Origin of the sequence: Shewanella polaris, assembly GCF_006385555.1 — a bacterium.
Taxonomy (GTDB): domain Bacteria; phylum Pseudomonadota; class Gammaproteobacteria; order Enterobacterales; family Shewanellaceae; genus Shewanella; species Shewanella polaris.
This window is the reverse complement of record NZ_CP041036.1, coordinates 2,941,242-2,998,912: the sequence shown is the minus strand read 5'-3', so window position 1 is coordinate 2,998,912 and position 57,671 is coordinate 2,941,242. Positions and strand designations below refer to the sequence as shown.

The 57,671-nt window shown below is 41.4% G+C and carries 52 protein-coding genes and 1 pseudogene (2 of these 53 cut by a window edge); 42 read left to right on the top strand and 11 right to left on the bottom strand.

The genetic code is table 11. From position 1 onward, the window contains the following. The 6 genes and pseudogenes from FH971_RS13075 to FH971_RS13050 form a co-directional block, all read left to right on the top strand. Positions 1-2,480, top strand: the 3' portion of a protein-coding gene (locus tag FH971_RS13075) for a glycoside hydrolase family 3 protein (protein WP_140234588.1). 160 nt of this gene lie to the left of the window's left edge; only the last 2,480 of its 2,640 coding nucleotides appear in the window; the start codon falls outside the window, past its left edge; the stop codon is at positions 2,478-2,480. Between the two features lie 364 nt (positions 2,481-2,844). Then, positions 2,845-3,645 carry a 3'(2'),5'-bisphosphate nucleotidase CysQ gene (gene cysQ / locus FH971_RS13070; protein WP_140234587.1) on the top strand — a complete coding sequence of 267 codons (801 nt, stop codon included), beginning with the start codon at positions 2,845-2,847 and terminating at the stop codon, positions 3,643-3,645. A 73-nt stretch (positions 3,646-3,718) separates the two neighbouring features. Then, complete coding sequence (gene mak, locus FH971_RS13065) at positions 3,719-4,624, top strand: fructokinase (RefSeq protein WP_137226598.1); 906 nt, start codon at positions 3,719-3,721, stop codon at positions 4,622-4,624. 173 nt (positions 4,625-4,797) lie between these two features. Then, the gene (locus tag FH971_RS13060; protein WP_140234586.1) at positions 4,798-5,586 is read left to right on the top strand and encodes a YdcF family protein; all 789 of its coding nucleotides are present in this window, start codon (positions 4,798-4,800) and stop codon (positions 5,584-5,586) included. A 33-nt stretch (positions 5,587-5,619) separates the two neighbouring features. After that, positions 5,620-6,303, top strand: coding sequence for a DUF2982 domain-containing protein (locus tag FH971_RS13055; RefSeq protein WP_167496099.1), 684 nt, complete (start codon positions 5,620-5,622; stop codon positions 6,301-6,303). Between the two features lie 38 nt (positions 6,304-6,341). After that, positions 6,342-6,677 (top strand): annotated as a pseudogene (locus FH971_RS13050) (GFA family protein); the annotation flags it as partial. A 275-nt stretch (positions 6,678-6,952) separates the two neighbouring features. Here the strand turns inward: FH971_RS13050 and FH971_RS13045 are convergent. The 3 genes from FH971_RS13045 to galE form a co-directional block, all read right to left on the bottom strand. After that, positions 6,953-7,300: a bactofilin family protein gene (locus FH971_RS13045; RefSeq protein ID WP_140234584.1), complete on the bottom strand. Its 348-nt coding sequence runs from the start codon at positions 7,298-7,300 to the stop codon at positions 6,953-6,955. 111 nt (positions 7,301-7,411) lie between these two features. Further along, a complete protein-coding gene (gene napF, locus FH971_RS13040; protein WP_140234583.1) occupies positions 7,412-7,897 on the bottom strand; it encodes a ferredoxin-type protein NapF in 486 nt (161 codons plus the stop codon). A gap of 367 nt (positions 7,898-8,264) precedes the next feature. After that, complete coding sequence (gene galE / locus FH971_RS13035) at positions 8,265-9,290, bottom strand: UDP-glucose 4-epimerase GalE (protein ID WP_140234582.1); 1,026 nt, start codon at positions 9,288-9,290, stop codon at positions 8,265-8,267. A gap of 293 nt (positions 9,291-9,583) precedes the next feature. Here galE and phhA point away from each other — a divergent pair, with 293 nt between their 5' ends. The 7 genes from phhA to ompW all read left to right on the top strand — a co-directional run bounded on the left by phhA (position 9,584) and on the right by ompW (position 15,990). Then, entirely contained in the window at positions 9,584-10,381 is a 798-nt protein-coding gene (phhA, locus tag FH971_RS13030) for a phenylalanine 4-monooxygenase (protein ID WP_140234581.1), read from the top strand. 74 nt (positions 10,382-10,455) lie between these two features. Continuing rightward, a complete protein-coding gene (locus tag FH971_RS13025; RefSeq protein WP_137226605.1) occupies positions 10,456-10,794 on the top strand; it encodes a 4a-hydroxytetrahydrobiopterin dehydratase in 339 nt (112 codons plus the stop codon). Between the two features lie 163 nt (positions 10,795-10,957). Continuing rightward, positions 10,958-12,496 (top strand): transcriptional regulator TyrR, encoded by a 1,539-nt coding sequence (gene tyrR, locus FH971_RS13020; protein WP_140234580.1) that lies wholly within the window; start codon positions 10,958-10,960, stop codon positions 12,494-12,496. A gap of 236 nt (positions 12,497-12,732) precedes the next feature. Further along, positions 12,733-13,719: a fumarylacetoacetate hydrolase family protein gene (locus tag FH971_RS13015; RefSeq protein WP_140234579.1), complete on the top strand. Its 987-nt coding sequence runs from the start codon at positions 12,733-12,735 to the stop codon at positions 13,717-13,719. A gap of 91 nt (positions 13,720-13,810) precedes the next feature. Continuing rightward, entirely contained in the window at positions 13,811-14,461 is a 651-nt protein-coding gene (gene maiA, locus FH971_RS13010; protein ID WP_140234578.1) for a maleylacetoacetate isomerase, read from the top strand. Further along, entirely contained in the window at positions 14,448-15,098 is a 651-nt protein-coding gene (locus FH971_RS13005; protein WP_167496020.1) for a nucleotidyltransferase family protein, read from the top strand. Before maiA ends, FH971_RS13005 begins: the two co-directional genes overlap by 14 nt. Positions 15,099-15,342: 244 nt before the next feature. Beyond that, positions 15,343-15,990, top strand: a complete 648-nt coding sequence (ompW, locus tag FH971_RS13000) for an outer membrane protein OmpW (RefSeq protein ID WP_140234576.1) — start codon at positions 15,343-15,345, stop codon at positions 15,988-15,990. Positions 15,991-16,060: 70 nt separating this feature from the next. On the opposite strand, the gene FH971_RS12995 is transcribed toward ompW, so the two are convergent. Then, the gene (locus FH971_RS12995) at positions 16,061-16,798 is read right to left on the bottom strand and encodes an SDR family NAD(P)-dependent oxidoreductase (RefSeq protein WP_137226612.1); all 738 of its coding nucleotides are present in this window, start codon (positions 16,796-16,798) and stop codon (positions 16,061-16,063) included. A gap of 344 nt (positions 16,799-17,142) precedes the next feature. Between FH971_RS12995 and metA the strand changes: the two genes are divergently transcribed. From metA to FH971_RS12920, 15 genes are all read left to right on the top strand, one after another. Next, entirely contained in the window at positions 17,143-18,087 is a 945-nt protein-coding gene (metA, locus tag FH971_RS12990; protein ID WP_137226613.1) for a homoserine O-acetyltransferase MetA, read from the top strand. Positions 18,088-18,182: 95 nt separating this feature from the next. Next, positions 18,183-20,120 (top strand): tetratricopeptide repeat-containing diguanylate cyclase, encoded by a 1,938-nt coding sequence (locus FH971_RS12985; protein ID WP_140234575.1) that lies wholly within the window; start codon positions 18,183-18,185, stop codon positions 20,118-20,120. 311 nt (positions 20,121-20,431) lie between these two features. After that, on the top strand, positions 20,432-21,622 hold the full coding sequence (locus FH971_RS12980; protein ID WP_140234574.1) for a thiolase family protein: 1,191 nt from the start codon (positions 20,432-20,434) through the stop codon (positions 21,620-21,622). Positions 21,623-21,786: 164 nt separating this feature from the next. Continuing rightward, entirely contained in the window at positions 21,787-23,280 is a 1,494-nt protein-coding gene (locus tag FH971_RS12975) for a CoA-acylating methylmalonate-semialdehyde dehydrogenase (protein WP_137226616.1), read from the top strand. Positions 23,281-23,491: 211 nt separating this feature from the next. Beyond that, the gene (locus FH971_RS12970; protein WP_140234573.1) at positions 23,492-24,649 is read left to right on the top strand and encodes an acyl-CoA dehydrogenase family protein; all 1,158 of its coding nucleotides are present in this window, start codon (positions 23,492-23,494) and stop codon (positions 24,647-24,649) included. 59 nt (positions 24,650-24,708) lie between these two features. Beyond that, entirely contained in the window at positions 24,709-25,491 is a 783-nt protein-coding gene (locus FH971_RS12965) for an enoyl-CoA hydratase (protein ID WP_140234572.1), read from the top strand. Next, positions 25,491-26,609, top strand: a complete 1,119-nt coding sequence (locus tag FH971_RS12960) for an enoyl-CoA hydratase/isomerase family protein (protein WP_140234571.1) — start codon at positions 25,491-25,493, stop codon at positions 26,607-26,609. The genes FH971_RS12965 and FH971_RS12960 overlap by 1 nt, the downstream gene beginning before the upstream one ends. A gap of 15 nt (positions 26,610-26,624) precedes the next feature. Beyond that, on the top strand, positions 26,625-27,524 hold the full coding sequence (mmsB, locus tag FH971_RS12955; protein WP_140234570.1) for a 3-hydroxyisobutyrate dehydrogenase: 900 nt from the start codon (positions 26,625-26,627) through the stop codon (positions 27,522-27,524). 12 nt (positions 27,525-27,536) lie between these two features. Further along, positions 27,537-28,295 (top strand): SDR family oxidoreductase, encoded by a 759-nt coding sequence (locus FH971_RS12950; RefSeq protein ID WP_140234569.1) that lies wholly within the window; start codon positions 27,537-27,539, stop codon positions 28,293-28,295. A gap of 125 nt (positions 28,296-28,420) precedes the next feature. Continuing rightward, positions 28,421-28,627 (top strand): hypothetical protein, encoded by a 207-nt coding sequence (locus tag FH971_RS12945; protein WP_137227455.1) that lies wholly within the window; start codon positions 28,421-28,423, stop codon positions 28,625-28,627. A gap of 8 nt (positions 28,628-28,635) precedes the next feature. After that, positions 28,636-29,571, top strand: coding sequence for a DMT family transporter (locus FH971_RS12940; protein ID WP_137226622.1), 936 nt, complete (start codon positions 28,636-28,638; stop codon positions 29,569-29,571). A gap of 88 nt (positions 29,572-29,659) precedes the next feature. Next, positions 29,660-30,580 (top strand): M14 family metallopeptidase, encoded by a 921-nt coding sequence (locus FH971_RS12935; protein WP_137226623.1) that lies wholly within the window; start codon positions 29,660-29,662, stop codon positions 30,578-30,580. Positions 30,581-30,906: 326 nt separating this feature from the next. Beyond that, positions 30,907-32,499, top strand: a complete 1,593-nt coding sequence (locus FH971_RS12930) for an ABC-F family ATPase (RefSeq protein ID WP_137226624.1) — start codon at positions 30,907-30,909, stop codon at positions 32,497-32,499. Positions 32,500-32,658: 159 nt separating this feature from the next. Then, positions 32,659-33,030, top strand: coding sequence for a hypothetical protein (locus FH971_RS12925; protein ID WP_137226625.1), 372 nt, complete (start codon positions 32,659-32,661; stop codon positions 33,028-33,030). Positions 33,031-33,054: 24 nt separating this feature from the next. Next, the gene (locus FH971_RS12920; protein WP_140234568.1) at positions 33,055-33,870 is read left to right on the top strand and encodes an alpha/beta fold hydrolase; all 816 of its coding nucleotides are present in this window, start codon (positions 33,055-33,057) and stop codon (positions 33,868-33,870) included. Positions 33,871-33,876: 6 nt separating this feature from the next. On the opposite strand, the gene FH971_RS12915 is transcribed toward FH971_RS12920, so the two are convergent. Then, the gene (locus FH971_RS12915; RefSeq protein WP_140234567.1) at positions 33,877-34,446 is read right to left on the bottom strand and encodes a DUF1415 domain-containing protein; all 570 of its coding nucleotides are present in this window, start codon (positions 34,444-34,446) and stop codon (positions 33,877-33,879) included. 28 nt (positions 34,447-34,474) lie between these two features. After that, a complete protein-coding gene (locus FH971_RS12910) occupies positions 34,475-35,080 on the bottom strand; it encodes a LysE family translocator (RefSeq protein ID WP_137226628.1) in 606 nt (201 codons plus the stop codon). 184 nt (positions 35,081-35,264) lie between these two features. Between FH971_RS12910 and FH971_RS12905 the strand changes: the two genes are divergently transcribed. Then, complete coding sequence (locus FH971_RS12905) at positions 35,265-35,825, top strand: DUF4136 domain-containing protein (protein WP_140234566.1); 561 nt, start codon at positions 35,265-35,267, stop codon at positions 35,823-35,825. A gap of 62 nt (positions 35,826-35,887) precedes the next feature. Here FH971_RS12905 and FH971_RS12900 read toward each other — a convergent pair whose 3' ends face one another. Together FH971_RS12900 and FH971_RS12895 are read right to left on the bottom strand one after the other, a co-directional pair. Then, complete coding sequence (locus tag FH971_RS12900) at positions 35,888-36,709, bottom strand: DUF2797 domain-containing protein (RefSeq protein WP_140234565.1); 822 nt, start codon at positions 36,707-36,709, stop codon at positions 35,888-35,890. Between the two features lie 142 nt (positions 36,710-36,851). Then, complete coding sequence (locus FH971_RS12895) at positions 36,852-37,358, bottom strand: glycine cleavage system transcriptional repressor (protein ID WP_137226631.1); 507 nt, start codon at positions 37,356-37,358, stop codon at positions 36,852-36,854. 259 nt (positions 37,359-37,617) lie between these two features. Here FH971_RS12895 and FH971_RS12890 point away from each other — a divergent pair, with 259 nt between their 5' ends. From FH971_RS12890 to FH971_RS12860, 7 genes are all read left to right on the top strand, one after another. Further along, on the top strand, positions 37,618-39,873 hold the full coding sequence (locus FH971_RS12890; RefSeq protein ID WP_140234564.1) for an ABC transporter permease subunit: 2,256 nt from the start codon (positions 37,618-37,620) through the stop codon (positions 39,871-39,873). A 58-nt stretch (positions 39,874-39,931) separates the two neighbouring features. Next, a complete protein-coding gene (gene pstA, locus FH971_RS12885) occupies positions 39,932-41,593 on the top strand; it encodes a phosphate ABC transporter permease PstA (RefSeq protein WP_137226633.1) in 1,662 nt (553 codons plus the stop codon). A gap of 28 nt (positions 41,594-41,621) precedes the next feature. Then, on the top strand, positions 41,622-42,440 hold the full coding sequence (gene pstB / locus FH971_RS12880) for a phosphate ABC transporter ATP-binding protein PstB (RefSeq protein ID WP_137226634.1): 819 nt from the start codon (positions 41,622-41,624) through the stop codon (positions 42,438-42,440). Positions 42,441-42,489: 49 nt separating this feature from the next. Next, positions 42,490-43,194: a phosphate signaling complex protein PhoU gene (gene phoU / locus FH971_RS12875; protein ID WP_137226635.1), complete on the top strand. Its 705-nt coding sequence runs from the start codon at positions 42,490-42,492 to the stop codon at positions 43,192-43,194. A 575-nt stretch (positions 43,195-43,769) separates the two neighbouring features. Beyond that, entirely contained in the window at positions 43,770-44,915 is a 1,146-nt protein-coding gene (locus tag FH971_RS12870) for a putative sulfate/molybdate transporter (protein WP_140234563.1), read from the top strand. Positions 44,916-45,077: 162 nt separating this feature from the next. After that, positions 45,078-45,659 (top strand): DUF502 domain-containing protein, encoded by a 582-nt coding sequence (locus tag FH971_RS12865; RefSeq protein ID WP_140234562.1) that lies wholly within the window; start codon positions 45,078-45,080, stop codon positions 45,657-45,659. A gap of 588 nt (positions 45,660-46,247) precedes the next feature. Continuing rightward, the gene (locus FH971_RS12860; protein WP_140235598.1) at positions 46,248-46,604 is read left to right on the top strand and encodes a YajD family HNH nuclease; all 357 of its coding nucleotides are present in this window, start codon (positions 46,248-46,250) and stop codon (positions 46,602-46,604) included. A gap of 212 nt (positions 46,605-46,816) precedes the next feature. On the opposite strand, the gene FH971_RS12855 is transcribed toward FH971_RS12860, so the two are convergent. After that, entirely contained in the window at positions 46,817-47,077 is a 261-nt protein-coding gene (locus FH971_RS12855) for a DUF1289 domain-containing protein (protein ID WP_140234561.1), read from the bottom strand. 78 nt (positions 47,078-47,155) lie between these two features. Between FH971_RS12855 and FH971_RS12850 the strand changes: the two genes are divergently transcribed. The 6 genes from FH971_RS12850 (at position 47,156) to megL (ending at position 54,987) form a co-directional block, all read left to right on the top strand. Beyond that, complete coding sequence (locus FH971_RS12850; protein WP_140234560.1) at positions 47,156-48,472, top strand: methyltransferase; 1,317 nt, start codon at positions 47,156-47,158, stop codon at positions 48,470-48,472. 254 nt (positions 48,473-48,726) lie between these two features. After that, positions 48,727-49,776 (top strand): 3-oxoacyl-ACP synthase III, encoded by a 1,050-nt coding sequence (locus FH971_RS12845; RefSeq protein WP_140235597.1) that lies wholly within the window; start codon positions 48,727-48,729, stop codon positions 49,774-49,776. Positions 49,777-49,822: 46 nt separating this feature from the next. Beyond that, the gene (locus FH971_RS12840; protein ID WP_140234559.1) at positions 49,823-50,698 is read left to right on the top strand and encodes an alpha/beta fold hydrolase; all 876 of its coding nucleotides are present in this window, start codon (positions 49,823-49,825) and stop codon (positions 50,696-50,698) included. A 127-nt stretch (positions 50,699-50,825) separates the two neighbouring features. After that, positions 50,826-52,520 (top strand): olefin beta-lactone synthetase, encoded by a 1,695-nt coding sequence (oleC, locus tag FH971_RS12835; RefSeq protein WP_140234558.1) that lies wholly within the window; start codon positions 50,826-50,828, stop codon positions 52,518-52,520. 10 nt (positions 52,521-52,530) lie between these two features. Further along, positions 52,531-53,580, top strand: a complete 1,050-nt coding sequence (gene oleD / locus FH971_RS12830; RefSeq protein ID WP_140234557.1) for a 2-alkyl-3-oxoalkanoate reductase — start codon at positions 52,531-52,533, stop codon at positions 53,578-53,580. Positions 53,581-53,802: 222 nt separating this feature from the next. Beyond that, positions 53,803-54,987, top strand: a complete 1,185-nt coding sequence (gene megL / locus FH971_RS12825; protein ID WP_140234556.1) for a methionine gamma-lyase — start codon at positions 53,803-53,805, stop codon at positions 54,985-54,987. A gap of 229 nt (positions 54,988-55,216) precedes the next feature. Here megL and FH971_RS12820 read toward each other — a convergent pair whose 3' ends face one another. Both FH971_RS12820 and FH971_RS12815 read right to left on the bottom strand, forming a co-directional pair. Further along, entirely contained in the window at positions 55,217-55,609 is a 393-nt protein-coding gene (locus tag FH971_RS12820) for a hypothetical protein (RefSeq protein WP_140234555.1), read from the bottom strand. Further along, positions 55,609-57,671, bottom strand: partial view of a bifunctional diguanylate cyclase/phosphodiesterase gene (locus FH971_RS12815; protein WP_140234554.1) — the 3' portion only. Its footprint extends 28 nt past the window's final position; only the last 2,063 of its 2,091 coding nucleotides appear in the window; its start codon lies beyond the right edge, outside the window — the gene reads right to left on this strand; its stop codon occupies positions 55,609-55,611. Before FH971_RS12815 ends, FH971_RS12820 begins: the two co-directional genes overlap by 1 nt.

The following is a 57,671-nucleotide window of genomic DNA, read 5'->3' as shown; positions in this document are numbered from 1 at the left end:
AAACGGCATCAAACACATTAACCATTTGGCCTGAATTAACGCCAGCAATAGCAAAGGATCCTGTATTAGAAGCTAAAATTGCTGGATTAGTTTCCAAAATGACACTTGAGCAAAAAGTCGCGCAGATGATCCAGCCTGAAATTCGCGATATCACTGTTGAAGATATGCGTCAATATGGCTTTGGATCTTATCTTAACGGTGGTGGTGCTTACCCTAATAATGACAAACACGCTACGCCGGCAGATTGGATTGCGTTAGCAGAATCATTTTATCAAGCATCGATAGATGACAGTGTCGATGGCATTAATATTCCGACTATGTGGGGTACTGACGCCGTACATGGGCATAACAATGTGATTGGTGCGACCTTATTTCCACATAATATTGGTTTAGGTGCTGCGAATAATCCAAAATTGATTGAGCAAATAGCGGCTATTACAGCCCAAGAAGTAATGGTTACGGGGATTGATTGGGTGTTTGCTCCTACTGTTGCCGTGGTGCGCGATGATCGTTGGGGCCGAACTTATGAAGGTTACTCTGAAGATCCACAGATTGTAAAAGCATACGCGTATGCCATTGTCGAAGGTTTGCAAGGTTCTGTTAAAGCCGATTTTTTATCTGACCAACATGTTATATCAACGGTAAAACACTTTATCGGTGATGGCGGGACTGAAAACGGCATAGATCAAGGCGATAATATTGCCAGCGAACAAGACTTATATGACATACATGCCCAAGGTTATGTGGGTGGCTTAAATGCTGGGGCGCAAAGTGTTATGGCCTCATTTAACAGCTGGCACGGGGTTAAAAACCATGGTAACAAATACCTGTTAACAGATGTGCTTAAAGATAAATTAAATTTCGATGGTTTCGTCGTGGGTGATTGGAATGGTCACGGACAAGTTGCTGGTTGTAGCAATGAGTCTTGTGCTCAATCTGTCAATGCCGGATTAGATATCTTTATGGTGCCTACAGCTGCATGGAAACCATTATATGAAAATACCATTGCTCAAGTTAATAGCGGTGAAATTAGCCAAGCGCGGATAGATGATGCGGTAAGCCGTATTTTACGAGTAAAGTTTCGTGCGGGTTTGTTTGATAAACCTAGCCCTGCAAATCGTCCATTATCGGGTAAAACTGAATTAATAGGTCAAGCGAGTCATCGCGATGTTGCCCGTCAAGCGGTGCGCGAGTCGTTGGTGCTGCTTAAGAATAATCAATCGTTATTGCCGCTCAAGCCAAATGCAAAAGTACTTGTTGCTGGCGACGCTGCTGACAATATAGGTAAACAATCAGGGGGTTGGACGATTACTTGGCAGGGTACCGATAATAAAAACTCCGATTTTCCTGGTGCAACTTCAATTTATTCAGGTATCAAGCAGGTGGTCACCCAAGGCGGTGGAGAAGCAATGTTAAGTGTGACGGGTGAATTTAGCCCAGAACAGAAGCCTGATGTTGCCATTGTAGTGTTTGGCGAAGAACCTTATGCCGAGGGCAATGGTGATATTGATAACCTAGAATATCAACGTGGTGATAAGCGAGATTTGGCGTTATTGAAAAAGCTGAAGGCGCAAGGTATCCCTGTTGTGTCAGTATTTATCAGCGGTCGCCCAATGTGGGTTAATTCTGAGTTTAATCAGTCAGATGCTTTTGTTGCTGCTTGGCTTCCTGGGTCTGAAGGTCAAGGTATTGCAGATGTGTTGTTCACAAAGCCAGACGGGAGTGTTGGTTATGATTTTGTCGGTAAATTGTCATTCTCGTGGCCATCTACACCACAACAAACTCAAGTGAATGTGCCATTAGTACAAGATAAAAGTGCGCAAGCACAAGCTGACTATCAACCGCTTATTCCTTACGGATATGGGTTAAGCTATCAGTCAGCATCAACCGATGCGATAGCCTTAGATAAGTTATCAGAAGATAATTTTTCAGCAACTCAAACACTTGAAGACTTAGCTTTATTTGAACGAGCAGTGAAATCTCCTTGGTCAATGTACATAGCGACCAATAATGAGCGACAGGGCTTATCAAGCAGCGTGGCAAACAATAATGCACTGAATATCCGTACTATGGATCGCGTAGTGCAAGAAGATGCTCGCTTAGTCTCTTTTAATGGTAGTGAGCTAGGGACTGTTGGTTTAATCAGTAATTTTCCGCGCGATCTTAGAGCCTATAGCAATCGTGATTCAGTGTTATCTGTAAGTATTAAAGCGCTACAGTTAGTGCAAAAACCGCTGTGGCTAGGCTTGGCGTGCGAAGGAGACTGTCGTCAACAAGTGGATATTACCAAATTGGTTAATGCTAAATTAGGTGACTGGCAAAATATCAATATTTCATTGGCCTGTTTTGCAGGAGAACCAATGGACTTTGGTAAAATTACGATACCATTTTATCTTACGACTGACGCTAAAGTAGACATCAGTTTTAGTGATGTTGTGATTAAAACAACTTCAACTGAAAATACGATTCGATGTAATTAATCAATGAGACGTTAACGCTCTGGTTAGACTTACCTAGATAGGTATGTCTAGCCAAGGGTCACTGAAATATAAGTCGTTAAATGATGATGCTACATTTTATTAACGGGTTCGCTCCATAATTGAATACGAATGCATAAACACACTGTTTGTTTTGAGCCGGGCGACGTTTAGCTTAGTATAGAACTGGTTTTATTTTGTTGCGGGTATGTTGTATCAATGTGGTGGTTTTGTCTGCTGTTTTTTTCGAGTCCTTTTGGATTAAGTACAATCAAAAAGTTATCAATCTATGATGTTAACAATGGCATAATGTCGTATCAATAGTGTGTTGATCGCTAGCGCGATATGAATTTTATAAGGAATTGATTTGTCTAACATTGTATTTTCTAAAACAGATTTGCAGCTGATAGTGACACTCGCCAAGCAAGCTGGTGAAGCCATTATGCAGGTTTATGCTCAAACTGATCTGCAGATTGAAGTTAAACAAGACGATAGCCCGGTTACTGCTGCTGATATCGCTAGTCACAATGTAATTGTCGCTGGTCTTAAACAGCATTTTGCAGATATTCCAGTTATGAGTGAAGAAGCGGCTGATATTAGCTGGGCTGAACGACAATCATGGCAAACCTATTGGTTGATCGATCCTCTGGATGGCACCAAAGAATTTATTAAACGCAATGGTGAATTTACCGTCAATATTGCGCTGATCCACCAAGGACAAGCTATTGCTGGCGTAGTGTATGCGCCAGTGTTAGATAAATGCTATAGCGGCATAGTCGGCCAAGGTGCTTGGCTTGAGCATAACGGCTTGATAGCAACATTAGATATTCGTAACCGGGAATTGCAATCGCCACCTATTGTGGTGGGGAGTCGTTCCCATATTAGCCCTGATGTTGCCGCCTATTTACAGACTATTGGTGAGCACAAGATGCTCAGTGTCGGTAGCTCGTTAAAGTTTTGCATGATTGCAGAAGGTCAAGCGGATGTTTATCCAAGGTTAGGCCTTACCAGTGAATGGGATACTGCAGCCGCGCAAGCGGTATTAGAAAGTGCGGGTGGACAGGTAGTTGAATATCCTGGGCTAACACCGCTTCAATATAACCAGAAAGAAAATATTTTAAATCCGTATTTTATTGCCGCTTCATCGGCATGGTTTGCACGTAAATAGCTCGAGTGTCAATCGACCTTTGTAAGCTAAATATGGAACCCCAATTAATAATAAACAAGTGGAGTGACAAGTTATGATGCGCATGGGCGTCGATCTCGGTGGTACTAAAATTGAAATAGTGGCGTTAGCCGAAGACGGTACTGAAATATTCAGAAAGCGCATTCCAACGCCAAAAAACTATCCAGGTACCATAGAAGCCATTGTCAGTTTAGTTGCTGATGCGGAATCGGCAACGAAGCAAACCGGTTCTGTTGGTGTGGGCATTCCTGGTGTGGTATCTCCGTTTACTGGATTAGTCAAAAACTCTAATTCCACTTGGATTAACGGCCATCCTTTAGACAAAGATTTAAGCGAAGTATTACACCGAGAAGTACGTGTTGCCAACGATGCCAACTGTTTTGCTGTTTCAGAAGCAGTAGACGGTGCAGCAGCGGGTAAGCGTTTAGTATTTGGCGGTATTATTGGTACAGGTTGTGGTGCGGGCATATCTATAAATGGCACTGTTCATGCTGGTGGTAACGGTATTGCTGGCGAATGGGGCCACAACCCGTTACCTTGGATGACCCCCGATGAGTTTAATAGCACAACGTGTTTTTGTGGGAATCGCGATTGTATCGAAACCTTTATTTCGGGCACAGGCTTTATCCGAGACTTTCGCGCCGCAGGCGGTGACGCTACCAGTGGTATTCAAATTTCTGAGATGATGCAGCAAGGTGATCCGCTGGCAACCGCGGCATTTAAGCGTTTTATCGACCGTTTAGCTCGTTCACTCGCACATGTGATTAATATGATGGACCCAGACATCATTGTATTGGGTGGTGGCGTATCTAATATTGACGCCATTTACACTGAGTTACCGTCATTATTACCGAAATACGTTGTCGGCCGTGAGTGCGAAACTCAAGTCGTGAAGAATCAATTTGGCGCATCTTCGGGCGTTCGTGGGGCTGCATGGTTGTGGGGCAAAGACGAAAAATAGTCTCAATATTATATCGATGATAGTCAATCCCAATTCAAATCGTTAAGGGATAACTCACCAAACGGCACTTAAACAGTGCCGTTTTTGTTATAGGAATAACTGTCGCTAGGGTTTGTATTCGGAGCTGATAACGATAAACTAGCGACAGTTTTTATTGATTAAGTGATATACGGATGTTTTGGCTTAAGAAAGTGTTATCCCAATTAGTGATGCCCATTCCCTTTAGCATATTGTTATTAATTATTGCAGCCATTTTATGGCGAACCCAGCGGGCCACTTTGCTGCGATTAGGCCGAGTTGCATTGGTTATCGCTATATTGGTGCTAGTACTAACCAGCCAATCCCAAGTGAGTTATTTTTTAGCCGATTCGTTAGAGTCGCAGTATCAAGTTAACCATCAACCTATAACGGGCAGTTGTGTTGTGATGGTATTGGGGTCGGGTAATCTTGAGCAATCTGGCCATACAGCAGTACAGCAATTATCATCCACGGCACTGGCTCGTTTAAGTGAGGGAATACGGCAGTATGGTCTTGGTCAGCACTGTACCTTAGTTGTCAGTGGCTGGAGCGGTGGCAACCGACCTACAGCCCATGCGACTATGATGGCCCAAGCCGCACAAGAATTAGGGATCCCGAAAACCAGTATATTGGTCTTTAATCAACCTAAAGACACCATTGAAGAAGCTTATGCACTTAAAAGCATGATTGGCTATAAACCGTTTAGGTTAGTCACTTCGGCGACTCATATGCCACGTTCAATGCGAATTTTTACCTCATTGGGAATGCAACCTCAAGCAGCGCCAAGCGATTTTATTGCTAGCCGTGGTTATTGGTGGCGTTTAAATGCGGATCAGTTACTTACGTCGCAACGAGCTATCCATGAATATGTGGGGATATTATGGCTACAAATAAAAGGTCTACCAACAGGTAACACTGTCGGCCTAATGAATAATCTTGAGTAATCGTATGTGGAATAAATTATCAATGAGAAGGATATTTTCGTGAGTGATGAGCAAATGCTAATCAGCCCTTATTCTAAGCGCAATGGCATAACACTCTCCATTGTTGGTGCAGTCAGTTTAATCGCTAGCTTGATTATTTTTATCGGGTTTAAAGGTTTTTTTGTACTTGGTATGTTGTGCTTTGCCCTTGGATCGGTAGGACTTATTTTAGGGTTTGCTAAACTGTATCAGCCAGCCGTGAGCTTTAAGTTAACCACAGAAGGTGTAGAATTTTTTCATCGTCGCGGACAAGTTTTTATTGAATGGCATAATATTCAGCGCGTTGATAGCGTACGGGTAAATCAAAATATGGAGCTGATTGAACTGCCCTATATTGGTGTCAAACTTAAACAGATTAATCCTATTTTAGATTGTATTTCGCCACGTCTGGCCACCGGATTATTAACCGAACAACGTCCATTATTAATGACGGCCGCCACCCAAGATGAAGATTTACAAAGTTTAGAAGGTTATTTAGGCGTGGAATACACGCCGCTGCTGGTAAATGGCGATCGCTATCGTGGCGTATTGGCCATGTTTGGTCATCGTTGCCAAACGTTACATGAGCAGTTGGGGTATCATTTATATTTATCCATCGACAGCTTAGACAGAGAACCAAAAGAGTTTGTGGTGTTGTTGCGTCAATGGCAGCAGAAACTTCAAGGAATTGATAAGTAATATATTTATAAATAAAAGTAGATCATCTAGGAGCTTAAATGTCACAAGTTGAGTTATTACAAGGTGGTTGTTTATGTGGTGCAATCCGTTATCAAGTTAGTGGTACACCATTTGATGCCGATCATTGCCATTGCAGTCAATGCCGTAAAAGTTCTGGTGCGGTGTTGGTGAGCTGGATGGATTTTCATCGTGAACAAGTGCAGTGGTTACAAGGACAAGTGACTGAGTTTGCTTCTTCAAACGATATACGTCGTGGCTTTTGTCAACAATGCGGCTGCTCATTGACTTTCCGACATCTGAGTTACCCGCAATACACTACATTATCGATCGCATCTTTAGATCAACCAGACCGAGTGCAACCGACTTATCATATTTAACCTGAACTCGGGATAAGAGATGATAATCTGATGATAAAGATCATGAACTTAAAAATTAACCACTATCAAACTTGCCATTTGTTTTACTAACAAGGCGAATTGACGCGTCAATAGCGGGTCTATTGCAAGTTAATTCAACGCAGCTAGCAAAGCAAAGGGCTGTTTGAAAGGCGTTTGTTATCCCGAGTTCAGGTTATCTACACTGATGAACAAGTGAGTTGGTTAAAAATTGACGATAGTTGTCGACGTTATAAGGCCGCGAGAACGGTGGATTAAGCGCTGGTAGGTGTATCTCGGTGACGGTAACCTAAAAATTGACCTCCGTCTAAAATCTCAATATTTTCACAATATGCATCACCTTCAAAAACGCCTTGATCATGCAGGGTGACTTTTTTACAACGAGCTTCTCCCGTCAATTGTCCTGAAATCATCAACTCGCGACATAAAATATCACCATCAACGGTTCCGTTAGGCTCAATCGTTACATTGCCTTGGGCTTTTATATCACCGTTGATATAGCCAGCAATGAGCACGTCACCGCTAAAAATAAGTTTGCCGGTTAAATGACATTCTTGAGCGATGAAACTGAGTGAATTAGCAGGTTTTTTTTGACCAAACATCTTAGTGCTCTTATGGTTATATTGTGTGGGTAATATAGCGTTATCAATTGAGAAACAACATCAAAACAGCTAACAGTATTTGTGACAACCTTGACTTTTTTGTCGATAAACTTAGCTTGGATGACCGATAAGTATTGCATCAGTAGGGCAAGGTGACACACATGCACCACAGCCAGTACAGGCATCAATATCTATCACGGGTTTGGGAACTTGGCCTACCGCCATGATAAAGCTAATTGCGCGGGGATCGCAGGCGTCTTTACAGCTTTGACACCAGACTCCTTTAGCGGTTAAACAGCTATCTTTAATACTGGCGACAATTGTCCACGGCAATACCGCCGTGTCATCAAATACAGGTTCAGGACACACCTCAACGCATTGCTTACAAAAGGTGCATTCATTTTTAGTAAAATCAATTTCAGGAAAGCCACCTTCACCACGTTTAATGATTTGGGTTTCACAGACGCTTATGCACTTATCACAGCGGGTGCAGTTGTCCGTAAATTCTTGGTCTGTTTTGCTCCAAGGCGGGCGAGTCACATTGGACTTTCTGCGACTAAAAAGATTACGACGACTTTGATTAATACCTTGGGTCATTTGGGTTCCAATTGGACTTAAACACATTTGCTGCAGTCAATATTAGCATTAACTGCAGCACCAAATTGTTAAGCGCTTGGCAATTCATACCAATTCCAATAATTATCTGGTCATTCAGCGAGAGTTCTGCACTTTCTAGGCAAGTAATAGGATAGTGCTCTCGGCAACTGCTCCTGCGTTGCTCTACCTCCAGCATCCATGCCATCGTACGTCAAAATTCTATTAAGTAGCATAGTAGGTGCATAAACTCGCCCTGCGGGAGCCACTCAGGCTTTCCATTATTTTGTTGCATTGCTTCATAAGGGAATAACCATTCTTTTAACAATGCGCCTCAAACTGAAAAACCTGAGTGACTCTGATTGCTCACCTAATTAACGGAGTTGGTATTGTAACCATCAGGATTATTTGATTGCCATTTCCAACTACTGTTGGCCATGTCTTCAACTGTATGAGTTGCACGCCAATCCAATTCTGTAGCGGCAAAGCTTGGGTCGGCATAACAGGCAGCAATATCGCCAGGACGACGAGGACTAATTTGATAAGCAATGGTTTTTCCGCAAGCTTTCTCAAATGCCTTGACCATGTCTAACACGCTGTAGCCTATGCCGGTGCCGAGATTATAAGTCACCAAACCTGGTTTGGTTTGCAACTTTTTAAGCGCTTGTAAGTGGCCGACAGCTAAATCAACAACGTGGATATAATCACGCACGCCAGTACCATCAGGGGTATTGTAGTCATTACCAAAGACACTTAACTTTTCACGCTTACCAACGGCAACTTGAGCAATAAACGGCATTAAGTTATTTGGAATATCGTTAGGGTCTTCGCCAATTAAGCCACTTTCGTGGGCGCCAACAGGGTTGAAATAACGTAAGCGGGCAATGTTCCAGCTGTTATCTGAGTTATGTAGGTCAGCTAAAATATACTCCACCATTAATTTTGACTGACCATATGGGTTGGTGGCACCCGTTGGAAAGTCTTCTTTAATCGGTAAGCTGGCTGGGTCGCCATATACGGTTGCCGATGAGCTGAACACTAAGTTTTTAACATTATTTTCGGCCATTACTTGGCATAAAATAATGGTGCCTGTGACGTTATTTTCGTAATATTTTAAAGGCTTAGCGACTGATTCTCCTACCGCTTTTAATCCTGCAAAATGAATCACTGATTCGATGCGATGGTCAGTAAAGACTTTTTGTAATAATGATTTATTTAAAATGTCGCCTTGATAAAAAGTGACATCTTTTCCTGTAATAGTTCGCACTCGCGCCAATGCTTCGACACTTGAGTTTGATAGATTGTCTACGATGACGACTTCCTGTCCGGCCTTTAATAGCTCTACTACGGTATGTGTACCAATATAGCCAGCGCCACCGGTTACCAAAATTGTCATAGTTTAATCGTCCTGTGAATTAATGAACCAAGTTTTGTTTATATTGTAAATTATCACTGGCCAATCGTCAGTTAAATTATTGATGCAGCATCCAAATAAACGCTCAACGTTTTTCGGGAATGGGATAATAAGGTGAGTAAACGTGTCGATATTATCGCCATTAATGTGTTAGTTGTATTTATTTGTTTACGTTTTGAGCTAGATAACAGTTAGACAAAAAACTGTGAAACAGTTAACAAAACGTCAACCTTAGCACACTATGTAGGGAGTCAAGTTGACGTAAAGTGGAACCTATGAGTGCAACAACAAAATATATAGCACATCAACCTGATGCCCAAGGTTACATTGATTACTCAGAGCATGAGAATCAATTATGGCAACAATTGTATCAACGCCAAGTAACCAATATGCCTGGTCGTGCATGTCAAGCATATCTAAAAGGGCTAGATGCATTAGGTATGTCGATTGATCGCATTCCGCAATTGCCTGAAATCGATAAAGTGTTGCTTGATGCAACGGGTTGGAAAACCGCAGCAGTGCCTGCATTGATTTCATTTGGACGTTTCTTTGAGTTACTGGCCAATAAAGAGTTTCCTGTGGCAACGTTTATTCGTGGCAAAGAAGAGTTTGATTACCTGCAAGAACCTGATATTTTTCATGAAATATTTGGCCATTGTCCATTGTTAACCAATCCTTCTTTCGCGCATTTTTCGCATATGTATGGTCAGTTAGGGCTAGCCGCAACGAAAGAAGAGCGAGTGTTTTTGGCGCGATTATATTGGTTCACTATTGAGTTCGGCCTAGTCCAAGCAAAAAATGAATCACTGCAAATCTACGGCGGCGGCATTTTAAGTTCACCGGGTGAAACCATGTATGCATTAAGTAATAGCCCTGAACGCAAACCGTTTGATTTACTTGATGTACTGCGTACGCCATATCGAATTGATATTATGCAGCCTATTTATTATGTGATTGATAATATTGATTATCTGGATGAGATTGCTCGTATGGACATTATGAGTATGGTGACAGAAGCACGCCAATTAGGCATGTTTGAGCCTAAATTCGCTCCAAAAGTTAAAGCCAGTTAACGATTTGTTGTAGTAGAGCTTGTGGCTCAATAACCTGCAAGTTAGACACTATTTAATTAAGCCAAGGAGTACAAATGAATGCATTAACCGAGATGAAGTGTGAAGCATGCCAAGCAGATGCACCAAAAGTAACCGATGCAGAGTTGGCAGAACTTATCGGTATGATCCCAGATTGGGGCGTTGAAGTTCGTGACGGCATTATGCAGTTAGAGCGGGTATATAAATTTAAAAATTTTAAGTTAGCGATGGCCTTTACTAATAAGTTGGCCGATTTAGCTGAAGCCGAGTTTCATCACCCTGGTATCTTAACTGAGTGGGGCAAAGTTACCGTGACTTGGTGGTCACACTCGATTAAGGGGTTACACAAGAACGATTTCATCATGGCAGCCAAGACCGACCAGTTGCTTGATTAGTCGTTATCACCATCTATTTCAGTACATTACGTAAACGTAATGTACTGAAATAATTGCTCTGTTACAACTCTGCTGTAAACTTCACTTGCCACCGAGGCAATATCCCTCTAACGTTGTGCCAAATTTCCAAAACAAACTTTAATATATAGGGAATCGTTGCATTATGCGTTTGGAAGTCAGTTGTATCGATCGTGTTGGTTTAGCGAAAGACATCCTAGTCGTGCTTGAGAATTATGGCATTAACTTAATTGCTATTGATGCCAGTAATAAAGGTTTCCTATTTTTGCAATTTGCAGAAATCAGTTTCGAAACCTTGCGTGAACTTATGCCACAAATTCGTAAAGTCGAAAGTGTGCATGATGTTCGTACGGTCTCTTTTATGCCTTCAGAGCAAGAGCACTACGCGTTAAAGACATTGCTTAAAACCTTACCAGATTCAGTTTTTTCAATCGATGTGAAAGGACGGGTTCGTATTGCGAATGAGTCTGCATTATTGACGCTCGGCATGGGCGAGCATGAAGTAGTAGGGGAGTCACTGAATCATTGGGTGCAAGCATTTAATTTTGCCCGTTGGATGAGTGAAACGCCTGTATTACCTCAAGCAACTCGTGTGCAAATTAACTCGAACGAGTATTTAGCCGAAATGTTGCCTATTTACTTACCTGATGATAATGATAAGACAATATTAGGTGGGGCTGTTATCTCGCTAAAGTCACCTGCCAGAGTGGGTAAGCAGTTTAATGCGTTGCAAAATCAGACTACTGGTTTTGACAATGTATTAGCCGTTAGCGATAAAATGAAAGATATACTCAAGCAAGCCAAGCGTATGGCGCAACTTGATGCCCCGTTATTGATTACAGGTGAAACCGGTACGGGTAAAGAGTTAATGGCCCGAGCAAGCCATGATGCCAGTATGCGCCGCGAACATCCGTTTATTGCTATTAACTGTGCAGCACTGCCAGATAGCGTCGCCGAAGAAGAATTATTTGGTTTTGTCAGTAATGGCACTGTTGTTAAACGAGGTTTCTTTGAAGAAGCTAAAGGCGGTACGGTGTTTCTTGATGAAATCGCCGAGATGTCTAAAGCCGCGCAAGTTAAATTACTGCGTTTATTACAAGATGGCACCTTTAGGCGCATAGGTGGTGATGAAGAAATTCGCGCCGATGTACGGATTATTTGTTCAACCCAAAAGCATTTAGCAGAACTTTGCCAAACAGGTGAGTTTAGAGAAGATTTATATTATCGTATTCACGTATTGAGTTATCACATACCCTCATTGCGTGAACGACGTGTTGATGTGCTACCGTTAACTGAGATGTTTTTAGAACATTACAGTCAGCAGTTATCGAGCCCTTTAAGACGTATTTCGGCAAGCTGTCGTGATTACCTGTTTACTTATGCGTGGCCGGGTAATGTGCGTCAGTTGAAAAATGCTATTTTTAGAGCGGTATCAATGTGGGATGGTTCAACAGAATTGACCGTTGAACAACTTAAATTACCGTCATATGCCGAAGGCTTTGGTTATTTCGATGAAGAATTCGAAGGTACCCTCGATGAAGCGATGAAAGAATACGAAGCGAGTTTATTACGCCGGTTATACCCTGCATACCCAAGTACGCGACAATTAGCCAAAAAACTTGGGGTATCGCATACCGCTATTGCCAATAAGTTGCGTGACTACAGTATTAGTAAGAAAAAGTAATGTAACGATTTAATGCCAGCTTATTGCTGGCATTTTAGTCACTTAAGCGCTGTAGCTCAGTATTTTAATAACTGTTAAATGAATGTAACGAATATTTTACGAACTATGGTTTATTCCGATAACATGTGATTTGTGCATGCTATAGGTTTTTCAGCCATTATCAGTTATTTGTATGGTCAAAATGAGTCTGCAGTGTGGTTTATCCACTACAACTCACCTCGTATTTAGGAGCAATAATGAAACTTGCAAGTTATCACAACGGACGTCGCGACGGCCAATTAATGTTAGTCAGTAAAGATTTGACCAAGACAGTCGCGGTGCCTGCTATTGCCCATACAATGCAGCAACTATTAGATGCTTGGGATTTGTTATACCCACAACTTAATGAGTTGTATGAAGCATTAAACGACGGACAAATGGACAATGCAGTCGATTTTGATGAAGCACGTTGTTTATCACCTTTACCACGAGCTTACCAATGGGCCGATGGCAGTGCGTATGTCAATCACGTAGAACTCGTTCGTAAGGCCCGTGGTGCTGAAATGCCAGCATCATTTTGGACTGATCCACTCGTGTATCAAGGTGGTTCTGACTGTTTTATCGCCCCTAAAGCGGATATTCAAATGGCCAGTGAAGAATACGGTATCGATTTCGAATCAGAAATCGCTATTGTTACTGATGATGTTGCCATGGGTGTTAACAGCGAGGATGCGACTAAGCACATTAAATTATTGATGCTAGTTAACGACGTATCACTGCGTAACTTAATTCCAGGTGAATTAGGTAAAGGCTTTGGCTTTTTCCAATCCAAGCCATCGAGTGCATTTTCGCCAATTGCGATTACCCCTGATGAGTTAGGTGACAAATGGCAAGACAGCAAAGTACATTTGCCGTTAGTGACTCATTTAAACAGTGAACTATTTGGTCGCCCGAATGCTGGCGTCGACATGACGTTTAACTTTAGCCAGTTAGTAGAGCACGTGGCTAAAACACGTCCATTAGGCGCAGGTGCAATCATTGGTTCAGGTACTATTTCTAACTACGATCGCAGTGCAGGTTCAAGCTGTTTAGCGGAAAAGCGGATGCTTGAGATTATTGCCGACGGCAAAGCATCAACACCTTTTATGCACTTTGGCGACACTGTTCGCATTGAAATGTTTGATGATAATGGCGTGAGCATCTTTGGTTCTATCGATCAAAAAGTGGTTGAATACAAAGCTTAAGATGATGAAGGCGATGTAAATCGAAATAAAAAGGCAATAGCGATAAAGCGTTATTGCCTTTTTTAATGAAAAAAACAACAGGGATATAGACATGAAACTCTATGGCTATTGGCGTTCAAGTGCGGCATATCGCGTGCGTATTGCATTAAATTTAAAGCAGTTAACGGCAGAACATATTTCAGTTCACTTAGTTAATAATGGTGGTGAGCAACACTCTGAAGTTTATCATCAACTCAATCCCTCGGATCTTGTACCGACATTTATCGACAATAACGGGTCTGGTGAGATTAACTTATCGCAATCGTTAGCGATTATGGAATACCTCGACGAAAAACACCCTCAACAACCGTTACTTCCCAGAAATATTGAGCAGCGTGCTATTGTGCGTAGCATGGCTCAAGCCATCGCATGTGAAATTCATCCATTAGATAATCTTCGAGTATTACAATATTTAGTTAACGAAATGGGCGTATCAGAAGCAGATAAAATGCGTTGGTATCATCATTGGATACACCTTGGCTTTGCCGCTTTAGAACAGCAGTTAAGTCAATATTCTGGACGTTTTTGTTTTGGTGATACTCCGTCGCTGGCCGATATTTGTTTAATCCCGCAAGTGTATAATGCCAAACGCTTTAATTTAGAGCTTGCTGCGTATCCTAATATTGTCCGAATTTGGGATGAGTGCAATAAGTTAACAGCATTTGCTGATGCTGCGCCAGAACAACAGTATGACGCGACTTAATCAAACCCTATTAAATCAGCCCCTGTTAAATCAAGTGGCTATTGATCAGTTGCAACAGGGGCAAGCAAAGCTATTGTCCTTGTTGGCGCAGTGGTTGCAACAGGATGAATCTAGATTGACAGCGTTAATGGCGTGTCAGAAAGTAATGCAACAACAGGGGATCTCTGACTGGTTAATTAGCGCAGGTTTTATACGTAATATGATTTGGGATAATTTACACTGCATGGCTTCACAACCCTTAAATGACATTGATGTAATTTACTGGTGCGATAACAATCCATCTTCCGAAAAAGACCAAGCGATACAAGCAATGTTGGTTAAACAGATAGATCTGCCTTGGTCGGTGAAAAATCAAGCTAGAATGCATGTTAGAAATGGTGATAAACCTTATCAATCTTGCGCTCATGCCATGTCATATTGGCCAGAAAAACAAACCGCTATTGGAGTTCAATTAGTCTCAACTGATAAGCTAACATCCTCTGAATTTCAATTACAGGTAATCAGTGTGTTTGGTTTAAACTGTATGTTTGATTTATCGTTAAGCCAAAATCCAAAGCGTGACAAGGCGATTTTTAATCATCGCGTGTATCAAAAGGCGTGGTTAACTCATTACCCCAAACTATCCGTAACAGAATAGTCATCAGCAATTATTCACTTGATCAACCTCACAAAACCCAACTATTAAATACCTCTTTTGTCTCTTTATGCCCTCGTTTTGTGATCTAAATCAAGTGTCTGCAACCTCTTTTGTACCTCTAAAGAGGTATTTGGTTTTCATTGATCTATGTCAATGTTATTAACAGATTACTTCGGTAGGTTGGCGGAAAATGTTGAGGATGCACAGAGTTGCATCTAGTTGTCATTACCATGGAGTGTTAAAAATGAATAATAAAATTAGCCTAAGTTTAGCCGCTGCTACGTTATTAACTGCTGGATTATCTTTTGGTGCTGCGGCACATCAAGCGGGTGATATTATCGTTCGAGCAGGTGTTGCTATGGTGGCACCTAATGAGTCAAGTCCTGTAGTAGCAAACATTGCAGAATTTGGGGTAGATAATGATGTGCAACTAGGGCTAAATTTTGCTTATATGTTAACTGATAATTTTGGGGTTGAATTATTAGCAGCATCGCCTTTTAGCCATGATGTGTCACTAGGTGAATTAGGTAAAATTGCAGACACTAAACAATTACCCCCAACATTGGTGGCACAGTATTACTTTGGCAATTCACAATCTGCTTTCCGTCCTTATATTGGTTTAGGGGTTAACTTTACTAATTTCTATGATAGTGAGTTTACCCAAGATGCTAAAGACCTTGGTTTAGACAATTTAAGTTTGTCGAACTCTTGGGGGATTGCTGCTCAATTAGGTCTTGATTACCAAATTGATAAAAAATGGTTGGTTAATGCTTCTGTATGGTATGCACAAATTTCAACTGATGTGAGCTTTGATATGGGTGGAGATCATGTTGTCGTTGATACCGATATTGACCCTTGGGTGTATATGGTGAGTGTAGGTTATTCTTTCTAGTATTTATTAGCATGTGCAGATTCAAAAGCAGGAACCCTTGGGTTCCTGCTTTTATTGATACGCTAATTCACTATTTTTTACGTGGATTCCAATGACGGGTATTATAAATATATTCAGGTAATAAACGATTAATCCACGCTACAATACGCCAGCGCTTGGTGACATACACTCGGCGTTTACCTTTTTTAAGTGCCGTTAAAATTTGTTCTGCCACTTTATCAATGGGCGATAAAAGCATTTGAGTGTTTAAGTGGACCGCCTTATCAAATAAGCCTAATTGAATATCACTAATGGTTATAGGTAATTTTAAGCGTTGTGCATGCATGCTAAGGCCTTGCAAATAATTTGCAGCAAAAGCTTTAGAGGCATGGTAAGCCACGTTTGGACCACCACGTTGGCCGGCGATAGAATTAATCGCTGCTAATTGGCCGTAACCCTGTTCGCACATCAATTTAAAAATACACTGGCTGGCAGCGGCAAATCCCATGACATTTACATCAATAGTATGTTGGTCAATGGCCCAGGGGAGAGTTGAATCATATTCATTAACGCCGGTGTTGACTATCACTAAATGGGCTCCATCATGCTTGGTCCAAGCCGCATTAAGTTGTGCTATTAGTGTATCGGGTTGGGTAATAGCTAATGGATACACGCTGACTTCACCGGGCAAGCTTTGACTAAACTCGCTAAACGAGTCAGGATCGTTAACAAATAGCACTAGTGAAACCTGCTGTGCAGATAATTGTTTAGCAAGGGTTTGGCTTAGTTGGGAACTTGCACCAATTATCATTGCAGTCGCGATTGACATAGTTAACCTCATCTTAAGTAATGACTCATGATAGAAATATCGCTTGTTGATAACAAGCGAGAAAAAAATTCAACTCAAGACGTGTAGACTTCTAGACATCCTTGTGTATGATGAATTATACAAATGATTGTTGTACTACTACTCGCTGATATAGCGTGCTGACAGTGTTTTGTTTAAATAACCTTAGTAAATATAAGTTAATACTGGTGATCAAGTTGACTGTTTAGCGAATTTAACAGAATGTTGAAACTGTGATGTGGTAAGCATAATGGTTGAGGTTATTAGCCCATTTGGCACGTACTCAATCAAGACGCTGTGTTTAATTAATCTATAAGGTGAGACGTATGCCGGTTCGTATTCCTGATAATCTGCCCGCTGCAGGTATTTTAGAGTCTGAAAATATCTTTGTGATGTCTGAAACCCGTGCGGCTAATCAGGACATTCGTCCAATGCGGGTACTCATCTTGAATTTGATGCCCAACAAAATCGAAACTGAAACCCAATTATTACGTTTATTGGGGAATACGCCATTGCAAGTTGGGGTCGATTTATTACGTATTCATGATAAAGAATCTAAGCATACGTCAGTTGATCACATGAACACTTTTTATCGTGATTTTGAAGACATCAGACATAACAATTACGATGGTTTGATTATTACAGGGGCACCATTAGGGCAAATTGATTTTAAAGATGTGGTTTATTGGGACCATATTCGCGAGATCATTGACTGGTCGCAACAACATGTGACATCGGTTTTATTTCTCTGCTGGGCAGCTCATGCTGGGTTTTATCACCTTTATGATTTAGAACGTAAGTTGTTAGCCAACAAACGGTCTGGCGTATTTAATCATCGCCGAACAAGCGACCCGCATCCTTTATTACGTGGTTTTGATGATGAGTTTTTTGCGCCACATTCTCGTTTTGCGGAAATGGACGTCGAACAAATCCGCCAACATCCTGATTTAGAAGTGTTAGCTGAATCTGACGAGGCTGGCGCCTATATTGTACTTAGCCGTGATAGCCATAATGTGTTTGTGATGGGCCATCCTGAGTACCAAAAAGAAACCTTGAACGAAGAATACGTGCGCGATAAAGGACAAGGACTTAACCCTGACATTCCACAAAATTATTATCGTCAAGATGATCCCAACCAAGACCCTATTGTTCGTTGGCATAGTCATGGCAGTTTATTAGTCAGTAATTGGCTTAATTATTATGTTTACCAGTTAACACCATATGACTTGTCTGACATGAATGCGAAAACGCCATGGGAAAGTAAAAAGTAAATCTGAGTATAGTTTCACCAGCGCTTTAACGTTGACATCGTTTCGATAAAAGCTATTGTTAAATTTAATGGTTTTTATTGTAAGGTCGAGGTTAAATGGTTAAAACGCGGTTGATGTTATTATTGGTGTGTGCAGTGAGTGGGCCTGTAACCTCATTGGGGGCCAGTGACCTCTTTAGTGACGCTGATGCAAATGACACCAATGTTAATGGCACCAATGTAAGTGGTATTACTGGTAGCGCAACATTAACGGATATCAAACGGCAGTTATCCACATTAAGCTCACCACAGCAACGTATTGACTTTTTACAACAACAGCGACCGCAAAGCGCTCAATGGCCAATTGAACAGCAAGGCCAGTTATTGCATTTGTTGGCAATAGAGCAAGAAGTTAACAGTGATCTTGTTGCTGCAGTTGACAGTTATACTCAGGCCATTAAATTACTTACGCCACATCCTCTTAGTGAAGAACTGGTCAAAAGCTATATCGAACGCTCATTCATACTTTACCTTCAAACTAACGACACCCAAGTTTATTGCCCAGATCGTGAAGTGGCGATTACATTAGCCCGTCAGCTTGGAAACGTTGATATCTTGGCCGAAGTGTTAGCGCAAAGCGCGTATTGTTATAATAAACCAAGTGATTTTGGCGAAGGTCTGAAAAGGTTAAATGAAGCATTAGCGTTAGCACAACAACATCAATTAGGACTGAGCCGGCAAGCGATGATATTCAATGCCACCGCGGCTATTTATCGTGACAATGGTTTAAACCGTAAAGCTTATCAATACTTTAAGAAAGCCTATGGTTTTTGGGAGCAAGCCCAAGATAAACAAGACATGTTTAATATGTTGCATAACATGATTGGTGAATCAATTAAATTAGGCTTGTGGGTGGAGAATAAAGACCATTTATTGCAAATGCAGCAACTGGTTGAGCAATCGCCAGAGTTTGCTGATTTTGAGTTTTTTTATCAATTTAATACTGGTATTAGCTGCTGGGCTCAAGGTTTATTCCAAGAAGGTATTGAGCATTTTTTACGAGCACTTGAAGTGCAAGATACAACTCAAGAAAAATACTTTGTCGACGCCACTCATGCATGGTTGGCATTAAGTTATTTTCGTCAACAAGAGCCAGATAAAGCCTTTAAATATGCGGAAAAGTTTTCTCATTCGGCGACTTATCACGGTCATTCAAGTGAATTGAAATTGATGATTGCAGCCATCATTGATTACGCCAATGGTTCCAGTAATCTTGGCATGAATAAGCTGTTAGATACCATCGATTTACAAAAAAAGAACTTTGCCAATATTATCAATAATGATGTGGTTAATTCATCATTAGACCATAACCTTACCGTTGCTGAATTTAATAATCGCCTGCTCGAAAATCAATTGGCAATTAATAAGCTTAATTTGGAGGCCGAAATTGATACTCAAAAAATCACTAACTTATCAATGGTAATCGCAGTGCTCATTGCATTGGTGTTATTGGTTGTGGTGATTTTCTTGTGGCAATCTCGCCGACAATTTAAACGTCGCTCTCAAACTGATTATCTGACGGGTATTGCTAATAGACGTCATACTTTTGAACAGGGTAAAAAGATTTTTAATCAGGCTCAAAAAAATAATCGACCACTCGCCGTGATTATGTTCGACATCGATAATTTTAAAGCTATTAATGACCATTATGGCCATGATATTGGCGATTTAGCCATAAAAGCATGTGGAAGACGTGCACGGAATTGGCTCAAGAAAAACGATATATTAGGTCGCATAGGTGGTGAAGAATTTCTAATTATTTTACCCGATACAGGACAGTTACAAGCCGTTGAAATAGCAGAGCGATTACGAACCAGTATTGAGTCAAACCAGTTTGTTTTTCACAATGTTAAAATTAATTTTACCATCAGTGTGGCTGTTGCTATGTTAACCCCGCAAACTCATGAGCTTGCCGACATTATTAAGCAAGCCGACTTAGGCTTATATCAAGCAAAAGATAAAGGCCGCAATCAAGTAGTGATTATGGACCATTAATCCTCCCCAAATGGCTATTTGGTTTATTGGGCCACTATGGCTACATTCTGCTTAGACTAAAGTTTTATGCTGATTAAATCGCTCAACAGTAATAACGTTACTGATGTGCGGTTGTTTATATATGTCATAAAAACAATGTCTTACATCAAATTTAAAGCTAATATTCTTAAGCTGTAAATCTTCACTGACAATTCCAATTGATTAACATCAGTATTTAGACCATTTTTTACTTGCTTTACGTTCGCGTCAACGTCAGAGTGATATCAATATTGAAAAAGTTAATTTCTAAGTGTATTTAAATTGGAGTAGTTATGAGTACAGAGCAAACAGGTCAAGATATCGTTATTGTTGCCGCGAAGCGTACACCAATGGGTGGGTTTCAAGGTGCATTGTCTGAGGTAGCATCTCCAGTATTAGCGGCTACTGCGATTAAAGGCCTATTAGCCCAAACTGGTGTGAGTGAAAACAGCATTGACGAAGTGTTGATGGGTTGCGTTTTACCCGCAGGTCTTGGTCAAGCCCCAGCTCGTCAAGCATCACTGGGTGCCAATTTACCTTATAGTGTTGGCGCCACTACTATCAATAAAGTCTGTGGCTCTGGCATGAAAACCGTAATGCTAGCTCATGATTTGATTAAAGCGGGTAGTAGTCAAGTTGTGGTTGCGGGTGGTATGGAAAGTATGAGCCAAGCACCATATTTGCTCGACAAAGCGCGCAGTGGAATGCGTATGGGCCATGGTAAAGTGATGGACCACATGTTTTTAGATGGCCTTGAAGATGCTTACACTGGTGGTGCAATGGGTACATTTGCACAAAAAACGGCAGATGACTTTGGCCTAACCCGCGAGCAAATGGATGCTTTTGCATTAAGTTCGCTCGAAAAAGCCAATGCAGCGATTAGCTCTGGCGCATTTAAAGATGAAGTGGTGCCTGTCACCATGAGCACGCGTCGCGGTGACGTGACTGTTGATACCGATGAGCAGCCAGGTAACGCCCGCCCAGAAAAAATCCCGACATTACGCCCAGCATTTACCAAAGACGGCACGATTACAGCAGCCAACTCTAGTTCAATTTCAGACGGCGCTGCAGCGTTAATGTTAATGACACGCGAAAAAGCACAGCAATTGGGCTTAAGCGTATTAGCGACCATTAAAGGTCACACTACTCATTCACAAGAACCGTCAATGTTTACTACCGCACCGGTTGGCGCGATGCAAAAACTGTTCGATAAAGTGCAGTGGAGTAAAGATGATGTCGATTTATATGAAATTAATGAAGCGTTTGCCATGGTCACCATGTTGGCGATTTCTGAACTGAAATTAGATGCCAGTAAAGTCAACGTTAACGGCGGTGCATGTGCAATGGGACACCCAATAGGTTGTTCTGGTGCGCGTTTGTTAGTCACATTGATTTACGCCTTAAAAGCACGTGGCCTTAAGCGTGGCGTAGCATCGTTATGTATTGGTGGTGGCGAAGCTACAGCAATGGCGATAGAAGTGTAAATAGACAATACAAGTTAAGTTCGACAAGACCACCGCACAGGTAGATGTACACGCAGCCACTTTAGTGAGACTGACAAACACAACAAATCGCGTCACCTGTGCAGTAACTCAATACGAGTGGGCTTATTTCACTCATAAGATGTTCAAGGATCGAGGAAAGCAACATGATCACACAAGTTAAGCATTACATTGACGGCGAATTCACACATGGTAATGGTGACCGCAATATTGATGTCACTAACCCTGCTAATAATTCAGTTATCGCCAACATTAACTGTGCTACCACTACCGAAGTCGAATTGGCTATTCACAGTGCTAAGGAAGCGTTTAAGACATGGAAAGAAGTTCCCGTATCTGAACGTGCGCGCGTCATGTTACGTTACCAACATTTGCTAAAAGAACATCACGATGAACTGGCGACCATTTTGGCCCAAGAAACCGGTAAAACCTTTGAAGATGCTAAAGGTGATGTATGGCGCGGTATTGAAGTAGCCGAACATGCCTGTAACGTAGCGTCATTGATGATGGGCGAAACGGTAGAAAACGTTGCCCGTAACATCGACACCTACAGTTACACGCAACCATTAGGTGTGTGTGCGGGTATTACGCCATTCAATTTCCCTGCAATGATCCCGTTATGGATGTTCCCATTATCAATTGCTTGCGGTAATACCTTTATTTTAAAGCCTTCTGAACAAGATCCGATGACGCCGCAACGTTTAGTGGAGTTGTTTGTTGAAGCGGGTGCGCCAAAAGGTGTATTACAACTTATTCATGGCGACAAAACCGCAGTTGATATTTTGCTTAGGGATCCTGCTATTAAAGCGATTTCGTTTGTTGGTTCTGTGGGGGTGGGTCAATACATTTACAAAACGGGCACCGACAACCTAAAACGCGTGCAAGCGTTTGCGGGGGCTAAAAACCATTGCGTGATCATGCCTGATGCGAATAAGCAGCAAGTGATCAATAACATGGTCGGCGCCTCAGTGGGTGCGGCAGGTCAACGTTGTATGGCTATTTCGGTCGCAGTGTTTGTGGGTAAAGCCAAAGAGTGGATCCCTGAGTTAAAAGAGGCGTTAGCTAAAGTGCGCCCAGGTTTGTGGGATGACAAAAACGCTGCTTACGGCCCAGTGATTAGTCCTGCAGCAAAAGAACGGGTACTCAAACTCATTGCCCAAGGTAAAGCTGAAGGTGCTGAGTGTTTATTAGATGGCAGCGATTTTACCTTAGAAGGTTACGAATCGGGTAACTGGGTTGGTCCAACCATGTTTACCAATGTCTCCACCGACATGAGCATATACAAAGAAGAGATCTTTGGCCCTGTATTGTGTTGCATGGAAGCGGACAATTTAGATGATGCTATTGAGCTGGTTAATAACAGTCCTTACGGTAATGGCACCTCTATCTTTACTGCATCTGGCGGTGCCGCTCGTAAATATCAACACGAAATAGAAGTTGGCCAAGTAGGGATTAACGTACCGATCCCTGTGCCATTACCTTTCTTCTCATTCACTGGTTGGAAAGGCAGTTTCTATGGTGATCAGCACGCCTATGGTAAACAAGCGGTGCGTTTTTGTACTGAAACTAAAACCATCACTTCACGCTGGTTTGACACAGAAGCCGTTAGTGGTCCTAACATGAGCATTGACCTCAAATAATCCCTGCTCGGGTTAGTCTCCATTCGCCGTGATAGTTAGTTTATTGATTTATTGCGGCAATATTTATTAGCTAATTCAACAAGACAATTTTGACCCGCGCCATTGGATGATGTTGTAACACAGACAATCTAATGGATAAGCAGCTTAAGCCGCAGGCGGGCAAAACTTCAAATGACCCAAGAGTCATCCAAGACAATATTAGGAGTCCAGCATGGATTTTAATTTAAACGAAGATCAGCGTCAGTTTGCTGATTTAGCTCGTCAATTCTCTGCCGAAGAGCTCGCTCCATTCGCCGCTAAGTGGGATGAAGAACATCATTTTCCTAAAGAGGTTATCCAAAAAGCCGGTGAACTGGGCTTTTGTTCTTTGTATTCGCCAGAATCAGAAGGCGGTATGGGCTTATCCCGGTTAGATTCTTCGATTATTTTTGAAGAATTAGCCCATGGTTGTACAGCTACCACAGCAATGTTAACGATTCATAATATGGCTACTTGGATGGTTACCACATGGGGCACAGAAACGTTGCGTAAACAATGGTCAGAAGGCTTAACCACTGGGCAATTATTAGCATCTTACTGTTTAACTGAACCTGGTGCTGGTAGTGATGCGGCTTCATTGCAAACCAAAGCCGTGCGTGATGGTGATGATTACCTGATCACAGGTTCAAAAATGTTTATCTCTGGTGCCGGTGAAACCGAGTTATTAGTGGTAATGTGCCGTACTGGTGAAGCAGGCCCTAAAGGCATTTCTGCCATTGCTGTACCTGCTGATGCGGCCGGTGTTACATACGGAAAAGCTGAAGATAAAATGGGTTGGAACGCACAGCCAACAAGATTAATCAGTTTTGAAAATGTGCGCGTGCCTGCCGCCAACTTACTAGGCGAAGAAGGCCAAGGTTTTACCTTTGCCATGAAAGGCCTAGACGGCGGACGTATTAACATTGCTACCTGTTCAATTGGTACGGCCCAAGCTGCACTGACTCGTGCAACTGAATACATGAATGAACGTAAGCAATTTGGTAAACCGCTAGCGGCATTCCAAGCATTACAGTTCAAACTGGCTGACATGGCAACAGAATTAGTGGCTGCCCGCCAAATGGTACGTTTAGCGGCCTTTAAATTAGATACTCAAGACCCAGAGGCCAGTGCGTATTGTGCCATGGCGAAGCGTTTTGCTACTGATGTGGGTTTCCAAGTGTGTGACGGTGCGCTGCAAATTCATGGCGGTTATGGTTATATCCGTGAATATCCATTAGAACGTCATTTTCGTGATGTACGAGTGCACCAAATTTTAGAGGGCACTAACGAGATCATGCGTTTAATCATTGCCCGTCGTTTGTTAGCTAGCGACGCCCATCCAATCTTGTAATAAACAGATCCACTAGTGACTGAACCACAATATATTCCCTAGCATAAGGACATAAGGTTATGACAAAACCACCTGCGATTCTTGAACATATTATCGGCCACACGGCAATATTGACCTTGAACAATCCGCCTGCAAATACTTGGACGGCTGACAGTTTACAAGCACTTAAAAACATCATCCTTAAGCTGGATCAGGACAAGGATATTTATTCCCTAGTGATTACAGGCGAAGGTGATAAGTTTTTCTCAGCTGGTGCAGATTTAAATTTATTCGCCGATGGCAATAAAGACAATGCAGCCATCATGGCGCAAAACTTTGGTGAAGCCTTTGAAACCTTAAGCGCGTTTCGTGGGGTATCTATTGCTGCCATTAATGGTTACGCCATGGGTGGAGGTTTAGAGATCGCACTCGCTTGTGATTTACGTATTGCTGAAGCTCAGGCAAAAATGGCGTTGCCTGAAGCTTCTGTCGGTTTATTACCTTGTGCGGGCGGCACCCAAAACTTAACGGCATTAGTGGGTGAGGGTTGGGCAAAACGGATGATTTTATGTGGTGAACTGATTGATGCCGCCAAAGCAGTGAACATAGGTTTAATTGAAGAGGTGGTCGAAAAAAGTCAATCACTAGATGCTGCGGTAGCATTGGCCGCTAAAGTGGCTAAACAGTCTCCTAGTAGTGTTAGTGCGTGTAAAACACTTATTCAAGCTGGGCGGAATATGCCTCGCACTCAAGCATTACCGCTTGAACGAGAACTGTTTGTGGGCTTATTCGATACCGAAGATCAGACTGAAGGTGTGAACGCCTTTTTACAAAAACGCGCCGCAAACTGGAAGAACTGCTAATGACTCAAGATGTAATTTTTCAAACATTGGGCACGCTATCCGGTCAATCTATCGGTGTGGTCACTCTGAATATTGAAAAAGCGCTTAATGCGTTAACACTTGATATGGTTGATGCCATGCAAGTCCAACTAACCCGTTGGAAAAGTGATGACAGTATTGCTTGCGTGGTGCTAAATGGCGCCGGCGAGAAAGCCTTTTGTGCCGGAGGTGATGTACGGGCTATTTATCATGCATCAATAGCAAACCCCAATAATATCACCGAAGAAGCTTGTGAATTTTTCACCAAAGAGTATCAACTTGATTATTTATTGCATCAGTTTGGTAAACCCGTGATGGTATGGGGTGACGGCATTGTAATGGGTGGTGGTTTAGGGTTAATGGCTGGCGGTAGCCATCGTATTGTTACCGATCGTAGCCGTATTGCAATGCCAGAAGTGACCATAGGTTTATACCCAGACGTTGGTGGTAGTTACTTTTTAAACCGTATGCCGGGTAAGACAGGGCTATTTTTAGGGTTAACCGCTTACAACATGAATGCCGCAGATGCCTTGTATGTTGAACTTGGTAACTATTATTTAAATAGCGATGAAAAAGAGCCATTGTTTGATGCCATGGCTGAAGTCATGTGGAGTCAAGATAACGCGGAAAATCATCAACGATTAAGTGACTTGCTCACTGATTTGTCCAAGCAGCACATCGCTACGTTGCCAACCAGCCATTTGCAGCAATTCCAACAACAAATCGATTTGTTAATGGCGGGTGATATTCTTGATGTTCACTATCAATTATCTACCTTAAATACTGAACTTGATTGGTTGAAACGGGCGCAAAAAACGGCGTTAGCGGGTAGCCCAATTAGTTGGCATCTTATTTTTGAACAAGCCGCTTTAGGAACTGAGCTTAGCTTAGCAGACTGTTTTAAATGGGAGCTTGGCGTTAGTGTTAACTGTTGTTCTATGGGCGACTTTTGCGAAGGTGTGCGTGCCTTACTGATTGATAAAGATCGCCAACCTAAATGGCTATTTGCAGATGTCGACGCAGTGGATGCGAATAAAGTGACTCAACTGGTTACTTCTCCTTGGGCTGAAGATAAACACCCATTAGCTGACTTTACTTAAAAAAGGATTAATGAGATGGCAACAGTAGCATTTATTGGTTTAGGTAACATGGGTGGCCCAATGGCTGCCAATTTAGTAAAAGCGGGTATGACAGTTACCGTATTTGACTTAAACCCAGTTGCGGTAGAAGCGTTAACAGCACAAGGTGCACTCAGTGCTAAAACGGCCTGTGGTGCAGCAGCTTCTGCAGATTTTGTGATTACCATGCTACCAGCAGGCAAGCATGTTCGTAGCTTATACCTAGGCGATGACAACAATAAAGGTTTGTTGGATGTGGTATCTAAACAGGCATTACTGATAGATTGCTCGACCATTGATGCCGACAGCGCTCGCTTAGTGGGTGCAAAAGCGGCCGAAAAAGGCATTGAGTTTATGGACGCGCCAGTGTCTGGTGGCACAGCAGGGGCTGCAGCGGGTACCTTAACCTTTATTTGTGGTGGTAGTGAAGCCGCCTATCAACAAGCCCAAACGGTATTAACGGTTATGGGCGGCAATATTTTTCACGCCGGTGCTGTAGGAGCAGGTCAAATCGCTAAGATTTGTAATAACATGCTGTTGTCTGTATTGATGGTGGGTACTAGCGAATCGTTACAACTTGGTTTGGATAATGGTTTAGATCCTAAAGTGTTGTCTGATATCATGAAAGTCAGTAGCGGCGGTAACTGGACGTTAGAGAAATACAATCCATGCCCAGGCGTGATGGAAAATGTGCCGTCGTCAAAAGACTACCAAGGTGGCTTTATGGTTGACTTGATGGTTAAAGATTTAGGGTTGTCGCAAGAAGCGGCAGTCGCCTCTAATTCAAGCACACCAATGGGATCTTTGGCTCGCAGCTTATATGTTAATCATGCTCGCCAAGGCCATGGTCGCCGCGATTTTTCGAGTGTTTTTGAACAATTTTCAAAGAAAAAATAAAGGATTCAGTTGATGGAATTAAAAGATAAGGTTGTCGTCATTACTGGCGGAGCGGGTGGATTAGGTCTAGCGATGGCGCATGATTTAGCCACCCAAGGTGCTAAATTGGCGCTTATCGATGTTGATCAAACTAAACTTGAACAAGCTTGTGCTGATTTAGGTTCAATAACTGAAGTACAAGGCTATGCCTTAGACATTACTGACGAAGAAGATGTGGTCGCGGGCTTTAAATTTATTGCTGAAGACTTTGGCCAAGTGAATGTGTTGATCAACAATGCCGGTATTTTACGAGATGGCTTAATGATTAAAGCCAAAGACGGCGTGGTCACTGACCGCATGTCGTATCAGCAGTTTCAGTCTGTTATTAACGTTAACTTAACAGGTACTTTTTTATGTGGTCGTGAAGCCGCTGCAGCTATGATTGAAACCAAGCAAGCTGGGGTGATTATCAATATCTCTAGCATTGCTAAAGTTGGTAACATGGGACAATCTAACTACTCAGCGTCTAAAGCCGGCGTTGCAGCTATGGCGGTTGGTTGGGCAAAAGAGTTAGCTCGTCATAATATTCGTAGTGCTGCAGTTGCTCCAGGGGTTATGGCTACTGAAATGACAGCGGCCATGAAGCCTGAAGCCTTAGAACGTTTAGAAAAAATGGTGCCAGTAGGACGTTTAGGTCAACCTGAAGAAGTAGCTGCTACTGTGCGCTTTATTATCGAAAATGATTACGTTAACGGCCGAGTATTTGAAATTGACGGTGGTTTGCGTTTATAAGCGGGTAGTAATTTACATAATCAGTTTGTTATGATGTTGTCACGCCGAGCCTATGCTCGGCGTAACTTTTTATTCTCTAGGAATGCTATCTCGTGGAAAAATTAGAATACCTGCTTAAAAAAATGATGCTGTTTGTAGGGCTCCTTGGCGTCATTGTTATCTATGGCGGTTTTTTATATCTATTCTTTTCAGGTCGTTCGACGGCTGCTTTACCGTGGTTTTTACTGATTTCGCCTTGGATTTGTGTATTTTTTGGCTTGAGCCATGTACAGCAAGTCAGAGTGTTGCATTGGTTTTCAAGTAAATTCACCTTTAAAAAAAACGCTAAGTAGTCCCGTTTATGTCTGATCTATCAGCCTTTTTATCTCGATTTTCTATCGCTCTGTATACCTTGATAGCCTTGGTCGCATTTGCGGCCAACTCGGTGTTGTGCCGTATGGCATTATCAACCCAACAAATCACACCATTAATAGACCCGAGTAGTTTCACTGCCATCCGTTTAATAGCCGGTGCTTTAGTGTTGTGGTTGTTGATGTTATTGCGCACGACTAAAACTAACACCACAAATTTAACTAGCCGTGGCAGCCTATTTGCGGCGGGATTATTATTTACCTATGCTGTGACGTTTTCATACGCTTACGTGCTACTTGATACCGCCACTGGTGCGTTGATTTTGTTTGCAGCGGTACAAATTAGCATGATGTTAATCAGCTATTTTCAAGGTCATCGCTTAACGTTACTTGAATGGATTGGGGCATTATTGGCTTTTAGCGGATTTGCGTATTTGGTGTTGCCCGGTGTGAGCGCGCCTTCGATAACCGGATTAGTGTTAATGTCCATTAGCGGTTGTGCTTGGGGCGGATATACTTTGTTAGGCAAAAAGTCTGTTAATCCACTATTCGATACGGGTTATAATTTTATTCGCAGTATACCCTTGGTTGCGTTGATGATATTGGTTGTGTGGATACTGCCTCAATTAACCTCAACACCACAAACAACGGTATTGTCTGTCAAAGGTGTATGGTTAGCGGTTTTATCTGGTGCAATCGCCTCGGGTATTGGTTATGCGCTGTGGTATCAAGCCTTACGCGGGCTCACATCAACCCATGCGGCGGTTTTACAATTAACGGTCCCAGTGATTGCAGCTGTGGGCGGTATACTCTTTTTAGATGAAGTGATTAGCTTTCATCTTAGTGTATCGGCTGGGATTATTTTTGTTGGGATTGCATTGGTTATTTTTGCCAAAGCCCATCCAGTTAGTAAGCCGACCCAGTAACTAAACAGATAGTTGAGCAATAAACATCATTTACAAGCAAATGACTGACAGATACATAACTCAATAAAATAAATGATTAAGAGGTTACATGAGCAATTCCACACCTTATCCAATTGGTACACCAGGTCAAAAATGGACCGATGCAGACAAAGCACAATGGTTAGCACAAGTTACCATCAAGCGCTCTTATCAAAATGAAGTTGTCAGTAAGTTAATCCCGCTTACCAGCCAATTTGACCAAGTTCAATATGGCGCGTTATCCCTTAATGCTGACAAGTACCCATTATTTGGCTTTACATCAAAACATTGGGACAACAATAAAAAAACGATTTTGATTACCGGTGGTGTACATGGCTATGAAACCAGTGGTGTTCATGGTGCTATTCAGTTTTTAGCCACTAAAGCACAGGATTATACTCAGTATTTTAATGTGGCCGTTGCACCTTGTGTTAGCCCTTGGGGTTACGAAACCATTAATCGATGGAATCCTAAAGCCATCGATCCTAATCGCTCTTTTTATGCCAATAGCCCCGCCGAAGAATCTGCCGCGCTGATGGCATTTGTCGCAAGTTTGGGGACGGTATATGCCCACATTGATTTACATGAAACGACTGATACTGACGAATTAGAGTTTAGGCCTCTGCTATCTGCGCGTGATGGCGTTGAATACGATAAAGGCATCATTCCTGATGGTTTCTACTTAGTTGGCGACAGTGACAACCCAACCCCTGATTTTCAAAAAGCGGTGATTGATTCAGTGGCTAAAGTGACTCATATCGCGCCTGACGATAACGGACAATTAATTGAAGTACCGATAGAGCAATTTGGGGTAATTAACTATCCGGTTAAAAAACTCAGTTTATGTGCCGGTATTACTGTCAATCACTTTAACACCACTACTGAGGTCTATCCTGATAGCCCATTGGTGACAGCGCAACAATGTAATGATGCACAAGTGGCTGCCGTTACTGGTGGATTGGATTACATTGTTGATTATTTGAAGCTTTAACAAAGCTCAAATATGATAAAAAGTGATAAAGTCTAGAGGCTAGGGCGGACTTCGTCTTAACTTCTAGGCTGTTATGATCTAACCTTCATTAAAGTATGGAGGTTAGAGATATAGGTCCAGTTTAGGTTGATAAATAGACCAGAAATCCTTACAATGTCGCGCTTTATAACGACCCTTTCGGCAATGCCGTATGCCCGTTTTAATCTCATTAGTATTTTTTTAAGCATTTGTTTAAGTGCTGGCTTGAGTCATACATACGTTAACTCGAGTGAATAAACAATAATTTGATATGGGCTTTAACACACAACACGATTTGGAATTTCATTTTGATTACAACAGCTAACATCACGATGCAGTTTGGCGCTAAGCCACTGTTTGAAAATCTCTCAGTCAAATTTGGTGGCGGTAATCGCTACGGTTTAATTGGCGCGAATGGTTGTGGTAAATCCACCTTTATGAAAATCCTTGCCGGTGATTTAGAGCCATCAAGCGGTAACGTCTCATTAGATGTTAATGAACGTATGGGTAAATTAAACCAAGACCAGTTTGCATACGAAGCGTTTTCTGTTGTAGACACTGTGATCATGGGTCACCGCGAGTTGTGGAAGGTGAAGCAAGAGCGTGACCGTATTTATTCTTTACCTGAAATGAGTGAAGAAGACGGTATTAAAGTGTCAGAACTTGAGATGGAATTTGCTGAGATGGACGGATACACGTCAGAATCTCGTGCTGGTGACTTATTGTTAGGTGTCGGTATTGACATAGAGCAACACTTCGGACTGATGAGCGAAATTGCGCCGGGTTTTAAACTGCGGGTGTTATTGGCACAAGCATTATTCTCAGATCCAGATCTACTGTTACTCGACGAACCAACCAACAACTTGGACATCGATACTATTCGCTGGTTACAAGATATGTTGAATCAACGTAACAGTACCATGATTATTATTTCCCATGACCGTTACTTTTTAAATTCAGTATGTACACACATGGCTGACTTAGATTACGGTGAATTGCGTTTGTTCCCAGGTAACTATGACGAATACATGATGGCTGCACAGCAATCACGTGAACGTTTAATGAGTGACAACGCCAAGAAGAAAGCTCAAATTGCCGAGTTGCAAACCTTCGTCGCACGTTTCTCGGCTAACGCATCGAAAGCCAAACAAGCCACGTCACGCGCTAAGCAAATTGATAAAATTAAGCTAGATGATATTAAAGCATCAAGTCGTGTTAACCCGTTTATTCGTTTCGAACAAGAAAAGAAATTGTTCCGTAATGCACTCATCGTTGAAAACCTTGCTAAAGGTTACGACACGCCATTGTTTAGCAAGCTTAATCTAATGGTTGAAGTCGGTGAGCGCATTGCTATTTTGGGGCAGAACGGTGTGGGTAAAACCACCTTGTTACGTACGTTAGTGCATGATATCCCACAAGACGAAGGAACCATTAATTGGTCTGAAAATGCCAATATAGGTTACTATGCTCAGGATCATGAAGCTGATTTTGCTAATGATATGACTTTATTCGAATGGATGAGTCAATGGCGCAAAGAAAATGACGATGACCAATCAGTACGCGGTATTTTAGGCCGTATGTTGTTTGGTTCTGACGACATTAAGAAGTCTGTTAAAGTATTATCTGGTGGTGAGAAAGGCCGTATGTATTTCGGTAAACTTATCATGCAAAAACCAAACATTTTATTACTCGACGAACCAACCAACCACATGGACATGGAATCGATTGAGTCATTAAACAACGCGTTAGAAAAATACGAAGGTACATTAATGTTCGTCTCGCACGACCGTGCATTCGTATCATCATTGGCCACCCGTATTCTTGAAGTTACCCCAACAGGGATTAATGACTTCAAAGGTACTTATGACGAATTTTTGGCAAGTAAAGGTATCGAAGCGTAATTCTTCTTTAACAATCAATAGCCGTTATAGTCAATACCAACGCATTAACACTATTAGCCCTGAACAAATGTTCGGGGCTTTTTGTTTTTATTTATTCAGCAAGACCCTATACTCTAGCGTTATAAATCAATGACATTATCCTGAACAGGCATCTATTTTATGAGCATTACCCTTGAACAAATCGCATCAACCTTGAATGAACTGCAATGTCGTACTAATTTTAATATAAAGAATGTTACCGAATACATGTTGCCTGAGTTAAAAGAACCTGTTTATTTGCATGTTGACGGTAAAACACCGTTATTGATTATCCGTCCAGCCTTTGAAATTTTTTCGACAGAATTAGTGACTATTGATGGTGTACGTGCAAAGTATGATTACTATCACAATGCTCAAATGACCCGATTCCCAACACGTAAAAACAAAGGCTTAAATGAAACGTTAACCCACTACGGTTTAGCATTTGAGTTTGATACTACAGATTCAATTACATTATTCATTAATAGGTTGATTGAAATTGTAAAAGGATAAGCCAACTCATTAGGAGCTCCCACCATGACAGAGCAATTTAATATTAATCAGTATAATTGTTCCATTAGCGGTAAAGGGCAATCCCTTATCTGGGCTCATGGATTAACCGGCAGTATTCAAAGTGAAGATGCGATTGGTTTATATGCTTGGCATCGATTCCCCAAAAAATTGCAGCTAATCCGTTATGATGCCATAGGTCATGGCTTATCTTCAGCGGGTAAGTGTGTCGAAGATTATTTATGGCCAGAAATGGCGAAAGATATGATAAGTGTCGCTACTCATTTTAACGCACCATCAGAGCTCGTTTTAGGCGGTCAATCAATGGGGTGTGCCACTAGTTTGTATGCCGCATTGAAATATCCACAAAAGGTCAAAGGATTGATTTTGATGACGCCGCCAACAGCATGGCAAACTCGGGCAGAAAAAGTTGACGATTATCATAAAATGGCTAAAGCGGCACGAATATGGGGCGGTAAAGGTTTAGCTAAAATAAATGCTAAACATTTAGATAAAATGCTTCCAAGCTGGTTGGTTGATGCCCATCAACACAGCGTGCTCGGCATATTAGACGGATTGAAATTGATGACCCGTCACACGCTTGACCAACTATTTCGCGCAGCCGCAATGAATGACTTACCGAGCAAAAAGCAACTTGGGACCATTTCAATTCCAACGTTAATTCTAGCTTGGCAAGACGATGAAGCGCACCCCGTCGATACCGCAATAGAACTTAAAAAGGCATTACCTCTTTCCACGCTACATATTGCTCATTCGATGGATGATGTTAATGATTGGCCACGGCTTATCAGTGATTTTTGTGTAGACTTACAATCAAACTAATAACCGTTATTTATCGCCTGTTACTTTTGATATATCTTTAGTGCAATGCTGCAATAACTGAACAAAAAAATCGCTGCCTTTACGTTCAGCAAAAGCAATGTTTCGCTCTGGAATGGATTCTGGGTCGGTATAGCTTGCCAATGCTATTTCCATGCTGACTTCGCGGATAATATGCAGAGTAGGATAGGGCGAACGATTGGTAAAATTAGCTGCACTGTCTTGTGGTTCGCCATCAAAACAATAGTCTGGATGAAAGGTGGCTAACTGGTACACGCCATCATAATCTTGTTCAGATAATAACGCTGTTGCATCATCAACTAAATCTAGATAAGCATAAAAGCCTTCAAAACCGCGCGGTAAAATAAATAACGTAGTTTCTGTTTCAGGGTTATTATCTAGGTATTGACATTCTGCCAATAACGCCTTTAAAACAGCCTTTATTTTAGTGTCTTCAATGGCAACATAACGAATACTGGCACGTTCGACTTCTCGGCGGGCAAAAGGGCATATATTGTATTTCATAATGACATCTTTTACCCACATTTCAGTGTGGATAAGACATTCATGTTGTTCCATTAATTAGCCTTTAACCCTATTAAATTCATCAACGTGCTGTAGGTGGCAACATCATTGGGATAATAGATGCCACTAATAATAAAGCCATTGTGACATTAAAAATACGCTGTTGACGATCATTTTTAAGTAGACGCTTTAATGCTACGCCAAACCCAAGCCAGACAATCGCGCAGGGGAATGCCACACATAAAAACACGCTTGCAATAGTGATCACTTGGCCGTTGAGTTCTTGTTGCACCGAGGTGAAAGTGGCAATAGCACCGACAGCCATAATCCACCCCTTTGGGTTTACCCATTGAAATGCAGCAGCTTGAATAAAGCTAAACGGTTTGCTGACTTGTTTGCCTTCCATTTTACTGCTGCTGTTAGCAATTAACCATGACAAATACAGCAAGTAAGTTATGCCGACTACTTTAATTACTGTGTGGATTATTGGGTAGGCTTTAAATATTGCGCTTAATCCAAGTCCTACCGCCAATATCATTGTCGGAAAGCCTAAGCTGATGCCTAGTAAGTGTGGAATACTGCGTTTTATGCCAAAATTCACACCAGAAGTCATTAACATGATGTTATTTGGGCCGGGGGTTATGCCGGCAGAAAATGCAAATAATGCTATTGCAAATACCAATTCCATGTTGTATTTAGTCCTAGTCTCATTAAAAATTGTTGGCATTTTAACGGTTAATGCTATGACAATCTAATATTAATTGTTCGCTAATTTATAATTAAACTAAAGATTGTTATCTCAAGTTGAACGGGGTAGCTTAAACATTATATCGATAAGGTTTAAAACAAACTAATAAATAGGAAATTCTTTTATGTTAAGAAACCTAAGTAAAATTATTTTTTTCCTTAGCATAGTGCTGTTAACTGCTTGTACAACAAATACAGTGAGTACAACACCCAATAACCGTATTACTATCGTGGCTAGTGGTGATTTATCTACGTTATCAAAAACGTACGCTTGGCATGAAACCATGTTTGTTGTGCATACAGCCAATAAGATGGATGAAGACGTTTTACGCAAACAATTAATCAGTTCAGTCAATAAATTAATGGCTAACAAAGGCTATCAGTTAGTATCGATTAATGATTCGCCACAAATGATTGTTGGGTTTGGTATGGCACTCGAGTCAGAAATGAGTGATACAGAGATCCTCGCTAAAGTCGGGTTAGTACCCGGTTTGTATACCCAAGATGTTAATGGTAATTATGAGAAGGGGTCCGTCTTGATCGCCTTTTTCAATCCCAGAGTTAACTTGCCATTTTGGCGTGTTTTAGCGCAAGGGTTTACCGAGCCAGATCGTATACTTGAAGAACGAGAAGCTCGATTTGATGCGCTGATTACAATGATGTTAAATGATATTCCACAAGCTTAAATACGGCTTTTGTACATAAAAAAAGACGCTGTTTGCGTCTTTTTTATTCAACAATATTGATATTAATCGTGGTTGACTTCCACTTCATAAGAGCTAAATTTTCGGATATTAATTACGCCAGTATCAAAGATTAAATATTGCCCTTTAATACCTTGCAAGATACCTGTCACTTCAGCAATTTTATCAAAATTATGCGATTTCACTTTGACAGGAAATTGCGTAATAGGGTAGCTAATGGCTTGGATGTTTGCATCAAGACGTTCAATGACAATGTCTTGATATTCAGCAGCTAGGGCTTGTAATTTATCTTCAATTAATGGGATAAGTTGGCCAGCTTGTTCGATGAGATCGATATCATCATTATTGCCTTTAAGCATGGCTTGCCAATGGGTTTTATCGTTAATAAATTTGGCTAATTCAATTTCGATTAAGCCCGACATTTTACGGGTCGACACTTTAAAAATAGGTAAACCTTGAGTTGCGCCTTGGTCTATCCAACGAGTTGGAATTTGGGTGTAGCGAGTAATACCCACTTTAATACCTGAAGTATTAGACAAATAGACATAGTGAGGAACAAAGCAATTTGACATGGCCCATTCTGGTTCACGGCAAGTACCTTGATCAAAGTGGCATGTTTCAGGTTTCATAATGCACAGGTCGCAACTGGCCAGTTTTGTCATGCATACGTAACAATGACCCTGAGAATAACTTTTTTTAGTTTTTTTACCGCAGTTGCTGCAAAAAATATTACCCGTGTGAACCATGGTTAATGACTTACCTATAAGCGGGTTAAGGGCTAAGCGCGCTTCACCTACAGGTAAATGATACTCCACCTCATGGTTATCATTGAGGTGGGTTTTCAGTTTTGATAGCGTTCCAAACATGGTCAATCCATTTTTATCATCATTATTTTGTGGCAGTTTAGCAGATGATGAAAACGGATTTTAGGCTTAATTTGGCTCCACCTTGGGTTAATGGTTAAGTAGATTGGTAAAACGTTGAATAATTCAGGTTTTTAAAATTAACTCAGGTTGGTTTATTGAGCTTATCTAATACAACATCATCACCCATTTCATAAAGTGATGCTGTAATTTTCTCTTCTTGATTAGGATCGGTTAAGCCCAAGGCCATGGTGGCTCTAAATAATGCAATACCGGTGTGACTAGCCGTTTCATATTGGCTACTAAACTGTTCAATATTGATACCTAGTTCATTCATTTTATTAGAAATATGTAACACAATTCCTGGGCGGTCATATGCAACTAAGTTGTAATGCAGATGCTTGATTGGCTTAGCACTTAAGCTAGTTTTTGCAAAAGTTAAGGTTAATCCGTCAATGCATTCTAAAGCATCAATTAATTGATCCCACTTAAGTGCAGGCACTTCTAACTGTAATATTGCTGCAAAAATACCGTCTATATGACGCATTTCTGAGTCTAACCAGTTGCCATTATGTCGACTAACAACATTAGCTATTTGTTCGACTAAACCTTTTCTATCAGGAGCTTGCAGAGTGATAAGGTAACGCATCATACGATATTTCTCCTATTAATATTGGCTGTAACACAACTGTCATCTTTACGTCATATAATCGCAGCCACTTAAGATTGCGTAAATGCTTTACGCTTGTGTTACAAACATTTATTCAGATACTAGTTTTTTTACTGAGTTTTTAGCTTAGTTAAATAAGTTATTTATATTAGTTATTTGGTCATAAATATTTATTGTTAGCACAGTAAACTACACAATCAAAGCGCTAATTATGGCATCGATTAATTATTAGAGGTTCTTAATGGAAAGTCAGGTAAATCAACCTGGTTCTGCTGAAAAAAGTCTACTTGTTGATAGACATGCAACTCGCAGAGCATTTAAGGATAAAGCCGCAGAGATTGGGGTAACCGTTGGCGGCACCTTAGTGTTTGTCACATTGTTATTAATATTTTTCTATTTGCTGTATGTCATCAAACCCATTTTTGATGGTGCACATATAGAGCCAGTTACCAGTATTAGTTATCAGCATGCTGATGCTAAAACGTTAATGGTTGGCAGTGACGAACAAAATGAAGTGTTATACCGGGTTACTGAATCGGGTTCGGTTGATTTTTACTCGTCGATTACAGGTCAGCTCATTTCATCTTTTACGCCTAAATTACCACAAGGCGCCACTGTTACTAGTAGTGCAAAATCTAGTCCTAGCGAGCAACGTTTTGCATTAGGACTCAGTAATGGCCAAGTCATTGTGGTGGGTATTGAGTTTGGTCTGACTTATCCTGACAACAAACGCGTGATTACCCCTTCTTTACGTTACCCCTTGGGCGAAGAGGCGTTAACCATTAACAGTGATGGTGCAGTATATAATCTGGTGTTTGATTATAGTGACGGCCGCATGAGTTTTGCTTATCAAGACAAAAACGGTGCGTGGAAGCTTAATCGCCAAGAAGGCGAAGAAAACATGATGACCGAAGAGGTTGAGTGGTCATCAGTTGAAGTGTTTATTAACGATGCACCTAATCATGTCATATCAGCAATCATGACCCCTGACCATCGTCAGCTAATTTTGAGTGCAAATAATAAACTGTTTATTTATAACACTCGCGATGCCGATTCTGTTGAGTTACTTCAGGTTGTCGATGTAAATAAAGCCGGCGCTAAAGTTAAGCAAGTTAATTTGCTTGCCGGAGCAAGCTCTATATTGGTGAGTTATGACAGCGGTATTGTGAGTCAGTACTTCCAAGTTAATAGCGAAAAAGGTCGTTTATATCAGCAGATTCGTGAGTTTGATGACCTTGCTCCTGTTAGTGTAATGGCAACAGAGTTTTATCGTAAAAGCTTTGCAGTGTTGAGTGCAGATGGCGAATTAACACTGCTTTATACAACCAGTGAACGTGAGTTATTCGACGAGAAATTTCAGTTAACTAACCCTGGTAAAATGGGCTTTAGCCCGCGTTCAAATGCCTTGGTGATTGAAGCCGATAACAAACTTAACCTTTTCTCTGTTGAAAATGATCATCCAGAAATATCGTGGAGCGCACTGTGGGAAAAAGTATGGTACGAAGGTTACCCTGAACCACAATATGTGTGGCAGTCCACTTCTGGTTCTGACGACTTTGAAGCCAAGTTGAGCTTAATGCCACTGGCATTTGGCACCATGAAAGCGGCATTTTACGCTATGCTATTTGCCGCGCCATTAGCGATAGCTGGTGCGATTTATACCGCTTACTTTATGACACCAAAAGTACGTAATGTAGTTAAGCCTACCATTGAAATCATGGAAGCATTACCGACAGTTATTTTGGGTTTCTTGGCTGGTTTATGGCTAGCGCCACTGATTGAAGATCATTTGCCCGGCATTGTGGTGTTGTTGATGTTATTGCCCACATCAATACTTGCCACCGCATTTGCTTGGAGTAAATTGCCAGAAAAATGGAAGCAGCGCTTACCAGAAACCTACCAAGAGCTAATGCTATTGCCGGTGATTATATTTATTGGTTGGTTCTCCTTTGAAATCAGCCCTGTGATTGAAGTGGCATTATTTGACGGCAATACTCGTCAATTTATTACCAATGATTTAGGTATCACATTCGACCAACGTAATGCGCTGGTTGTGGGTATTGCCATGGGCTTTGCGGTAATTCCAACCATATTCTCGATAGCTGAAGATGCGATTTTTTCTGTACCACGTCATTTATCAAACGGCAGTTTGGCACTGGGTGCAACAAACTGGCAAACCCTGACTAAGGTGGTATTACTTACCGCCAGCCCGGGTATTTTCTCAGCTATTATGATGGGCTTAGGTCGTGCAGTGGGTGAAACCATGATTGTGTTAATGGCAACCGGTAATACTGCAATCCTTGAGTGGAGTGTATTTGAAGGTATGCGTACCTTAGCGGCAAACATTGCCGTAGAAATGCCTGAGTCGGCCATTGGTAGTACGCATTATCGCGTATTGTTCTTAGCTGCCTTTGTATTGTTCGTGTTCACCTTCTTCTTTAATACCATTGCTGAAGTTGTTCGCCAACGTTTACGCGAACGTTATAGCTCACTGTAAGGAAAGATGATGACTCAATTAATGATTAATTCGCCAATCGCCTTGAGAGGTTTGTGCAATGGGTAAGTGGTTTAAATCAGGTTCACCGTGGATTTGGATGACCGGTGGTGCCGTTAGTATCAGTTTGATTGCCGTTTTAGGCTTATTACTGTTAATCGCTTGGCGTGGCTTGAGTTACTTTTGGCCTGCTGATATTTATGAATGGCAACTAGAAGATAACAATGGGGTTAAAAGTACCTTAATTGGTGAAATCTACGACCGTGAAGAAGTGCCTACAGAGCGTTTAATTTCAGCCGGTCATAAATTTGCCAAACATCCTGGTGAGTTTGTTACTCGTTACTTGGTAAAAACCGGTAACCGTGAGTTTGTTGGTTTAGATTTCCGTTGGATTTTAGGAACCGATATCGTTAGCCGTTCAACCCCTGCTGATGTTGCTAAACTTGAACGGACTAAAAACGGTAATTTTTATGGTTATCCTGTTGCGGTAATTGAAGACGGTAAACGTTTAGAGTTAACCAGTGAAGCTGACATAGAAGCGTCTTTGTTCGACCATATCGACCGCGCAGTGGCTATTTCTGATCAAGCCTTGGCGTTGCAAAAAAGCGATATTGGTTCGATCAATTATCAAATGGAACGTTTACGTTTGAAAGAACGTGGTTATGAGCTTGATGGTGAATTAACTGCTGAGCGTAAAGCGGATATCAAGGCGCAAATCGAACAGCTTAACCAAGACTACCTAGTGCTTGAAAAAGACTTGTTTGCCCTGCGAGATAAAGCGGCGCGTGATTCTGTGGTGATTAAAGACATGCGCGGTGTTGAAGTCACCTTGCAACTGGACTCAATTTTAGACGTAAGTTATGTCAATCACATGAGTTTGCTAGGTAAAGTGGGTCACTGGTTTGTGGGAATAGGTCGCTTTGTTAGTGATGACCCGCGTGAAGCCAATACTGAAGGTGGTGTTTTCCCCGCTATTTTTGGTACGGTATTTATGGTGATGCTCATGGCTGTTATCGTGACGCCATTTGGGGTTATTGCTGCTATTTACTTGCACGAATATGCCAAGAAAGGCCCTATTACTAAGCTTATCCGTATTGCGGTAATTAACTTAGCGGGCGTTCCGTCAATTGTTTATGGTGTGTTTGGTTTAGGTTTCTTTGTATACATGATGGGCGGCTCAATTGATCAATTGTTCTTCCCTGAGGCGTTACCAGCACCGACATTTGGCTCTCCTGGGGTAATTTGGTCTGCATTAACCTTAGCCATTTTAACCTTGCCGGTGGTCATTGTATCAACAGAAGAAGGCTTAAGCCGAATTCCGAGTGCAGTTCGTCAAGGCAGCTTGGCATTAGGCGCGACTAAAGCCGAGACCTTATGGCGCATTGTGATCCCAATGGCAAGCCCAGCAATTATGACTGGTTTGATTTTAGCCGTGGCACGTGCCGCCGGTGAAGTGGCGCCGTTGATGTTAGTGGGTGTAGTAAAATTAGCCCCAACATTACCGATTGATATGAACTTCCCGTTTGTGCATTTAGAACGTAAGTTCATGCACTTAGGTTTCCATATTTACGATGTAGGCTTCCAAAGCCCTAACGTAGAAGCAGCACGCCCATTAGTGTATGCAACTTCGTTCTTATTAGTATCTGTAATTGTTGCTCTTAATTTAACCGCTATCAGCGTGCGCAACCATTTACGTGAAAAATTCCGTTCGCTAGAACATTAATTAGCGATATCCTGAGGAAAGATAAAAAATGATTTCAATTGATAGTTCAGCAATGCAAACAGAAGCCGTTGATTTAGTTAACTTACCGGCACAGGATACCGCACTTGAGATCCGTAATCTTGATTTACGTTACGGTGACAAACAAGCGTTATTTGATGTGTCGATGAAGATCCCTAAAAAACAAGTCACGGCATTTATCGGCCCTAGTGGTTGTGGTAAATCAACGCTGTTACGCTGTATTAACCGTATGAATGATTTGGTTGATAGTTGTAAAATTGAAGGTGAAATATTGCTTCATGGGCAGAACATTTATGACAAGAAAGTTGATGTAGCTGCATTACGTCGTAACGTAGGCATGGTGTTTCAGCGTCCTAACCCGTTCCCTAAGTCAATTTACGAAAATGTGGTGTATGGTTTACGTTTGCAAGGGTTAAGTAACCGCCGTGAATTAGATGAAGCGGCAGAGCGTTCATTACGTGGCGCCGCTATTTGGGACGAAGTGAAAGACCGTTTACATGATAATGCCTTTGGATTATCGGGTGGTCAGCAACAGCGTTTGGTTATTGCCCGTGCCATTGCCATTGAGCCGGAAGTCTTATTACTTGATGAACCAACGTCAGCTCTGGACCCTATCTCAACCTTAACTATTGAAGAATTGATTACTGAATTAAAGCAGCAATATACCGTAGTGATTGTGACGCATAATATGCAACAAGCGGCACGAGTGTCGGATCAAACAGCCTTTATGTACATGGGTGAATTGGTTGAATATGCTGATACCAATACCATTTTTACTACCCCTAAAAAGCGTAAAACCGAAGATTATATTACCGGAAGATACGGTTAATCTTTACTAGAAACGCTTTTAATTAACATACAAAATTTAGGTGGGTATCATGGAAAAAATGAATTTAAGTAAACACATATCAGGGCAGTTTAATGCTGAGCTTGATGATATTCGTAATCGCGTATTAGCCATGGGCGGTTTAGTTGAGCGTCAGCTCGAACAGGCATTGGATGCGCTAGCATCACTTGATACAGAATTAGCACAACAAGTGATTGAAGGCGATCATAAAGTGAATGGCATGGAAGTGGCTATTGACGAAGAATGCACTCGTATCATTGCTAAACGTCAACCTGCTGCCAGTGATTTACGCTTGATCCTTGCCATTTCGAAAACCATTACCGATCTTGAACGTATTGGTGATGCTTGTGTGCGCATTGCCAAAGCTGCGGTAGAAAAGCGTGCTAACAGCCAACAGCCTTTATTGGTGAGTATTGAAAACATGGGGCGTCACGCGACGCGTATGTTGCACTCAACCTTAGATGCATTAGCACGTATGGATGCTGACCAAGCATTTGAGTTGCATAAACAAGATGCAAAATTAGATAAAGAATATGAAGGTATAATCCGTCAGTTAATGACCCATATGATGGAAGATCCGCGCTCAATTCCAGGTGTGTTAGACGTATTATGGGCTGCGCGTGCGGTTGAGCGTGTAGGAGACCGTTGTAAGAATATTTGTGAGTACGTGATTTACTATGTGAAAGGCAAAGACGTTCGTCATATTTCTTACGAAGAAATGGAAAAAGAACTGTAAGAATTTGAGTTGCCAGACTTGAATGTAGATTTTTTAAATTAACAGTTGTTTTTAAGCTTCGATAAAGCCCCATTGATAGGGGCTTTTATATGCCTGTTGAGCATGTTCTTCTGGAATTATATAACTAAGGTCAGGATAATAAACGGTTATCAAACAGTCTTTTGTATCGCTAACAGTATTGCATTGACTTGCAATAGGTTAGCTATTGACGCATCGATGCGCTTTGTTGAAAAACAAATGACAAGTTTGATAAGAAACAGGCCGAATATTGTCATTTTTCCTTGCATATCCCACCTCTTAACCTGAGTTGAGGTTAACTATATCAATAATCTAATCTTCCTCATCGGTTAATCATATTCAGTAGAAAGCGATTATAAAAAGGACTATTTAGCTAACGATTATCTAGCTAGTGATTATGTGGACATAATGACCATTCTGACAACATGTCATGGTTCATATTGTCGCAATTATTTTGTTTAACTCACGTTTAGGCATCTTTATTTAGAGGTGTGTCGCATTTTTAATGTGGCACCGTATTTGCTTTATCTTAGTATCCATTCCTTACGGCAAGATATATGAGATGTGAAATCAATCGTTTAGACAACGTAAATAAGATTTCAGGTGAGTTCAGTGGCGCATTTGCTGATTTAGGCACCTTCCTTCCTTTAGTTTTAGGCTTAATAGCCCTTAATCAATTCTCTCCCCAAGGGATATTTTTAGGCTTTGGTTTTTTTGCCTTATTTACTGCGTTTTATTATCGACGCCCCATTCCGATACAGCCTATGAAGGTGATCAGTGCGTTAGTCATTGCAGAAGGAATGTCTCCTGGAATGTTACAAGCATCCGCCATGTTAATGGGCCTTATTCTACTTGTTTTAGCCTATAGCGGCATTATTCAATGGATGGCTAAGCTGTTATCACCGGCGATCAGTATCGGTATCCAGCTAGCAATTGGGCTCCAGCTGATATGGTTAGGTGGCGTCATGATGAGCGAAACATGGTTGGTCGGCATACTTGCTTTTGGTTTTCTGTTCGCTAGTCGTTTTATGCCAATGCAATATTTGGTTATGCCGTTAGTGATTATCCTTGGCATCGGTTGGCAATTAACAAGTGGGACTATGCCTAGCTTTAACTTTACCCAAACCAGTGTTTGGCAGTTGGGTTGGCCGAGTATCGATGAATGGGGGTCTGCTGCCATTTTATTGGTGCTACCACAGTTAGCGTTGACATTGACCAATGCGGTGATTGCGATTTCTGCGATGGCGAAAGATAAGTTTCCTGAAGACAGTGAAAATTTTGAACCGCAACAATTTGCTAAAAGCTCTGGTTGGGCTAATTTGCTGTTATCACCTTTTGGGGCTGCTGCAATGTGCCATGGGGCTGGAGGGTTAGCGGTACAATATCACTTTGGCGCTCGAACCTGGTTAGCGCCGACTATTTTTGGCAGTACATGCGTCCTCATTGCTATCTTTTGGGGGCAAGGTATTGCCAGTGCATTGTCATTAATTCCTTTAGCTGTATTAGGTAGTTTACTCGCTATTGCGGGAACCCAATTAGCTTGGTCGAAACGATTCATTGATGGTAACCCGTTTTGTATCTTGGTTATTTTTTCAACGGCCATAACGTGCTTATGGATTAATACCGCTGCTGGCTTGGCTGTCGGTGTTGTATTGGAGTTAGGTCGTCATCAATGGTTGAATGTTGCTAGCTCAAAAAGATAATAGCGCACCTGTGTTGTAATATTTTGATCTGATGGGGGCTTTTTTATATGGACCGGTTGACTGAACAATAATTCCCCAATGAGTCAGTTGGTATATTTGAAGTGACTAATCAGCAAACTGTGGTAACATTTTTGTTCTGTTCTTTCTTCTTTTGTGTGCTCAATGAAAAATACCCTTGCTCGTGGTTTAACTAATTTATTGCCTATGGTGCTGTCTATTTGGCTGTTTTGGTCACTGTTTATTTCCCTTGATGGCTTAGGTAAATTATTGCTCGATATTGTGGGGGTAGAACCTGTATTTGTCGGGGCAGGTTTTTGTTTGGTGGCGAGTTTAGTGTTTATCGCCGGCTTATTATTTTCAGTCAGCCCTATAGCGTGGATGTATGGTTGGATTGAAAACCAGCTAATGAAGTTTCCGCTGTTTAAGTCTGTGTATGGCAGTATTCGAGACATCGCCAGTTTAATGAATCGCGACGGCCAACCTAAAACTCAAAAAACGGTTTTAGTTAAACAAGCCAATGGTAGTTATGTTGTGGGTTTTATCATGAGTGAGACTGCACCACAGCCATTGGCTGATGCATTGCCTGAAGGTGAATGGGTGCCGGTTTTATTTCAATTAAGCTATCAAATAGCCGGCGTGACCAGCTTAGTAAAACGTGAAGACTTAATCAGTGTTGATTGGTCATTCGAAGATGCTATGCGCTTTAATTTAACGGCTGGAATATCAAATAGTAAAGCGGTTTAATCACTATAAAGCTTGGCACTAGCACAGTCTGGTACTTGCTCGTTCACTGTGCTGCTATCTGAACGAGTAAGCTGCTAATGTTATGACTGGTAGTAAAAAAACAACTCATATACCAAATCTAACGTTTAGATTCTGTCATCAATAAACTTACAGTTCTCCAATATTGTTTTAGTGCGATAAATCTTGCCTTATAACCATTAATCACTCAACAAATTGCCCCTTGCCATTAAGGGTTTATCAATAGGGGCTAGCATCGACTGCTGACATTATATTCATTTGCATATGGTTTACGGAGCAGAGCACACAACATGTTGGGTGCAGAATTAACGGACGAAAATGCAGAATAAACTTTCTATCGTGTCGAAGTGTATCTTGAGCATGGAGGCCAACAGTATGATGTAATGGGTTATACACAATCACAGATTATTGTGGATATTGCGACCCAGTACGAATGTTATCTACACTACTTCTATTTATCGAATTCTTCTCCAGTAGCAGAATAATTAGATAATAAGATCTAGCAAACAATTGCCCCAAGCGATAACAGTGATTATCCTTGGGGTAGTTTTTCTTATGAGTGATAAATCAATGTCAACCAACGAAAGTAAATTAGATAAAGTATTAGCAGAAGCCAGAGACTACAAAGCCAGTCGCGAAAAAGGATATCGTGAGCAAGCGCTTAAACTATACCCTTGGGTATGTGGCCGCTGTACTCGCGAATTCACCCATAAAAACTTGTCTGAATTAACAGTGCATCATCGTGATCATAACCACGATAACAATCCGTCAGATGGGACCAATTGGGAGTTATTGTGCCTGTATTGTCACGACAACGAACATTCACGTTTTGAAGAGCTTATTCGTTATGGTAGCACCAAAGAAGCTAAACAAGACGCCGCAACGTTTAACCCATTTGCCGATTTAAAAGCGATGATGAAAAAGTAAAACTGAAAATCAAGAAGCTAGGACGCTTTGCGAAGAGATGTTATGCAAGCAAGGTCATAAACCAAGAATTGATTCGTTGCCGTAATGTTTCTAAGAGCCTGTAAATAATTTTTGGGGCTGCTGTTTGCTTTACCCATTTTATATAAGCGCCGTACATTGGCTTGACACTGTTCGCCTTAGGTTTTATTGCTTGACGTTAACAGTTTCGCTCGTTAACGCGTGTTATCGTTTTCTAGTTTATCAGCGTCCTCACCTAAACGTTTTTCAGCTTCAAGCCATTTTGCACGAGACAAGGTTTGGTTGTTACTATCACCCAAAAACTGTTGTTTTCTGTGTGCTAAACTATCGCAAATTTGCTGTTTTTGCTCATGACTTGTTTGTAACCAAGTCACTATCTCGTCGATATGACGAAAACAACCCATGCAATAATCGTCTTCATTTAAGCCGCAGCGGGCGACACAAGGTGAGTGCATGGTTTACAATTCCAGTTTGGGTATCAATAAAGCGCATCCTATCATTTCAATCAGCTAAGGTTAACCATAAGCAACAATATGCCAGCAACCGATTATCAACTTAGCTTTAATGCAGTCGACTCACTTCTTAATACTTTTAAACCTTTATGGCAGCTAGTTGCGTTTGAGTGTGAACACTTACCTTGGCAGCATAAATTTCCGCATTTAGCTCAAAAGGTGTGGCAGCTTGATGATGCAGAAATAGATAGCCTAGATATGGACCAGCTGCAGCTGGTCGAGACGTTATTACCAAGCTTGATTTGCGACATAAAAAAGCACTTGCACCCACAGGCAGAGGAGTTAATGAGTCAATTAAGCTTGTTAGCCATCACTTTGCCTACACACTCGATTAACCCTGAGTCTATTCAACAAACTCCTGACAGAAGCCAGAAAAATAACAATGATAAAACTAAGGAATTAGCCCATTTTAGCGCGCATATTAAAGGTCGAAAATGGCAACAAATTGTCGCGTTTGCAAATAAAGTCGATCCACAAAATCAACCTAATCTAACCTTGTTACCCATATTAGAATGGTGTGCCGGTAAAGGGCATTTAGGGCGTTTAATTGCTAAAACACAGCGTGTTGATGTGATCAGTCTTGAGTGGCAAGCCCGTTTATGTGAACAAGGTCAAGGGTTTGCTACGCAGTGGCAATTACCGCAAACCTTTATATGTGCTGATGCTTTTATGCCACTAGATCCTGAAAAGCCTCTGTTATTAACGCAGCAGCATGCTATTTCATTACATGCCTGTGGCGATTTACATGTGCGGTTGCTTAATCTTGCTGTATCGGCAAAGACTCAGGCTATTTCTATATCACCTTGCTGTTATCATTTAATTCAACAATCACATTATCAACCATTATCGATCGCAGCAAAGGCCAGTGAATTAAGTTTGTCGCGCCATGATTTGCAGTTGCCGTTACAGCAAAGTATTATTGCCACCCCCAAACAGCAAAAATTTCGTAATCAACAAGTGTCATGGCGTTTAGGTTTTGATAGCCTGCAGCGGAATGTTCGAGGGATAAATGCCTATTTACCGGTACCGACTGTTAAACAAAGTCAGCTTAACGGCAGTTTTACTGAATTTTGCCAATGGGCTGCAGATCAAAAAGAATTAGTATTACCTAGCGATATCGATTTTACTGATTACTCTCAACGCGGATTTGAGCGACAACGGCTCACTAAGCGTATTGATTTAGTGGCTCATCTATTTCGCCGTGCATTAGAGTACTGGTTATTACTTGATCGGGTGTGTTTTTTACAAGAACAGGGATATCAAGTTGCATTGACTGAATTTTGTGCAAACAGTGTTACCCCTAGGAATGCGATGATCCAAGCAATTAAAACAAACTAATAGTAACCTTTATCACAAAAGTGTAAATTAAGCCTTTGTTTAAACTGGCTTACTTGGCTTAAAACTGTGAAAATTAACCAACGAGTTAATCAAGCATTAAAATCTAACCACAAAAAATCATCCAAATTACCGCATTAGCTTGCCGTTTTTGATTGAATAATTAAGCCATTCTTGTTCAAATGGCGGGTTAATAACGAATAACAACCATTCTAGTGGCTTTGGGCATGCTAGAGCGAAGCGAATTATACGGTTTAATGAAATATTCACGCGTCTTTATCAATAGTCTGGCTTATGAGCTAGCACCACAAATAGTGTCGAGTAGCGATTTAGAGTCACGCTTAGCACCCTTATATCAAAAATTTCGTATTCCAATGGGGCAACTTGCCGCATTAACGGGTATTACTGAGCGCCGCTGGTGGCCAAAAGGTCACCGTTTGTCAGATGGCGCAATTGCCGCTGCGCAAAAGGCTGTTAATGAAACAGGTATCAATGTCAGTGACTTGGGAGCATTGGTTTACACTGGTGTGTGCCGAGATCAACATGAACCTGCAACGGCTTGTCGAATAGCTGCGGAACTTGGGGTGTCAAAAGACACCGCGATTTACGATATCAGTAACGCTTGCTTAGGAGTGTTGTCGGGTATTTTGGATATAGCCAATCGTATCGAGCTTGGGCAAATTAAAGCCGGTATGGTGGTGTCATGTGAATCTGCACGAGACATCGTTGATGCCACCATAGAGCATATGTTAGCCGAACCGACGATGCAAAACTTCGCCCAGTCTTTAGCAACATTGACTGGCGGTTCTGGCGCGGTTGCCGTTATTCTAACTGATGGCAGTTTACCGCTTAAAACCGAACGTCAACATCAACTGTTAGGTGCCAGTCATTTGTCTGCCCCTGAGCACTACCAATTGTGTCAATGGGGTTTACAAGAAGCAGGACACTTATTGTATCGTGAGTTTATGCGTACAGATGCGGTAACCCTGCTTAAAGAAGGTGTTGAGCTTGCCAAAGACACTTGGGGACATTTTTTAGAGCAACGCAATTGGGTCGTCGAACAAGTTGATAAAGTGATTTGTCATCAAGTGGGGGCATCAAACCGCCGACAAGTGTTAAACGCATTAAATATACCTCACGAAAAAGAATTTCCAACTTACCAAAAGCTAGGCAACATGGGCACAGTGTCTTTACCTGTTACCGCCGCTATCGCACACGATGAAGGTTTTTTACGTGTTGGCGATCAAGTCAGCTTTTTAGGAATAGGCAGTGGCTTAAACTGCATGATGTTAGGAATTAAGTGGTAACACTGAGTGTTGTGTTTCATTATAAAAATAGTTAACAGGATGCATCATGTTAGACAACTTACTGCCATTTGAAAGTCACTATTTAGACCGTAACGGCAATAAACTGCACTACATTAACGAAGGCCAAGGCGAGCCAGTGGTTATGGTGCACGGTAATCCTAGCTGGAGTTACTATTATCGTAACTTAGTTAGCGCGTTGAGTGACCAGCATCAGTGTATTGTGCCAGACCATATTGGTTGTGGCTTATCAGACAAGCCCGATGATCCGCAATACGATTACACCTTAAAGAATCGTATTGATGACTTAGAAGCCTTACTTGACAGTTTAGGGGTAACACAAAACATTACTCTGGTTGTACATGATTGGGGTGGAATGATTGGAATGGGCTTTGCGGCTCGTCATCCTGAGCGTATCAAACGCCTAGTTTGTTTAAACACAGCAGCGTTTCATTTGCCTAACACTAAGCCGTTTCCTTGGGCATTGTGGATTTGCCGCGAAACCTTACTGGGTTCGTTATTAGTCCGTGGTTTAAATGCATTTTCATCAGCGGCATCGTATGTTGGTGTAAAACGCAAACCCATGTCTAAAGAAGTACGTGAAGCTTATGTCGCGCCGTTTAATTCGTGGAAAAACCGTATTTCAACATTACGATTTGTACAAGATATTCCACTTAAGCCTGGCGATAGGAACTATGATTTAGTAACTAGCATTGGCGATAGCTTAAGCGAGTTTGCTGATGTACCAACCTTGATTTGTTTTGGTTTAAAAGATTTTGTATTCGATAAGTATTTTTTAGAAGAATGGCGAAAGCGAATGCCTCATGCAACTGTGCACGAGTTTGCTGATTGCGGTCATTACATTCTTGAAGATGCCAGTGACGAAGTGATTGGCTTAATTAAAGACTTTATCGCAAAAAACTAATCACATCCTAAAAGGCTCATTTGAGCCTTTTAGCTATTTAATCGTTTAAAATTATCTATATATTGGCGTATCTTTTGTTGTTAGCCAGCATATATGCGTTACTCACATTAGCCAAAAATGAAGCCACATGACTCAAACCACTATACTTGCTAATGCCAATATCTGTCAGCACCTTAAAACTGCCGCGCAAACAATGCCTGCTGGGCTTGCAGTTGCTGTACAACACGCTAAGCAAGGCCAGTTCAATTATCAAGAAATCGACTTTGCGACCTTACACCAACAATCAGACATGATTGCCAAAGGGCTAATTCAATACGGCATCAAACGTGGCATGAAAGCGGTGTTAATGGTCACCCCAAGCATTGAGTTTTTCTCGTTAACGTTTGCTTTATTCAAAGCCGGAATAATCCCGATTTTAGTTGACCCAGGCATGGGCGTTAACAACCTTAAACAGTGTTTTGAAGAATCGCAGCCAGATGCGTTTATCGGCATTCCTAAAGCGCACATTGCTAGGCGCATTTTAGGCTGGGGCAAAGGCAGTGTTAAGCAGGTGATTAATGTGGGTGGCTCAGCCATTCAACGCTGGTTAACAAATGCTACCAGTTTAGAAACCATTGCCGAAATTGGGCGTCGTGTTACCCATTCTTTTGAAATGGCATTGCTAAAACCTGATGATATGGCCGCCATTTTGTTTACCAGTGGTAGTACCGGCACTCCCAAAGGTGTAGTGTACAGTCATGCAATGTTTGAAGCACAAATTAGTGCCCTTAAGCACGATTATGGTATTACCCCTGGCGAGCGCGATTTAGCGACTTTTCCGTTGTTTTCATTATTTGGCCCAGCACTCGGCATGGCGTCCATTGTGCCAGACATGGATGCCAGCAAACCCATTACCGCCAACCCAGGGCATTTGTTTGCTGCCATTGAGCAATACCAATGCAGTAACATGTTTGTTAACCCAGCCTTGTTAGAGCGATTAGGCCAAGCAGGGGAGCAAAGCCAACATAAACTCACCAGCATTAAACGAGTCATATCAGCTGGTGCTCCGGCAACCATCAGCTCTATTAAACGCTTTAGCAAAATGCTCAATCCACAGGTTGAAGTGCTTAACTCTTATGGTGCGACAGAATCGCTGCCCATCAGCATGATTGGCAGCCATGCATTGTTTGCGACCAGCGAACTGACAGATCAAGGTAAAGGGATTTGTGTTGGTAAACCAATATCGTCGGTAAGTATTGATATTATTGCCATTACTAATACAGTCCAATCTAATTGGGCAGATGTTAAAAAACTTTCCGCTAACGAAATTGGTGAAATTGTGGTGGGCGGACCTATGGTCAGCCAAGCTTATTATCAGCGTGAACCAGCCACTCAATTAGCTAAAATTAATGACGGTGAACACGTTAAGCACCGCATGGGTGACGTGGGATATTTAGACGATAATGGTTTATTGTGGATGTGTGGTCGTAAAGGCCATATTGTAGATGCCACTCGTGGTCAGCAAAAGTTAAAGCGTTTTTATACATTACCTTGTGAGCGCGTATTTAATACCCATCCACAAGTTAAGCGTTCGGCCATTGTTGCTGTTAAGCTTGGCGATAATATAGTGCCCTTATTGTGCATTGAATTACAAAAAGACATTGTATGCTCAACTTCGAAAGCACTGTATCAAGAGTTATTGACCTTGGCTGAGCAATATCCGCATACCGACGGAATAGGACGCTTTTTAATTCATCCTGAATTTCCGGTCGATGTGCGTCATAACGCAAAAATATTCAGAGAAAAACTTGCTGTCTGGGCACAAAAACAGTGGAAAGAATAAGGTCATCATCATGAATCTGACAGATTTACATCCACTAGAGCAATCTGCGCTTAGGCAATTGGCATTGTCGGTCAACAAAGTGTTTGTTACCGGAGCAGGCGGCTTTTTAGGATTGTCGATCTGTCAGCGCTTACTGGCGGCAGGTATTCAGGTGGTGGGTTTTGCGCGTGGTGCTTACCCAAGACTCGTTGAACTGGGCGTTGATATGCGTCAAGGTGATATAAGTGACTATGACAGCGTTAAACAAGCCATGCAAGGGTGCGATCTGGTATTTCATGTGGCATCAAAGGCAGGTGTGTGGGGCAACAAGCAAAGTTATTACTCGCCTAATGTTGATGGTGCAAACAATATTATCAATGCTTGTAAAGAACTTAATATTCAAAATCTTATTTATACCAGCACTCCAAGTGTCACCTTTGCCGGACAGGACGAAAATGGTATTAATGAGTCAGCACCTTATGCAAAAACATACCTCAATTATTACGGTGAATCTAAAGCCATAGCCGAGCAACTCGTCCTTACGGCTAACTCCGCTCAACTTCGAACAACAGCCTTACGGCCACATTTAATTTGGGGACCAAACGATCCTCATCTTGTGCCAAGAGTGATTGAACGGGCTAGAGCAGGGCGGTTAAAGCTTGTTGGGAATGAAGACAAACTGGTTGATACCATTTATGTCGATAACGCTGCCTATGCCCATATTTTAGCCGCGTTAGATTTAGTGACTAATGCTAAGTGTGCAGGTAAAGCGTATTTTTTAAGTAACGATCAACCCATTACCATGGCTGATATGCTTAATCGTATTCTCGCGTGTGTTGATTTACCGCCAGTGACCAAGCGTGTGCCAGCAAGTGTTGCTTATACTGCAGGCGTAGTGCTTGAAACCGTATATGGCTTATTGAATAAATCGCAAGAACCCATCATCACTCGTTTTGTCGCAAGGCAGCTATCAACTAGCCATTACTTTGATATCAGCGCAGCTAAACAAGACTTAGGTTACCAACCGCTGCTTAACATTGACCAAGGCATGCAAAAATTAAAGATATCACTCACAACTTAATTGTTAGGCACCTCCATTTTAATTGCGCCAACAGCATACAAAAAATGAATGGTCTAAACGACATGAAAAGCCGTTTGTAACATTGTTCTTACATCACTTCCGTTGGTTATTTTTAGTAATCACTTGGTTATATTTTATTCCACTGTATCTTAAATTCTGACCACCACGACAATAACCCCAAAGAGGGTAACAACTCATAACTAGGTGGCGCAGGGAGAAGCAATGCAAGATAACAAACAGGGTAAATGGAACTTAGCCACATTAGCCATTCATGGCGGACATCAACGCGAAGCCTTTGGCTCACTCACCACACCTTTGTATCAAACTGCCACATTTGTTTTCGATAGTGCCGAACAAGGCGGAGCTCGCTTTGCCGGAGAAGAACCGGGTTATATCTATACTCGTTTAGGCAACCCGACAACCGCAGAACTTGAGCGCAAAATGGCGCTATTAGAAGGCGCCGAAGGCGCTGCAGCAACAGCATCTGGCATGGCTGCCGTATCAAGTGCGTTATTAACGCATCTGCATGCAGGCGATCATTTAGTAGCATCTAAAGCAGTTTATGGTTGCACCTTCGCACTAATGACCACCCAGTTAACGCGTTTAGGCATCACAACAACCTTGGTCGATTTTACTGATCTCGCGGCAATAGAAGCAGCTATCAAGCCAAATACCAAAGTGCTATTTTGCGAAACGCCAGTAAATCCACATTTACAAGTATTCGACCTTACCGCCATGGCTAATGTCGCTAAAGCGCATAACTTAGTGTCTATTGTCGATAACACCTTTATGACACCGCTATTGCAACAACCGCTAGCGTTGGGCATCGACATGGTGATCCACAGTGCCACCAAGTATTTAAATGGTCACGGTGATGTTATCGCTGGTATTGTGTGTGGCAATGCAGAGCACATGCACAGATTAAAATACGAAATATTAAAAGACTTCGGTGGCGTGATATCTCCGCACGATGCATGGTTAATTTTACGCGGTTTAAAAACGTTAGATGTACGGTTAACTCGTCATTGCGACAACGCTGAAGTGTTAGCCGAGTATTTAGATAAACACCCTAAATTTAGCCAAGTGTTTTACCCTGGTTTAGCACACCACCAAGGTCATCGTTTCATCGGTAAACAAATGAAACGTGCGGGTGGTGTTATTGCATTCGAATTAACAGGTGATAAGCAAGACGCAATCAATTTTGTTAATCGTTTAAAGCTATTCACCATAGCCGTAAGCTTGGGGGATGCAGAATCGCTGATCCAACATCCCGCATCAATGACCCATTCGCCCTACACACCAGAAGCAAGATTAGCGGCAGGTATAACTGATAATTTGTTACGTATTTCTGTCGGATTAGAGAATGTAGAGGATCTGATCGCGGATATAGAGCAAGCCTTAGAATAAATACGGTAGCTAATGAAAAATTTGTTGATAGCAAATTTAAATGTAAATATTTTAATAACGGTCAATGTAATCGTAAAATGGCAATGAACCATAATAAAGACTGATAATACTTACCTATAGGTTATCTCCGCAACGCTTTTTCGAAGTAATGTTACGAGTATTATAGGTATAAAAAAACAACGCATTTTGCGTTGTTTTTCATTGTTAACAAACTTGTTTGGCTACTATGTTAGTTTTCAGAAATCGTTCCTGCTCCACCGCCTGAACCGCCACCAAAACCTGTAACACCAGGTGCTGGTGCAGCACCAAACCCGCCACCACCGGAAGTTTGCGTTTCTTCAACGACTTCTGCCACTATGGATGGGTCAATACCGTTGGCAAGTGCGACAGCTAAAATATCATCAGGAGCCATACCTGCAACAGCAGCAGCCTTCAATGCTTGCTTAATCAGCTCTGTATTGCCATTTGCGGCTTGAATCTCTATAGATAATTGCTGTGCTTGCTCTGAAATTGGAGCATTTTGAGTGCTAGCGGTTAACGTATCTTCAGCCATAACACCAGCAGACATGCCCGCTGTAAATAATGCTGAAACTAATAACAGGGTTAATTTATTTTTGCGCATTATTCTGCCTCGCTATTTGGTGAATGAGTAAAATAGTTCAGTTGCAATGCACTGATCCATGTTCGTGTTGCATTAATAGGAATTATACTACTGAAATTTTGTACAGCATACAATCCATTCCCTTGTAAACCATCGATGTTTATGAGTGAAAAGTGTTCACCAATAATGGCAGTTTCTACTTGCGGTGCGATGACTTTAATCCCAATACCATGACAAATTTGAATAACTGTTTGAACAAAGAATCGAGTATCTGATTGAGCAATATCTCGGACGTAACTAGGTTCAATCTTAATAAAATCAATGTTTAAGTTTCTTATATAGCAAAAAGAACTTAAAGTGGAACCAAAACGTTCAATGGCAATTTCAATATTTAATTTTTTTGCTCTATCAATAAAATGCTCTGTTGACTCAAGCGAAAGCATAGCTCCAGATTCGTTAAATTCATACAAAAGTGGTGGAAGCGTTTTATGTAATTTTTGGTACAAATCAAATAACCAATCGGTAAACATCGGATTATGCAAAGCACGATTACTAATATTAATGGCTACTCGTGTATGCTCGATATGTTGTAACTTATAAAAAATAAAGCACACAACAGCTTGTTCAAGTTCTTGAAGAACACCTAAACGTTCAGCCATAGCAAACACATCTAACGTCGATAACACTTCACCTTTTACTTTAAAACGAACAAATGACTCAACATATAAAATCGATTGATTATTATCTATTACAGGTTGCAACATCAAATCAAAAATCTTATCTAGTGGAATACACTTAATGGAAAAGTTTTTACTATTACAATGGTTAATTTCATTTTTAAAATACTGAGTAAACTCAGTTAAAATACTAACCCATTCTTCACGTGAATGATTCTTGTACGTTGTCTGGCTAGAAACCAACCCTGTGGCATTATCAGCATATTGATTGCATATCAGTTGATTATCTAAACGTTTAACTACTTCAGCGAAGCTTTCTTGATGGTTTACTCGAGTTAGAGTATGTTTTGCAAAGCCATTACTAAAACGTGATGAGCTTTCAATCATAATGTAAGACGTTATTTGCTTATCAACGACTTTAGCCTCGTCTTCAGTTAGCAAACTTAGAAACGCAAACTCAGACCCTGAAATACGATATAACGTTGTACCTTGTAAGTTATTTATCTTTTTACTAAAAAGCTGTGCACCTGATAAAATATAGTCATCACCACTTCCATAACCTTCATTATCATTCACCTGTTTTAAAGATGTCATCGATAATAAACCTAAGTAAAAGTGGTTACCGTGCTGCTCATATTCTGTTTGAATCGATTCAAACTTTTTTAATAACGCGCGGCGATTGGGTAACCCGGTATGTGAGTCGATATAAACATCGTGCGATAAGGCTTCAGCAAATTTTGTTTGTTCGTAAAATGATCGTTGAATATTCTCAATCATACTATTAATGGCATTTACCACAGTGTGCAACTCTGTGGTAAATGGTTTTATAGGATTGATCTCAAAGCGTTTGTGAATAACCGATTCAGCCTGCTTTTTAATACTATTTAGCGGGGTTAATACCGCTTTTAAAATAAAGTAAGCACATAACAGCGCAATAACAAACTGAAATAATGTAGAGACTAAGTTACTGACGGCATGATCCCATAAACTCTTATAAGAAGTACCAGCATGCGACTGCACTTGTAACTGTCCAGCAATACGCCAGCCATCACTCACTTCACTGGTCATTAGAGGCGGGTGCAAGGTAAACCAATTTATAAACCATTGTGGTACAACCAAGTTGCCTACAGGGTTTTCACGCTTAAATAGTATTTTCCCATCAAGATCTGTAAATGTTATTTGTTGATAATAACCAGAGTCGAAAATAACATTAGTCATGGTCTCGGCAGTCACTAAACCTTCTTCATCCATATAAGGCGAGATGGACAAACCTAAACTGTGTGCAGCACCTTGTGCGTGTGATGCTAACTGTTCATTTAAATAGTTACGCATATTCGACACATTATTGTATAACGCAGCTCCAAAGCTAAAAACAGATAAACAAACTATGAGCAGATAAAGCTGCA

Excerpts from the sequence above, each read along its gene's own strand:
- phoU (WP_137226635.1), top strand. The coding sequence starts at position 42,490 with ATGGAAAAAATGAATTTAAGTAAACACATATCAGGGCAGTTTAATGCT.
- FH971_RS13025 (WP_137226605.1), top strand. The coding sequence starts at position 10,456 with ATGAATGCATTAACCGAGATGAAGTGTGAAGCATGCCAAGCAGATGCA.
- FH971_RS12910 (WP_137226628.1), bottom strand. The coding sequence starts at position 35,080 with ATGGAATTGGTATTTGCAATAGCATTATTTGCATTTTCTGCCGGCATA.
- metA (WP_137226613.1), top strand. The coding sequence starts at position 17,143 with ATGCCGGTTCGTATTCCTGATAATCTGCCCGCTGCAGGTATTTTAGAG.
- ompW (WP_140234576.1), top strand. The coding sequence starts at position 15,343 with ATGAATAATAAAATTAGCCTAAGTTTAGCCGCTGCTACGTTATTAACT.
- FH971_RS12965 (WP_140234572.1), top strand. The coding sequence starts at position 24,709 with ATGACAAAACCACCTGCGATTCTTGAACATATTATCGGCCACACGGCA.
- FH971_RS12920 (WP_140234568.1), top strand. The coding sequence starts at position 33,055 with ATGACAGAGCAATTTAATATTAATCAGTATAATTGTTCCATTAGCGGT.
- napF (WP_140234583.1), bottom strand. The coding sequence starts at position 7,897 with ATGACCCAAGGTATTAATCAAAGTCGTCGTAATCTTTTTAGTCGCAGA.
- FH971_RS12985 (WP_140234575.1), top strand. The coding sequence starts at position 18,183 with ATGGTTAAAACGCGGTTGATGTTATTATTGGTGTGTGCAGTGAGTGGG.
- FH971_RS12975 (WP_137226616.1), top strand. The coding sequence starts at position 21,787 with ATGATCACACAAGTTAAGCATTACATTGACGGCGAATTCACACATGGT.
- FH971_RS12870 (WP_140234563.1), top strand. The coding sequence starts at position 43,770 with ATGAGATGTGAAATCAATCGTTTAGACAACGTAAATAAGATTTCAGGT.
- FH971_RS12945 (WP_137227455.1), top strand. The coding sequence starts at position 28,421 with ATGCTGTTTGTAGGGCTCCTTGGCGTCATTGTTATCTATGGCGGTTTT.
- maiA (WP_140234578.1), top strand. The coding sequence starts at position 13,811 with ATGAAACTCTATGGCTATTGGCGTTCAAGTGCGGCATATCGCGTGCGT.
- FH971_RS12850 (WP_140234560.1), top strand. The coding sequence starts at position 47,156 with ATGCCAGCAACCGATTATCAACTTAGCTTTAATGCAGTCGACTCACTT.
- FH971_RS12940 (WP_137226622.1), top strand. The coding sequence starts at position 28,636 with ATGTCTGATCTATCAGCCTTTTTATCTCGATTTTCTATCGCTCTGTAT.
- FH971_RS12865 (WP_140234562.1), top strand. The coding sequence starts at position 45,078 with ATGAAAAATACCCTTGCTCGTGGTTTAACTAATTTATTGCCTATGGTG.
- FH971_RS12950 (WP_140234569.1), top strand. The coding sequence starts at position 27,537 with ATGGAATTAAAAGATAAGGTTGTCGTCATTACTGGCGGAGCGGGTGGA.
- mak (WP_137226598.1), top strand. The coding sequence starts at position 3,719 with ATGATGCGCATGGGCGTCGATCTCGGTGGTACTAAAATTGAAATAGTG.
- FH971_RS12860 (WP_140235598.1), top strand. The coding sequence starts at position 46,248 with ATGTCAACCAACGAAAGTAAATTAGATAAAGTATTAGCAGAAGCCAGA.
- FH971_RS12820 (WP_140234555.1), bottom strand. The coding sequence starts at position 55,609 with ATGCGCAAAAATAAATTAACCCTGTTATTAGTTTCAGCATTATTTACA.
- FH971_RS12980 (WP_140234574.1), top strand. The coding sequence starts at position 20,432 with ATGAGTACAGAGCAAACAGGTCAAGATATCGTTATTGTTGCCGCGAAG.
- FH971_RS13015 (WP_140234579.1), top strand. The coding sequence starts at position 12,733 with ATGAAACTTGCAAGTTATCACAACGGACGTCGCGACGGCCAATTAATG.
- FH971_RS12935 (WP_137226623.1), top strand. The coding sequence starts at position 29,660 with ATGAGCAATTCCACACCTTATCCAATTGGTACACCAGGTCAAAAATGG.
- FH971_RS12900 (WP_140234565.1), bottom strand. The coding sequence starts at position 36,709 with ATGTTTGGAACGCTATCAAAACTGAAAACCCACCTCAATGATAACCAT.
- FH971_RS12925 (WP_137226625.1), top strand. The coding sequence starts at position 32,659 with ATGAGCATTACCCTTGAACAAATCGCATCAACCTTGAATGAACTGCAA.
- FH971_RS12995 (WP_137226612.1), bottom strand. The coding sequence starts at position 16,798 with ATGTCAATCGCGACTGCAATGATAATTGGTGCAAGTTCCCAACTAAGC.
- oleC (WP_140234558.1), top strand. The coding sequence starts at position 50,826 with ATGACTCAAACCACTATACTTGCTAATGCCAATATCTGTCAGCACCTT.
- FH971_RS13060 (WP_140234586.1), top strand. The coding sequence starts at position 4,798 with ATGTTTTGGCTTAAGAAAGTGTTATCCCAATTAGTGATGCCCATTCCC.
- FH971_RS13045 (WP_140234584.1), bottom strand. The coding sequence starts at position 7,300 with ATGTTTGGTCAAAAAAAACCTGCTAATTCACTCAGTTTCATCGCTCAA.
- FH971_RS12905 (WP_140234566.1), top strand. The coding sequence starts at position 35,265 with ATGTTAAGAAACCTAAGTAAAATTATTTTTTTCCTTAGCATAGTGCTG.
- megL (WP_140234556.1), top strand. The coding sequence starts at position 53,803 with ATGCAAGATAACAAACAGGGTAAATGGAACTTAGCCACATTAGCCATT.
- FH971_RS13005 (WP_167496020.1), top strand. The coding sequence starts at position 14,448 with ATGACGCGACTTAATCAAACCCTATTAAATCAGCCCCTGTTAAATCAA.
- FH971_RS12915 (WP_140234567.1), bottom strand. The coding sequence starts at position 34,446 with ATGGAACAACATGAATGTCTTATCCACACTGAAATGTGGGTAAAAGAT.
- FH971_RS12960 (WP_140234571.1), top strand. The coding sequence starts at position 25,491 with ATGACTCAAGATGTAATTTTTCAAACATTGGGCACGCTATCCGGTCAA.
- FH971_RS12845 (WP_140235597.1), top strand. The coding sequence starts at position 48,727 with ATGAAATATTCACGCGTCTTTATCAATAGTCTGGCTTATGAGCTAGCA.
- FH971_RS12970 (WP_140234573.1), top strand. The coding sequence starts at position 23,492 with ATGGATTTTAATTTAAACGAAGATCAGCGTCAGTTTGCTGATTTAGCT.
- pstB (WP_137226634.1), top strand. The coding sequence starts at position 41,622 with ATGATTTCAATTGATAGTTCAGCAATGCAAACAGAAGCCGTTGATTTA.
- galE (WP_140234582.1), bottom strand. The coding sequence starts at position 9,290 with ATGACAATTTTGGTAACCGGTGGCGCTGGCTATATTGGTACACATACC.
- FH971_RS12855 (WP_140234561.1), bottom strand. The coding sequence starts at position 47,077 with ATGCACTCACCTTGTGTCGCCCGCTGCGGCTTAAATGAAGACGATTAT.
- FH971_RS12840 (WP_140234559.1), top strand. The coding sequence starts at position 49,823 with ATGTTAGACAACTTACTGCCATTTGAAAGTCACTATTTAGACCGTAAC.
- FH971_RS12895 (WP_137226631.1), bottom strand. The coding sequence starts at position 37,358 with ATGATGCGTTACCTTATCACTCTGCAAGCTCCTGATAGAAAAGGTTTA.
- tyrR (WP_140234580.1), top strand. The coding sequence starts at position 10,958 with ATGCGTTTGGAAGTCAGTTGTATCGATCGTGTTGGTTTAGCGAAAGAC.
- phhA (WP_140234581.1), top strand. The coding sequence starts at position 9,584 with ATGAGTGCAACAACAAAATATATAGCACATCAACCTGATGCCCAAGGT.
- mmsB (WP_140234570.1), top strand. The coding sequence starts at position 26,625 with ATGGCAACAGTAGCATTTATTGGTTTAGGTAACATGGGTGGCCCAATG.
- FH971_RS12890 (WP_140234564.1), top strand. The coding sequence starts at position 37,618 with ATGGAAAGTCAGGTAAATCAACCTGGTTCTGCTGAAAAAAGTCTACTT.
- oleD (WP_140234557.1), top strand. The coding sequence starts at position 52,531 with ATGAATCTGACAGATTTACATCCACTAGAGCAATCTGCGCTTAGGCAA.
- pstA (WP_137226633.1), top strand. The coding sequence starts at position 39,932 with ATGGGTAAGTGGTTTAAATCAGGTTCACCGTGGATTTGGATGACCGGT.